Here is a 57671-nt window from a genome sequence, read left to right as displayed (position 1 = left end):
CGGTGCTCGGGGCGATCCTGGAGCGATCCGGGGGCGCGGACGTGCTCACCGATCGACTGCTGCGGATCTTCGGCGATAAGGGCGCGCCCGTCGCAATGGGCCTGCTGGGCTTGATCTTCGGTATTCCGCTGTTCTTCGATATCGGCATCTTCGTACTCGCGCCGCTGGTGTACGTGGCGGCCAAGCGCGGTGGCGGTTCACTGGTGCGGTACGTGCTGCCGCTGGTCGCGGGTCTGTCCATGACGCACGCGTTCCTGCCGCCGCATCCGGGGCCGGTGGCCCTCGGCGGGCTGATGGGCGTGAGCCTGGGCTGGCTGATCCTGGTCGGATTCATCTGCGGTATCCCGGGTTTCATCGCCGCGGGCATCGTATGGGGTAGCTGGATCGGTAAGCGCGTCATGGTCGAGGTGCCGGAGGAATTCCTGGTCGCCGAGGCGAACAAGGAAGCGGCGCAGGCGGATACGGGCGCGGTCAAGACGCTCGCGGGCAAGAGCGACGGGCCCGGCACCACCACCGCCGCGGCCGTTCAAGCTCCGCCCTCGGTGGCGCTGATCGGCGGCATCATCGCGATTCCGCTGATCCTGATTCTCGGCGCGACCTTCGGCAGCCAGCTGCTGATCGCGAATTCACAACCGCTGCAGGTGCTCACCTTCCTCGGCACGCCCGCCGTGGCGCTGCTCATTGCCGTGCTCATCGCGTTCTACGTGCTGGGTCTGCGCCGCGGGCAGACCGTACAGGAGCTCAGCACCCTGACCTCGGAATCACTGCGCCCGGTGGGCATGCTGCTGCTGGTCGTCGGTGCGGGCGCGTTCTTCGGAAAGGTCATCTCCGCCACCGGAATCGGTTCGGCGCTGGCCGAAACCATGTCCGCCGCCGGGCTTCCGGTGATCGTGCTGGCGTACATCATCAGCTGTGGGCTGCGTATCGCGCAGGGGTCGGCGACCGTGGCCATTGTCACCACGGGTGGCATCGTCGCACCGCTGGTGGTCGATCACGGGTACTCGCAATTCGCGCTGGCCCTGACCGCCATGTCCATCGCGGCAGGGTCGATCGTGCTGAGCCATGTCAACGACGGCGGGTTCTGGATTATCTCCAAGTACTTCAATATGACGGTGAAGCAGACATTGCAGACCTGGACGGTGCTGGAGACCATCCTGTCCGTGGTCAGTTTCGCGGTCGCCGCGGTGCTGTTCGCCCTGTTCACATAGCGTTCGAACGGTAGTGGGGCCTGGGCCCGCCGGACCCCGTTGTGAATGAGCTTGCACAGTCGTGCATAATCATCACATGGCGGATACCTCTGGTGGGCCCTCGGTACGGGTCGCGGTCGCTGGTGCGAGTGGGTACGCGGGCGGCGAAGTCCTGCGTCTGCTGCTGGGGCATCCAGCCTATCGAAGCGGGCGCCTCGAGATCGGGGCGCTGACCGCCGGATCCAATGCGGGCAGCCCGCTGGGTGAACTCCAGCCGCATCTGCTGCCCCTCGCCGATCGGGTGCTCGGCCCGACCACCGTGGAGGAATTGGCCGGACACGATGTCGTGTTCCTGGGCCTGCCGCACGGACAGTCCGCGGCGCTGGCCAAGGCGCTGCCCGAATCCACGATCATCATCGACTGCGGGGCCGATTTCCGGCTCACCGACGGTGCGGCCTGGGAGAAGTACTACGGCACCCCCTATGCGGGCAGCTGGCCGTATGGCCTGCCGGAACTGCCGGGACAGCGGGATCAACTGCGCGGGGCGACCCGGATCGCGGTGCCCGGCTGCTATCCGACGGTGTCCAGCCTCGCGCTCGCCCCGGCCATCGCCGCCGGAATCATCGAACCGCAGGTGAATGTGGTTGCGGTGAGCGGTACTTCGGGCGCGGGCCGCAAACTCGATGTGAGCCTGCTGGGTTCGGAGGTGATGGGCTCGCTGCGCGCGTACAGCATCGCGGGCGCGCACCGGCACACCCCCGAGATCGCGCAGAATCTGAAGGCCGTCGGCGGTGTCGACGTCGCGGTGTCCTTCACCCCCGTGCTGGCCCCGCTGCCGCGCGGCATTCTCGCCACCTGCACCGCCCCGACCCGCGTGGACGCCGCGGCGGCGCGCGCGGTCTATGAAAAAGCCTATGCCGATGAGCCCTTCGTGCATCTGCTGCCCGAAGGTGTACTGCCGCAGACCGGTTCGGTGCTGGGCTCCAATGCCGTCACCCTCCAGGTCGCCGTGGACGAGGCCGCCGGAATGCTGGTCGTGATCGGGGCCATCGACAATCTCGCCAAGGGCACGGCGGGCGCCGCCGTGCAATCCATGAATCTGGCTCTCGGAATCGACGAGACCGCAGGACTTTCCACCGTAGGAGTGGCACCGTGACTTCATCCATCGACGGCAAGCTGGTCCGGACCCAGGGCGTGACCGCACCGCTTGGGTTCCGCGCGGCCGGTATCACCGCGGGCATCAAGGTCAGCGGGAAGCCGGATCTGGCACTGGTTTTCAGTGAGGGGCCGGAGTACGCGGCGGCCGGTGTGTTCACCCGCAACAAGGTGAAGGCCGCACCGGTGCTGTGGTCGCAGCAGGTCCTCAAGACCGGGCGATTGCGCGCGGTGATCCTGAATTCCGGTGGGGCGAACGCGTGTACGGGTCCGGGCGGATTCCAGGACACCCACACCACCGCCGAAGAGCTGGCGAAGGCGCTGAGCAACTGGGGCACCGAGACCGGTGCGGGCGAGATCGCGGTCTGCTCAACGGGTCTCATCGGCGACCGGCTGCCCATGGACAAACTGCTGCCCGCCGTCACCGAGATCGTGCACGAGATGGGCGGCGGACTCTCCGGCGGGGCCGAGGCCGCGCGGGCCATCATGACCACCGATACCGTGCCGAAAGAGGTTGCGTTCCACCACAAGGACAAGTGGAACGTCGGCGGGATGGGCAAGGGCGCGGGCATGCTCGCGCCATCGCTGGCCACCATGCTGATCGTGCTCACCACCGATGCGGTGGCCACGCCCGAACAGCTGGACTCCGCGCTGCGCAAGGCCACCGGGCTCACCTTCGATCGCCTGGACGTGGACGGCTCCTGCTCCACCAATGACACGGTGCTGCTGCTCGCCAATGGCGCCAGCGGTGTGACGCCGAGCCAGGACGAGCTCGACGCCGCCGTATTCGCGGTCTGCGATGATCTGGCCGAACAGCTCATGGCCGATGCCGAGGGCGTCACCAAGCGGGTGCACATCACCGTGCGCGGCGCGGTCAGCGAGGACGAGGCGCTCATCGGCGCGCGGGCGCTGGCGCGGGACAGCCTGGTCAAGACCGCGTTCTTCGGTTCGGACCCGAACTGGGGGCGCGTGCTCGCGAGCATCGGCATCGCGCCGATCGAGCTGGAGCAGGACAAGATTACGGTGTCCTTCAATGGGCATCCGGTGTGCGTGAACGGTATGGGCGCGCCCGGTGCGCGCGAGGTCGATCTGTCCGGGCCGGATATTCAGGTGCTGGTCGACCTGGGTTTGGGCGCGGGCGAGGCCACCATTCGCACCACCGATCTCTCGCACGGCTATGTCGAAGAGAATTCGGCGTACAGCTCATGACCTCGGCGCGGGAACAGCTTTCGGCGCTCGACAAGGCGCATGTGCTCGCCGATGCGCTGCCGTGGCTGCAGAAGTTCCGCGACAAGGTCGTCGTCGTCAAATACGGCGGCAACGCCATGATCGACGATGAGCTCAAGCGGGCATTCGCCTCGGATATGGCGCTCCTGCGCACCGTCGGCGTGCATCCGGTGGTGGTGCACGGCGGTGGGCCGCAGATCAGCGCGATGCTGAAAAAGCTTGGGCTGCAAGGGGAATTCCGGGGCGGATTCCGGGTCACCACGCCCGAGGTGATGGATGTGGTGCGCATGGTGCTCTTCGGTCAGGTCGGCCGGGAGCTGGTCGGACTGATCAACGCGCACGGACCGTACGCGGTCGGCATCTCCGGTGAGGACGCGGGACTGTTCACCGCCACCCGGCGCACCGTGACCGTGGACGGTGAACCCACCGATATCGGCCTGGTCGGCGATGTCACCGAAGTGAATCCGGACGCGGTGCTGGATCTCATTGCGGCCGGGCGGATTCCGGTGGTGTCCACCATCGCGCCGGACGCGTTCGGCGTGGTGCACAACATCAATGCCGATACCGCCGCGGCCGCGCTGGCGCAGGGCATCGGCGCGGAGAAGCTCGTCATCCTCACCGATGTCGAAGGGCTGTACACGAATTGGCCCGATCGGTCCTCGCTGACCTCGCGCATCGATACCGACGCGCTGGGTAAATTGCTGTCGAGCCTGGATGCGGGCATGGTCCCGAAAATGGAAGCCTGCCTGCGCGCCGTCGAGGGCGGGGTGCCCACCGCGCACGTAATCGACGGCCGGGTACCGCATTCGGTGCTGCTGGAGCTGTTCACCGGGGAGGGCATCGGCACCATGGTGACCCCCGCCGACGGCGTGAGTTCGAACGGAGTGAAGTCATGAGCACAGCCGATATTCAGACGCGGTGGAATTCCGCGCTGATGAACAACTACGGCACCCCCAAGGTGGCGCTGGTGCGCGGCGCGGGCGCGGTCGTCTACGACGCCGACGGTAAGCGCTACCTCGACTTCCTCGGCGGTATCGCGGTCAACAGCCTCGGGCACGCGCATCCGGCGATCCTGTCGGCGGTCACCCAGCAGCTGGGCACGCTCGGGCACGTATCGAATCTGTATGCCAGCGAACCGGCCATCGAACTCGCCGAGCGGCTGCTCGCGCATTTCGGGGACGGGCACGGGCGGGCGTTCTTCTGCAATTCCGGCACCGAGGCCAATGAGGCCGCGTTCAAGATGGCGCGGCTGACCGGGAAGACCAAGATCGTCGCGGCGGAAGAGGCATTCCACGGGCGGACCATGGGCGCACTGGCGTTGACCGGACAGGCGGCCAAGCGCACGCCGTTCGAGCCGATGCCCGCGGGCGTCGTGCACGTGCCGTACGGGGATGCGGCGGCATTGGCCGCCGCGGTCGATTCCGATACGGCCGCGGTGTTTCTCGAACCCATCATGGGGGAGAGCGGTGTCGTGGTGCCGCCATCGGATTACCTCGCGCAGGCGCGGGCCATCACCAAAGAGCATGGCGCACTGCTGATTCTGGATGAGGTGCAGACCGGGATCGGGCGCACCGGGGCGTTCTACGCGCATCAGGCGGCGGGGATCGTGCCCGATGTGATCACCCTGGCCAAGGGGCTCGGCGGCGGACTGCCCATCGGTGCGGTGCTGGCGCAGGGTCCGGCGGCCGAGCTGTTGCAGCCGGGGCTGCACGGGACCACGTTCGGCGGTAATCCCGTCTGTGCCGCAGCGGCTTTGGCGGTGCTGCGCACCATCGACGAGGAGGATCTGCTCTCGCACGTGGAGAAGATCGGCAAGGTGCTGGTCGATGGGATCGACGCGCTCGGGCATCCGCTGGTCGATCATGTGCGCGGTGCCGGACTGCTCATCGGCATCCAGCTCACCGAGGATGTCTCCGCGCAGGTCGACGAGGCCGCGCGGGAATCCGGGTATCTGCTGAATCCCGCCAAGCCCAATGTGATTCGGCTGGCGCCGCCGCTGATCCTCACCGAAACCCAGGCCGATAACTTCCTGTCCGACCTTCCCGGCATTCTCGATGCCGCGCAGGCGAAGGCGAAGGAGAACAGCAAGTGACCATTCGACACTTCCTGCGCGATGACGATGTCAGTCCCGCCGAACAGGCCGAAATCCTCACCATCGCAACGGATCTGAAGCGCGCGCCGCTACTGCTGCGGCCGCTCGAGGGGCCGCGCGGTGTCGCGGTCATGTTCGAGAAGAACTCCACGCGTACGCGGTTCTCGTTCGAGATGGGTATCGCCCAGCTCGGCGGGCATGCCGTCGTGGTCGACGGACGCGACACCCAGTTGGGTCGCGAGGAGACGCTCGCCGATACCGGTCGCGTGCTGTCCCGCTATGTGGACGCCATCGTCTGGCGTACCTTCGGTCAGGAGCGGCTGGACGAAATGACCGGTGCCGCAACCGTTCCCGTGGTGAACGCGCTCTCCAATGAATTCCACCCCTGCCAGGTCCTGGCCGATCTGCAGACGCTTCGTGAGCGCAAGGGTGACCTTGCGGGCCGCAATCTCGCCTACCTCGGTGACGGTGCGAACAATATGTCGCATTCGCTGCTGCTCGGCGGCGTGACGGCGGGCCTGAACGTAACCATCGCCGCCCCGGTGGGTTTCGAGCCGCTCCCGTGGATCGTGGATCTCGCACAGAAGCGCGCCGCCGAAACCGGTGCCTCGATCACCCTCACCAATGATCCGCTGGCGGCCGCCGAAGGCGCCGACGCCCTGGTCACCGACACCTGGATGTCCATGGGCCAGGAGGGCGACGGCCGCGACCGCGTAGCCCCCTTCCGCCCCTTCCAGGTCAACGCCGACCTGCTCGCCCGCGCGGCCTCGGATGTGACTGTGCTGCACTGCCTCCCGGCGCATCGCGGTGAGGAGATCACCGACGAGGTCATCGACGGCCCGCACAGCGCGGTCTGGGACGAGGCCGAAAATCGTCTACACGCCCAGAAGGCCCTCCTGGTCTGGCTGCTGCGCCAACATGACCGAGGTGACGCGTGACAAGCGGCGACCGCCGCTCTCCCGCAACGGTTTCCGGCAAGTCGGGTGCGGCCATAGCCCGCACCCGAGCCGGCCGCCAAGCCCGAATCGTGGCCATCCTCTCCCAGCACGAGGTCCGCAGCCAATCCGAATTGGCCGCCCTCCTCTCCGGTGAAGGCATAGACACCACCCAGGCCACCCTCTCCCGCGACCTGGATGAACTCGGCGCAGTGAAGTTGCGCGCCGCCGACGGCGGCGCCGGCGTCTACGTGGTCCCAGAAGACGGCAGCCCCGTCCGGGGCGTAACCGGCGGCACCGAACGCCTCTCGAAGTTGCTCGGCGACTTACTGGTATCCACCGACGCCAGCGGCAACATCGCGGTCCTGCGCACCCCACCCGGCGCCGCCCACTTCCTAGCCAGCGCCCTCGACCGAGCCGCCCTCCCCGAAATCGTAGGCACCATCGCCGGCGACGACACCATCGCCGTCATAGCCCGAGAACCCCTCACCGGCGCCGAACTAGCCGCCAAAATAGAACAACTCGCCTGACCGGTGAGCTGCGGTCTTCACTCCGATTGGGTCGATTTCCCAGGCCGATGTGGGCGATTATGCAGAAGTTCCTGATTCTGGACGGTGAATATCCACGAACGCTGACGCCCATATGAGGGCCGAACTCGCGACAGCGCTTGCGCATTCGATCTCCCCAGATTGGGTAGTCCGAATCGCCGCTGCTCACGAGCTTGCCGCAATCATCGAAGTTCCAGCTGCCCGGTCAAAACTGGCGGAGATGCTCGGGGATGCCGGTGATATCGCCGTGCAGGTGGAGGCTGCCGAAGCGTTGGTCCGACACGGTGGTGCAGCCGGGTTGGTCACGGTTCTGACCGAGCTCGGGCGCAGGAGCGATGATCCGCAATGCGATTACCTGGCGTACCGGATCGCCGAATTGCAGCAGTCGGGGGATGTGCGCGTGCTGGACCTCGTATCGGCGGTTGATCGTGCCGAGCTTTCCGCGGAAGCGGGGATCGCTTTGCGGGATCTGCTGGTCCTGATCGGTGGATGACAGCGGCTATCTGTCCGCAATTGAGTTCACGTGGGTTACCGATAAGCGGCCCGAGGTGCTTCCCGAGGCCGATTCGGTACGTCTCACGAGTTGAAATGGCTGTGCTTCATGCCTTTGACGGTGTGTTGGGGTGCGAAGTTCGGTGAGGGGGTGGGGTAGCTGATCGGATGCCATAGGATGCTGCGCTGAAGGGAGGGTGCGGTGAGTGGGTTCGGTGGGGAATCGGGGCGGTTGAGTGTGGTTCCGGAGGATGTTCGGGCGTTCGGGCGGGTGGCGTACCGGATGGCTGAGGAGTTGCGGGCGGGGTCGGGGGCTCTCGATCGGGAGGTCGGGGAGTTGATGAATACGTGGAAGGGGGCGGCGGCCACTTCGTATGGGGCGGGGTGGGGTGAGATGCATCGGGGGGCGGTCGAGGTGTGGGATGCGTTGTTCGAGCTTGCCGGGAAACTTGGGGTCAGCGCGGAGACTTATCGTGAGGCGGATGCTGAATTCGGGGCGGCTGTGAATTCCCTGGAGTTGCCGTGAGTGGTCCGGGTGCGGGGTATTCGGTTGATCTGGCTCATCTTGATGAGGTGACCGCTCGGATTCGGGCGTTCAAGGGGTTTGTTGCCGATTATTTGAAGACGCTTGATGAGAAGGCGGGGGAGCTGTCGGGGGCGTGGTCCAGTGAGGCTGCTGCGGCTTACGAACTCGCGCATCGTGAATGGTTAAGTGGCGCACAGGAAGTCCGTGGGGGACTGGATGTGCTGGAGTCCGCTGCGGCGGCCGCGCATCGCAATTATCGGGGCGCGGTTGCCGCGAATCTGAAGATGCTCGGGCTGTGAGCGGGTTCGGGGGATGACTTGGTGAACGTTGACTTCGGGACGTATTACGCGGTCGGCAGAGCATGTTTCGGGCTCAATGACGCGTTGCAGACCGCGTTTCTCGCCGAAACGCGGGCGATGGCCGACTGTGGTGCGATGGCCGGTGTCGATGAAACGGGTGCGGCATGGGGCCAGAAGTATGACCTTCGCGCGGCCGAGGTTCTCACCATGGTCTCGGACCTGGGCGAAGGATTGCAGAAGCTCGGCAACGTAATCGTCCAGGCTGGATACAACCACTACCTCGCCGACTACGACAGCATCCTCGATTCCACGGTCCCGCCCGCCGCCAAACCCGCGGGCCCGATCCCCGCCTGTCTCTACTACGGCAGCACGCCCTCGGCCGGTGGCCCGAGCGATGGTCTCCGCGAAGCCGCCGACTCCCTGATCCGCCTGGCCGACAAAGTCGGCATAGACATCCCCGACGGCAACACCGACAAACTCCAAACGGCCGCCGATGCTTGGACCCGCCTGCATGCCGGCCACGCCGAACTGACCTCGGTCCTGAAAAACGCGGCTTCGGTAATGTCCCGAAACGACGTCGAAGACGCCACCGAATTCACCCGCCGCCTCCTCGACCTCCAATCGGCAATGGACGACATCCTCGCGGCCTGCGCCGAACTCGCCCAAATGTGCACCACCTGCAAATCCGACCTGGACCACCTCCGCGGCGAAATCCTCCACCGCATCCTGGTCGAACTCTCCTGGGCAGTAGCAGGCGAACTAACCATCGCCATAGCCTCCGCCTGGTTCACCTTCGGCATAACCGCCGTCACCATGACCGCCGCAACCGCCGCCACCGTAACCCGCTACGCCCTCCGCATCACCGAATCCGTCACCACCTGGCGCACCGGAATAGCCGCCGCCCGAGCCAGATTCGCCCTCCGCGACCTGGGCAGGTCTCGCAAGACCATCGACGAGGCGAAGGCTCTCGAGGTTGAGCAATCGAATGTGCAGCGCGCGGTACATCCTCCAGTGCCCAGGTTGACCTTGCGTGAGCAACTGGACAATGCGCCGACGTGGCAGGGCAGACTCCTTCCGACGAAGGATGGGCCGCCCAACGGATACTTCGTCAAACGCGATTCGCAGGGCAATGTCACGAACTACACCCAATACGATGCGGATGGGTTCGGTGTGAAGCGTGTGGATCTGACGGGCGCGCCACACAATGGCGTGCAGACACCCCACGTAGTCGACATCAGGGTCGATACAAAACCGGGCACCGGTGAGAGGTTCGCGCGTACCGACAATCGAAGCATTCGTCCGGCACTTCCCGAGGAGATTCCATGAGTGATAACACCGCGGATTCGAAACTGGCTGCGGATCTGCGACTTTCGGAGTCTCCGGAGTGGGCGGATCGAGTCAGGGCGATCGATGGACTGGTGGCTGCGGTCGACTCGCCGCAGGCGCGGGCGCGGCTCGAAGCGATGCTGCACGATGCGGGCGACGTCGGGGTGCAGGTGGCCGCAGCTGACGCGCTGACTCGATTCGGCGGATGGCGAGGTCTGCTGGCTGTGCTCAGCGAGCTCGGTCGGCGCGATGACTCCGATGTCGACTACATCGGTTACAGGTTGTCCGAGCTGGAGGAGTCGGGCGAGTTTGCGGTATTGGACGCGGCAGCCGCCATCGACCCGAGTCAGATGTCCCCGGAGGCAGTTCAAGGTCTGCAAGATCTGAAGAAATTGATCGGTCTTTGAGCGTTCATCGAACAGCCGGAGGCGCGGGCGCGTCTCGGGGAGATGATGGACGACGCGAACGTCACCGCGGAGGTGGATGCGGCCGAGGTGCTCGTTCGGTACGGACGCCGATTACATCGCCTATATGCTGCAGAATCTCGACTTCGGGGGCGGGTTTCCGGTTATCGATATCGCGAATTCGATTGCGCCGGAAGATCTTTCCCCGATGGCGGTGATCGGGTTGCGGAACTTGAAGAGGCTGATGTTCAGTCGGTGGGATGACCCCGAGTAGGTAGTGCCGCTCTGCTGGCGACGGCACTGGGGCTGAGCAGGGGATATCTGTTGGCCTACCCCCGGTTATGAATGGGATTGCATCATCGTGCATAATCATTTGTAGGACGCCGGGGGAACCGACCTACACGTACTAATCGAGGAGCACACGGACTATGACCAAGCGCGTCGTACTCGCCTACTCCGGCGGGCTGGACACATCGGTCGCGATCAGCTGGATCGCCAAGGAGACCGGGGCCGAGGTGGTCGCGGTGGCGATCGACCTGGGGCAGGGCGGCGAGGACATGAACGATGTGCGCCAGCGCGCGCTCGACTGCGGTGCGGTCGAGTCCATCGTGGTGGACGCGCGTGACGAGTTCGCCAACGAGTACTGCCTGCCGACCATCCAGTCCAACGCGCTGTACATGGGCCGCTACCCGCTGGTCTCCGCGATCTCCCGGCCGCTGATCGTCAAGCACCTGGTCGAGGCCGCCGAATACCATGGCGCGGATACGGTTTCGCACGGTTGCACAGGTAAGGGCAACGATCAGGTCCGCTTCGAGGTCGGCATCGGCGCGCTCGCGCCCGATCTGAAGGTCATCGCCCCGGTCCGCGACTACGCCTGGACCCGTGAGAAGGCCATCGAGTTCGCGGCCGAGAACAAGCTCCCGATCAACGTGAGCAAGAAGTCGCCGTTCTCCATCGACCAGAACCTGTGGGGCCGCGCGGTGGAAACCGGCTTCCTCGAGGATCTCTGGAACGCCCCGACCAAGGACGTGTACGACTACACCGTCGACCCGACCGTCAACTTCGAGGCTCCCGACGAGCTCATCGTCACCTTCGACAAGGGTGTCCCGGTCGCCATCGACGGCCGCTCGGTCAGCATGCTCGAGGCCATCACCGAACTGAACCAGCGCGCGGGGCGCCAGGGCGTCGGCCGCCTCGATATGGTCGAGGACCGGCTCGTCGGCATCAAGAGCCGTGAGATCTACGAGGCCCCGGGCGCGATCGCCCTCATCACCGCGCACCAGGAAATGGAAGCGGTCACCATCGAGCGCGAACTGGGCCGCTACAAGCGGCAGGTCGAGCAGCGCTGGGGCGAGCTGGTGTACGACGGCCTGTGGTTCTCCCCGCTCAAGCGCGCGCTCGACGCGTTCGTGCTGGACACCCAGCAGCACGTCTCGGGTGATGTCCGGATGGTCCTGCACGGCGGCAGCGTCGTGGTCAACGGCCGTCGCTCGGATGAGTCGCTGTACGACTTCAACCTGGCCACCTACGATGCGGGCGACACCTTCGACCAGTCGCTGGCCAAGGGTTTCGTGCAGATCCACGGCCTGTCCTCCAAGGTCGCCGCACGCCGGGACCTGAGCAAGAAGTAGAGCGGGACTCTCAGCGAGAAGTAGTAGCCTGCGGACCGGGACCCGACCGGCAACAGGAGGCGCTCATGCGAACCGATGACGACAGCTGGGACATCACGGAGAGTGTGGGCGCCACCGCCATCGGCGTCGCGGCCATGCGGGCCTACGAAACCGGCCGCGAGGACGCGGTTTTCCAGGACCCGTACGCGGGCAAACTCGTCGGCGCGGTCGGCTCCGACAGCTGGACCCGGATGCTGCGCGGTCAGGACCAGGACCTGCGCGAAACGGGCGGGGCGTTCATTCGCGGGGTGATGGGCTACTTCCTGATCGCCCGCACGCTGTACTTCGATCGGTACTTCGCCGATGCGATGGAGGTGGGCGTCCGCCAGTTCGTGATCCTGGCTTCAGGTCTGGACGCCCGCGCCTACCGCATGCAATGGCCTTCCGGCAGTGTGGTTTTCGAACTGGATCTGCCGAAAGTGCTGGAGTTCAAGGCGAACGCGCTCGCCGACGATCCGATCGAGGTCGACCGCCGCGAGGTGCCCGTCGACCTCCGGCAGGACTGGCCGAAAGCCCTGCGCGACAAGGGTTTCGATCCGACGCAGCCGACCGCCTGGCTCGCCGAGGGCTTGCTCCGCTACCTCCCCGGTGAGGCCCAGGACCGGCTGCTGGCCAATGTCGCCGAGCTCAGCGCCCCCGGCAGCCGGATGGCGCTGAATATCGGCACCGGCGAACGCGCGGTCTCCGACGAGTTCCGCAAGCGCCGCGCCGAAGCGCTGGCGCAGGCCGGGCTGCGCGTCGACCTGGAACAACTCTGGTATCCGTGGGAAGGCCGCACCGACCCGCGCACCTGGTTCGCCATGCACAGCTGGCTGGTGCGCGAGGGCGATCCGGTCGCCCTGCTGGAAGCACACGGCCGTACTGTTCCCGAGGCGGCACTGCCCGATATGGGCAACCACATTCTGATGACCGCGATACGACCGCGAGGAGACGACACGCTATGACCGAGGGCGGCAGCACGAACGAGGGCGCGCTGTGGGGCGGACGTTTCGCGTCCGGCCCGGCCGCGGCGATGGCCGCGCTGAGCAAGTCGACCCACTTCGACTGGGTGCTCGCGCCGTACGACATTCGCGCGTCCAAGGCGCACGCCCGCGTGCTGCACAAGGCCGGACTGCTCTCGGCCGAGGATCTGACCGCCATGCTGGCCGGACTCGATCAGCTCGGGGCCGATGTCGCCTCGGGCGCGTACGGTCCCGCCGACTCCGATGAGGATGTGCACGGTGCGCTCGAACGCGGTCTGATCGAACGCGTCGGCACCGAACTCGGCGGCCGCCTGCGCGCCGGTCGCTCGCGAAATGACCAGGTGGCCACCCTGTTCCGCATGTGGCTGCGCGATGGCGTGCGCCGCGTCGCCGCCGGTGTGCTCGATGTGGTCGACGCCCTCGTCGCGCAGGCCGCCGCACATCCGGACGCCGTCATGCCGGGTAAGACGCATTTGCAGGCCGCCCAGCCGGTGCTGCTCGCGCATCATCTGCTCGCGCACGCGCATCCGCTGCTGCGCGATATCGACCGCCTGCGCGATTTCGACAAGCGCGCCGCCATCTCCCCGTACGGTTCGGGCGCACTCGCCGGTTCCTCGCTCGGCCTGGACCCCGAGGCGATTGCCGCCGACCTGGATTTCGATGCGGCCGCGGCCAATTCGATCGACGCCACCTCCTCCCGCGATTTCGCCGCCGAGGCCGCGTTCGTGCTGGCCATGACCGCCGTCGACCTCTCCCGTATGGCGGAGGAGGTAATCATCTGGAGCACACCGGAATTCGGCTACATCACCCTGGCCGACGCCTGGTCCACCGGCTCCTCGATCATGCCGCAGAAGAAGAACCCGGACGTCTCCGAGCTCACCCGCGGCAAGGCCGGACGCCTCATCGGCAACCTCACCGGCCTGCTCGCCACACTCAAGGCGCAGCCGCTGGCGTACAACCGCGATCTGCAGGAGGACAAGGAACCGGTCTTCGATTCGGTGGCCCAGTTGGAGCTGCTGCTCCCCGCCATCGCGGGCCTGGTCTCCACCCTGACCTTCCACACCGACCGCATGGCCGAACTGGCCCCGGCGGGCTTCACCCTCGCCACCGATATCGCCGAATGGCTTGTCCGCCAGGGTGTTCCATTCCGCGTCGCGCATGAGGCGGCCGGTGGCTGCGTCCGCGCCGCCGAAGCCCGCGGCGTCGGCCTCGACGAACTCACCGACGCCGAATTCGCCGCCGTCGATCCGGCCCTGACCCCGCAGGTCCGCGAAGTCCTGACTGTCGCGGGCTCCATCGCGTCGCGCAATTCCCGCGGCGGCACCGCGGGCGTCCAGGTCGCCAAGCAGCTCGAAGAGGTCCGCTCCACCGCTGCCGAACAGCGCACCTGGCTCGGCTGACCTGCCGAAAAACCCGTAGCCGCCGTGGAATACGGCGGCCACGGGCCAAACCCGCAGCGCGGATCGACGCGGATTCCCTTATCCGCGACGGTAATTCATGTGTTTGGAGGCTGGGACCGCGGCGCGTCCGGCGTTCTGTACCCGGCCGCCGATCGGCTGCTGTTTGGCGGCCTTGCCGCGCCGTTCGCGACGCGAGAGCGGGTGGTCGGCGGGGGTGACGTCGTGCGAATGCGATTCGGAATTCGAAGGATGGGCAGGCATATGTCCTCCTGAGGGGATGCGTGACCGACTCACCGGAAGTGGCCGGTCAGTACGGAAATGCCGCGGGGCGGCGGGGGAGTCGGCTCAGGGCCGAAACGGTCGCGCGAGGGCACACGGAGGCGAAGAGCTCACGGGTGTGCGGCGCGAGGCGCTCAGAAGTTGAGTGGCATCCACATGGGAATCAGGTTAACCACACCCGCGCGGATCGTGCATCCCTTTTTTTCGCGGGTGTGTGGTCCGGGTCTCGGGCGGTCGCCGGTTACGCTCCGGCCATGACCTTGCTGCTACTGGGATTGGCCATCGCCTGTGAAGTGACCGCGACCGTCTCGCTGAAGATCTCCGACGGGTTCAGCAAGCTGGTGCCGTCGATCATCGTGGTGATCGGATACGGTGCGGCGTTCTACTTCCTGTCGCAGGCGCTCAAGCGCGGGATGGCGATCGGCGTGGCGTACGGGATCTGGTCGGCGGTCGGCGTGGTGGCGGTCTCGGTCATCGGCGCGCTGTTCCTCGACGAGAAGCTGACGCTGGTGCAGGTGGGCGGGATCGCACTGGTGATCGCGGGTGTGCTGGCGCTGGAACTCGGTGGGGCGCACTGAGATTCGCCTGACGCTCGGGGCGCGCCAACCATCGTCGACGCGCCCGCCGCATTCGGGCTTCGCTCAATCCTCCACGCGCAGTTGATAACCGACATCCGCGAGAGCATCCAGCACCTCATCGCGATGAGTGGGCCCTCGGGTTTCGAGGGTGAGCAGCACCTCGACCTCATCGATGGCGAGCCACGCGCCGGTGCGGTAGTGGACCACGTCGAGCACGCTCGCACCGGTCTTCCCGAGTTCGGCCAGCAGACGGCTCAGGCTGCCGGGACGATCGGAAATGGTGACGCGGGCGGCCAGATAGCGACCCGCCGCGCTCAGACCGTGCCCGATGACCCGGGTCAGCAGCAGCGGATCGATATTGCCGCCGGACAGCACGGCGCACACTGGTCCGCGCAGATCGAGTTCCTCGGGCGCGCAAGCCATCAGCGCGGCCACGGCGGCCGCCCCCGCCGGTTCGACGATCAGTTTCGCGCGTTCCATACACAGCAGCAGCGCCTTGGACAGCGCGTCCTCATCCACCGTGATGATGGCCGGAGCGCATTCGACGATATGCCCGAACGGCACCTCACCCGGGAGTCCGACCGCGATACCGTCGGCCATGGTCGCCATCTGCTCCAGCCGGAGCGGCTTACCGGCCTCGAGCGATCCGGGCCAGGCCGCCGCACCCTGCGCCTGCACGCCGATCACCCGCACGTGCGGGGCCAATTGCGCCAGCGCCCCGGCGATTCCGGCGAGCAGGCCGCCACCACCGGTCGGCACGATCACCGTGCCGACATCGGGTAGCTGCTCCAGAATCTCCAGCGCCACCGTGCCCTGTCCGGCCACGATATCGGGGTGGTCGAACGGATGCACCAGGGTGGCCCCGGTCTGTTCGGCGAATTCCCTTGCGGCCGACAGTGATCCCTCGATGGTCTCGCCGACCTGATGCACCGTCGCGCCATATGCCTTGGTGGCCACCAGCTTCGGCAGCGCCGCCCCGACAGGCATGAAGACCGTCGATTCGATACCGAGCGAGGTCGCCGCCCACGCCACGCCCTGTGCGTGATTACCGGCGCTGGCCGCCACCACCCCGCGCCGCCGTTCGGCCTCGGGCAGATTGGCGATCCGGTTGTACGCCCCGCGCGGTTTGAATGATCCGGTGCGCTGCAGGTTCTCGCATTTGAGCCATATGTCGTGCCCGGTGCGTTCGGCCAGTACCCGCGAAGCCACCACCGGAGTCCGGCGGATCACCGGGGCCAGCAGGGTGGCCGCCGCGTCGATCCGTGCGATCAGGTCCATGGCGGTCATGCTGCCAGGTAATAGCCGAACTGTCCGCCACGCGATCGGACCCGGGGCGAATCGGCAATCCGGGTAGCTGGACGGTAGCCGAGTTATCTTCTCTCCGATAGGCGCTGACCTGCACTGATGCCCGATCGAGGGCATGGGAAGACAAATGCCGAGCATCGGGAGAGAGGAAAGCTGTGCCGAAAACAGTGAAGGCCCTGGCGGTCGCGGCCATTGCCGCCGCCCTGGGCGCGATCCCCACGGGCACTCCCGTGGCCGCGGCCGATGCGATCGCCAGCTGTTCCGGCGGCGACTTCCGCTGGACCGCGGTCGACGGCGCGATCACCATGCAGCCGACCCTGCTCACCTTCACCTCGGTCGGCCGCCTCTGGGGTTGCAGCGGTCCGGGCAATATCTCCAGTGGCACCTTCACCGGCGTGCACATCGCATGGTCCGACTGCATGCATCCGGCGGACGGCCCGCTCACGGTCAAGATCACCTGGGACAACGGCGAAGTCAGCACCCTGTGGGCACCGTGGCCGGTCGGCATGTCCCAGCCCACCGTCGGCCCGATGGAAGTGGTGGACGGCCTCGGCCTGGGCAGCCGCGTCAAAGTGGTCGCCGAATACGAGATGATGACCCCGGACATGGTCATGGGCTGCATGGGCACGGGCGTGAAAACCGGTCCGGGACGCCTGTCCGCCAGCATGATCTGACCGCTCCGGGGCACGTCCCCGGGGCTCGGGGACCGGACCCCGGGGAGTTTCGAGAGGCGTACTAGATTTTCGTGGTTGTGACACGGGCGACCGCTGGAGCCAACATGGGAAACATAGCGTGGCGCTATGTCCCAACGCCGACGCTCCGCCCTGCTTGCCACTCTGGTGGTCGATCAACCGGGTCGCCCGCAGATCATTCTCGGTGAATTGCGCCGGGTCATCCTCGATGGCGCGGCCCCGCCGGGCACAGTGATCCCGCTGCGCGAGATCGCGGAACTGTTCGGCGTCAGCCACATTCCGGTCCGCGAGGCGCTCAAGACCCTGATAGGCGAGGGCCTGGTCACGCACGCCCAGCACGCCGGATACACCGTCGCCCAGCTCACCGCCGATGAACTCCGCGAAATGTACGTGGTGCGACAGACTTTGGAGGAGGCCGCGCTGGCCCTCGCGGTCGTGAACGCGAGCGCGGACGATCGCGCCGCCCTGATCGCCGCGAACGAACTACTCGAGCGAGCCATCCATGACGACGATTCGACCGCCTACAACCGGCACTCCCGCACCTTCCATCTCGCCCTGACCCGTCCCTCGCGCATGTTCCGGCTCGTGCACATGCTGGAGGCGGCCTGGAATGTCACCGAGCCGATTCAGCCCATGGTCCATGTGGCACAGGCGGATCGCGAACGCCTGCACGGTGATCACAACCTCATGCTGGACGCGTTCCTGGATCGCGATGTGGATCGGCTGCTCGCCATCGCCCGCCGGCATCACCACCGGTTGGAGCAGGTGATCGCCACGCTGCCAACCGATATCGGCCTGCTGGTGCATCCGGAAGATATATCGATCCCGCAATGAGCGGGCAATAGAGGTGCAACGGAAGGGCAATAGCCGCTTCCTATTTTGGTCCGACCATTGCTCTTCGGATCGGATGCACCATGACCGATATCGTCACCCCCGCCGCGGCATCGGCCGCGCCGGATTCACCGCCGACCGCACCAGTTTACGACCCCGCGCTCACCAATGAGGATCTGGCCCCCCTGCGCGAACAACGTTGGGGCTCTTACCATATCTTCGCCTTCTGGATGTCGGACGTGCACAGCGTCGGCGGCTATGTCACCGCCGGCAGCCTGTTCGCGCTCGGCCTGGCCGGATGGCAGGTGCTCGCGGCCCTGCTCATCGGCATCACCATCGTGTACTTCCTGTGCAATCTGGTGGCCGCGCCCAGTCAGCGCGCGGGGGTGCCGTATCCGGTCATGTGCCGCAGCGCATTCGGCGTGCGCGGTGCGAATATCCCGGCCATCATTCGCGGTCTGATCGCGGTGGCCTGGTACGGCATTCAGACCTACCTCGCCTCGGCGGCGCTGATCGTGGTCGCGGTGAAATTGTGGCCGAGCCTGGCCCCGTACGCGGTGGCCGATGATTACGGCTTCCTGGGTCTGTCGCTACTGGGCTGGTGCGCCTACCTGGTGCTCTGGGTGGTGCAGGCGGCGGTGTTCTGGCAGGGCATGGAGTCCATTCGCAAGTTCATCGACTTCTGCGGTCCCGCAGTGTATGTCGTGATGTTCCTGCTCTGCGGCTACCTGATCTACAAGGCGGGTTGGGGTTCGATCGATCTGCAGCTCGGCGCGGTCAAGTACCACGGCTGGGACGCGCTGCCGGTGATCCTGGGCGCGATCGCGCTGGTGGTGTCGTACTTCTGCGGTCCCATGCTGAATTTCGGTGACTTCTCCCGCTACGCCAAATCCATGGAGTCGGTGCGGCGCGGCAATCTGCTCGGGCTGCCGGTGAACTTCCTGGCGTTCTCACTGCTGGTGGTCATCACGGCCTCGCTCACCATTCCGGTGTACGGCGAGCTCATCACCGATCCGGTCGAGACGGTCTCGCGGATCGATTCCACCTTCGCGATCGTGCTGGGCGCGTTGACCTTCACCATCGCCACCGTCGGCATCAATATCGTCGCGAATTTCATTTCCCCGGCATTCGATTTCTCGCATGTGAGCCCGCAGCGCATCAGCTGGCGCATGGGCGGCATGATCGCCGCGGTCGGCTCGATCATCATCACGCCGTGGAATCTGTACAACAATCCCGAGGTCATCCACTACACGCTCGAGGTGCTCGGCGCGTTCATCGGCCCGCTGTTCGGGGTGCTGATCGCCGACTACTACCTGATCCGCAAACGCACCATCCACGTCGATGAGCTGTTCACCCTGTCGCCGACCGGAAGCTATTGGTACCGAAAGGGATTCAACCCGGTCGCGGTCATCGCCACGGTGGTCGGCGCGATCGCGGCGGTCTTCCCGGTACTGGCCAAGGACCTGACCGGTATGTACACCGCCGCCCAGTACAGCTGGTTCATCGGCTGCGGGCTGGCGCTGGTCATCTACTACGCCCTGGCCAAACGCTCGAGGTTTGCCATGACGGTGTGACGACGCCGACATAATCCGCATGAATTCACGTATTCAAGCCCACATGCTCAAAATCTGCTTTTCCGAAGCGGAATTAGTAGCGTGATCGGTATGCAGCTTTCCCGGTTCACCGATCTCGGATTGCGTGCCCTCATGCGGCTGGCGATCAGTGACCGGGCGCAGGAACGTGTCACCGCCAAACTCATTGCGCGACAGGTGAATGCGTCCGAGAACTATGTGGCCAAGGCGGTCTCCCGACTGGCCGAACTGGGCTATGTGGAGTCGTTGCGGGGCCGGACCGGCGGGATATTCCTCACGCCCGCCGGACGGTCCACCACACTCGGGCGCATTGTCCGCGACCTCGAGGGCGATACCGAAGTCGTCGAATGTCAGGGCGTGAATCCCTGCCCGCTGGCGAGTGCCTGCCGTTTGCGTGGCGTGCTCGCCCAGGCCCAGCGGGCGTTCTACGCCGAACTCGACAATTTCACCCTCGCCGATCTGGTGGACCGGCGAACCGTGGAACTGCTGCATCTGCCGGTTTTTCCGGGCATGGCGCTGGTCGACGACTGAGCGCCGATCGAGGATTCAGGAGACAGCATGACCACCGCACAGGATTCGACCCACCGGGTCACCGAGTTGGAGCAGGCGCACGCCGAGGTGATCCGGGCAACATTGCCACTGGTCGGAGCGCATATCGACCAGATCACCCAGGTCTTCTATCGCGGGCTTTTCACTGCGCATCCGGACCTGCTGCGTGACCGCTTCAATCGCGGCAATCAAACCCGGGGCGCACAGCAGCGGGCACTCGCGGCCTCCATCGCCACCTACGCATCGCATCTGGTCGATCCCGCGCTGCCGCATCCGCGAGAGTTGTTGTCCCGCATAGGACATAAGCATGCCTCCCTCGGTGTCACCGCGGCCGAGTACCACATCGTGCACGAGCATCTGTTCGCGGCGATCGTCGAGGTACTGGGCGCGGAGACGGTGACGGCCGAGGTCGCCGCGGCCTGGGATCGCGTGTACTGGCTGATGGCCACCACGCTCATCGATCTGGAGGCCAAGCTCTACGCCGAGGCCGGTGTCGCACCGGGCGAGGTATTCCGGGAGGCCCGGGTGGTGCGGCGCATCGACGATCCCTCCGGGGCGGCCACTTTCATCGTGGAATCCGCGGATCCGGCGCAACCGCTGCCGGATTTCCTGCCCGGACAATACATTTCGGTCGGCGCGCAATTGCCGGATGGCGCTCGTCAGCTGCGCCAGTACAGCCTGATCAATCGACCCGGCACGCATCGGCTGGCCTTCGCGGTCCGCCGGGTCATCGCCGCCGACGGCAGTCCGGAGGGTGAGGTCTCCTCCTGGCTGCACGAAAACGTCAGCGCGGGAGACGCTCTGCAGATCACCCTGCCGTTCGGCGATCTCACCATCGATCCCGATGCCACCACCCCGCTGGTGCTCATCTCCGCCGGTATCGGCGTCACCCCGATGGTGGGCATTCTCGAATATCTCGCCGCGACGGCGAGCGACCGCCGAACCCTGGTCCTGCACGCGGACCGTTCGGCGGCCGCCCACCCGCTCCGTGACACCGTCACCGATCTGGTTGGCGCGCTGCGTGATTCGAAGCTGCGGACGTGGTATCGGGCCGAGGGGCACGGCCTGATGGACCTGTCCGAACTCGAACTGCCGCAGCACGCCGACTACTACCTGTGCGGCGGCAACGGGTTTCTACAGGCGGTCCGCAGTCAACTGCTGGCCGCCGGGATTCCGGGTGACAGCGTGCATTTCGAACTCTTCGCACCCAATGATTGGCTGCTGTCCCGATCCGGATAACCGGATCAGGGCCGCCCGCGCTCGGCGATATCGAGCACCTGCGCCAGCCAGGGCGTGTACCCCGCCGGAACCGCCGACATGGCGGTGCGCAGTTCGCCGATGCTCACCCACATGGTTTCGGCCACCTCGGCCGGATCCGGTTGCGGCACAACGCCGTCTACCCGTCCGAGCAGTACGTGATCGAATTCGTGCTCGACTCGCCCGGTGGCCGGATCGGCGGCCTGGTAGGTGAAGGCCCCGGCCTCGAACAACTCGGCCGAGAGTCCCATCTCCTCGCGCAGGCGCTGCGCCGCGGCCGCGATCACCGACTGCCCGGGTGCGGGATGACCGCAGCAGGTATTGGTCCACAGCAGCGGGAAACGGGTTTTGACCCCGGCCCGCTGCTGCAGCAAGACCTGGCCGCTGTCATCGAACAGCAGCACCGAGAACGCCCGATGCAGCTGGCCGGGCGCGGTGTGGGCCGCCGCCACCGGCAGCGATCCGATCGCGTGGCCCCGCTCGTCCACCAGCTCGACGAGCAGGGTTTCGCGATCGACCGCCGCCGAGGCGTCGGGAGTGTCGAGAGTGCCGGTCACCGTCCTACCTTATCGGCGGCGATCAACAGGTACTGGAAGCTCCCCTCCCGGTACGAGGTCAGGAAGGGCTTTTCCACGCCGGTGGCCAGCTCGGAATGGGTGCGCAGATCCCAGTACGGGATGGTGTCCGGGGTGAGGTCCTTGACCGCGACCGGCACCAGATTATTGGCGGCCAGGGCCTTGAAGTACTCGCTGCGCGGATGGATATTGCAGCCGTAGTGCGCGTCGATCCAGCTCACCGCGGCCGAGCGCTCACCGAAGACGTCATTGGAACAGCCGGTAATGCAGACGTACCGCCCGCCCGGCTCCAGCAGTCGGGAGAATTCGGCGAAGAGTTCGAAAAGGTCCACGTACATGGTGGTTTCATTGGTCCAGATGCCGCGCTTGGAACCCGCGTCGAAACCGGTGTCGAGCATATTCTTGAAGTGGAACTGCACCTTGTCGGTGACACCGCGCTCCTTGGCCTGCGCATTGGCGAAGCCGGCCTGATATTCGGAGATGGTGACGCCGTCCATCCGGCAGCCGAAGCGCTGATTGGCCATGAAACTGGTGCCGCCGCGCCCGGAACCGCCGTCCATCAGCTGATCGCCCGGGCGCACATCGCCCAGATGGTCGAGCAGCAGATCGGCCTGTGCGGTTTCCAGCCGGTGCAGTTCCTTCACCAGGCGCTCCTGGCGGGTGTCCTCGGGACCTTCGAGGACCGACAGATCGGGTGCGCCGATGCCGTAGTGATGGTGGTAGAGCCCGTCCACCTCGCCGAGCACGGTGTTGACGCGATCATCATTGGGATTGTTGTTCCAATACGCGGCAACCGACTTCTGGTAGTCGGTGCGCAGTACCTCGGTCTCGGGGTGCAGCGCGGTCATGGGAACCATCCTCTCGCATACGGACAGAAACAAGAGCTGAAAAGCCCTGCGGCTCAGTGGCTTTCAGTGGTGCGGCGATCTTCTGCCGGTCGTCATCCCCACGGTGGGATGACGATTTGGGTGACCGGCAGGGCGCGCACTCGGGGGAACAGATGGGAAAGCTGCCGCACCGCGGTCGATTTCGGGGGCGTGCGCCCCACCCCGCTGGGAGCGGGACGGGGCGGCGCCGATATCGCCAGGGTGTCGGGTGGCGGCAGATTCACCAGCAGGCTCGCGGACCCCAACCCCATGGGACCGAGTAGCCGCTTGGGCGACAGGTGTACTTCCGCCGCATCCGAGACACCGAGGCGTGGATCATCAAGTGCGCCTCGGGCTTCCGGTGTATCCGGAGGCACCGGCTGGGGTGGCACCGACATGGCCTGCTCCGATCAGTCGGACTGCCGTGCGACCAGCACGTTGTCGAGAATGCCGAGCGCGTCGGGGACCAGGACCGCGGCCGAGTAGTAACAGCTGACCAGGTAGGAGATGATCGACTGATCGTCGATACCCTTGAACCGGACATTCAGGCTGGGCTCGTACTCATCCGGAATTCCGGTCTGGTGCAGGCCGATAACGCCCTGATCCTTCTCACCGGTGCGCATGGCCATGATCGAGGTGGTCTGGGTATCGCTCACCGGGATCTTGCCGCACGGGAAGATGGGCACGCCGCGCCAGGCGGGCACGCGATGGCCGTCCACCTCCACCGGATCCGGGTACAGGCCGCGCTTACTGCATTCGCGGCCGAACGCGGCGATCGCCTTCGGATGTGCGAGAAAGAGTTTGGTGCCGCGCCGCATGCTGAGCAGCTCGTCCATATCGTCCGGGGTCGGCGGGCCGGACTCGGTGTAGATGCGCTGCTTGAGATCGCAATTGTTGAGCAGGCCGAAGTCCTCGTTGTTCACCAGGTCGTATTCGCGGCGCTCGTACATGGCCTCGATGGTCAGGCGCAGCTGCTGTTCGATCTGATCCATCGGATCGTTGAACAGATCCGCGACGCGGGTGTGCACCCGCAGCACGCTCTGGCCCAGGCTGAGTTCGTACTCGCGGGGCTGTCCGTCGTAGTCGACGAAGGTGCCGTCGAGCATCGGCTCACCCGAGTGACCGGAGGAGACCACGATCTCGGCCTCACCGTATTTGTTCTGCGGCGCCGCGGGCAGGCTGGCCACCGCCTCCAAATGCCGCTGCAGGGCCGGGATTTGATCATTGAGCTGATCGAGCGCCTGCCGGCTGAGCACCAGCACGGTGGTGGGCGTGACCGTCTTGATCGTCACCGGCCAGATGGCGTCCGGATCGACGAGGGTTTCATCACCGTAGAAGTCACCGCCGGCCAGCATGCCGAGCTTGGTGGTCTCACCGTATTCGCCGGTGCCCATCTTGGTGAGCTTGCCGTGCACGATCAGCAGAACCTGGTCCATCGGGTTGCCGAATTCGGCAACCACGGTGCCGGGGGCCAGATCTCGCTGCTCGAAGCGCTGGGCGACGGCGCTCAGCACCTCCTCGTCGTCGAATCCGCGCAGCTGCGGCAATTCCTGCAGCTCCAGCGGGATGACCCGGGCCTGTGAGCCATTGATGATGTACTCCACCTCGCCGTTGCCGACGGTGTGGGTGAGGCGCCGGTTGACGCGATAGACGCCGCCCTTCACCTGGGTCCAGGGCAGACTGCGGGTGAGCCAGCGTGAGCTGATGCCCTGCATCTGAGGTTCGGACTTGGTGGTGTGCGCCAGCTGGCTGGCGGCGGCGGTGCTGAGGGTTTTGCGCTGATGATTAGTGGTCTCGATGGGCAATTCAATGGTCATGCTGCGGTCCTCACCTCGAAGGGCCACCGCGTCAGCAAGCGGTGGAATCCACGGCGATAGAGCAGGTCCGGCACGGGCCTGCGGAATTAGACATGTAGTGAAATGACAAGCGCGACAGTGCGTTCCAGCGATACCGATGGTAGGACCGGGTATCGGGAAACCGCAGCAAAATGCATAAACATGATGTCTGGTGTATTGCTATCGCCGTCGTGTCGCAGCTTCGCCGCCTCGCAATCGTGCGTTCGCAAGCGTTTCGGCGGTGCATTCGACCAGCGTGTTGACCGGCCGGGCGCAGGTGGCGGGCGCCGCATTCGCAGCTTCACAAAAATAGCTGAACCGACCGGGCTGTACGTAGATTTCGCCGCGCCCGGGGGCTGGTACGCATGGTGCTGGTCACAGCCGCCACGGGATAGAGTGGCTCTATGGCAAGCTCATCTGGACGCGTTGGGGCGGATGACGCAGGTCACGAGCAGATTATGTCTGGGAGCGAAGCCGTGAAATTCAATACGAGGTCCGTTGTCGGTCCTATGCAGCGCCTGGTGGCGACCGCTCAGAACGGGCTCGAGGTGATCCGGTTCGGGGGACTGGTTCACGAAATCGAATCGTCGCCGTATGAAATAGCCGAGCGCAAACGCATGTACCGGCTGCGGCATTACTTCCCGGACGCCGAGGGAACCGACCGACCGGTTGTGCTGCTGGTGCCGCCCATCATGGTGACCGCCGAGATCTGGGACGTGAATGCCGCCGACGGGGCGGTCGGCATTCTCCAGGCCGCCGGAATCGATTGCTGGGTAGTGGATTTCGGCTCGCCGACCACCGAGGAAGGCGGCTGGGATCGCGATCTCGCCGACCATGTGCTCGCGGTCAGCAGCGCCATCGACACCGTCAATGAATTGACCGGGCGCGGTGTCCATCTCATGGGCTACTCGCAGGGCGGCATGTTCGCCTATCAGACCGCGGCCTACCGGCACGGCAGCGGCGTGGAATCCATCGTCACCTTCGGCTCCCCGGTGGACGCGGTCGCGGGCATCCCGTTCGGCATTCCCTACGGGGTCGCCTCCGGCGCGGCCGAATTCCTCGCCGATCACGTGCTGAACCGGCTGCCCATCACCGATTCCATGGTGCGACTGGGCTTTCAGGCCCTGGACCCGGTCAAGACCGCCAAGGCGCGCATCGACTTCCTGCGCCAGCTGCACGACCGGGAGGCGCTGCTGCCCAAGGAACGCCAGCGCCGCTTCCTCGAGGCCGACGGCTGGCTGGGGTATCCGGGCCCCGCGCTCACCGATCTGCTCCGGCAGTTCATCAAACACAATCGAATGATGCTGGGCGGCTTCGTCATTCGCGATCAGCCGATTTCGCTCGCGGATCTCAAATGCCCGATCCTGGCCTTCGTCGGCGAGGTCGACGATATCGGCCAGCCCGCCGCCGTACGCGGTATCGTGCGCGCCGCGCCCAATGCCGATGTGTACGAAGCCAGCGTGGTGGCAGGGCATTTCGGCCTGGTCTCCGGCTCCACCGCCACCAAGTACACCTGGCCCGTGGTGCGCGACTGGGTGAACTGGCTCAGCCAGGGCGGCGAACAGCCCGCCCAGGTGGTGCCGATGAGCCAGGAAGTGGCGCGCAAGGGTCCGAGCACCGGACTCACCCGCGCCGTGCACGCCGTCGGCAGCCTCGCCGAGGCGGGCGCCGGACTGAGCAAGACCATCGAGGGCGTCGCCAGTCAAACCCTGCGCGGCACAGTCGAATTGACCGGTGAGGCGGCGCGCGCCCTGCCGCGGCTGACCCGGCTCGGCATGATCCAGCCGCACACCCGAATCTCCCTGGGCCGCCTACTGTCCGAACAGGCCCGGCGCGGACCGGAAAGGGAAGCCTTCCTTTTCGAGGATCGGGTGCACACGCATTTCGCGGTGAACCAGCGCATCGACAATGTGGTGCGCGGACTCATCACCGCCGGGGTGCGACCGGCCACCCGGGTCGGCGTCGTCATGGAGACCCGGCCCAGCGCCATGGTCGCCATCGCCGCACTGTCCCGGCTCGGCGCGGTCGCGGTGCTGCTCGCACCCAAGAGCGAACTGACCAAGGTCGTCGAACTGACCGGCACCAAACTGCTGATCGCCGATCCGGAGAATCTGAAGGACGCCGCCGCCACCGGCAGCCGCGTACTGGTGCTCGGCGGCGGTGACGCACGCGCACTGGATATTCCGGCCGGTTGCGATGTCACCGATCTCGAGCAGATCGATCCGGCGCAGGTCGCCGTGCCCGCCTGGTACCAGCCCAATCCGGGCCTGGCCCGCGAACTGGCGTTCATCCTGGTGACCGGCACCGGCGATCGCTTCGACATCAAGTACGTCACCAATCACCGCTGGGCGCTGTCCGCCTTCGGCACCGCCTCGGCCGCCGATCTCGGCCGCAAGGATACGGTGTACTGCCTTGCGCCCCTGCACCATTCGTCCGGCTTACTGGTCAGCCTGGGTGGGGCGGTCGCGGGTGGCAGCCGTATCGCGCTGGCCCGCTCGCTGGATCCGGCGCAGTTCGCCGCGGAGGTGCATCGCTACGGCGTCACCGTGGTCACCTACACCTGGACCATGCTGCGCGACATCCTCGATGCCGACACCTTCCCCAATGGCCACCCGCATCCGATCCGCCTCTTCATCGGCTCGGGTATGCCCGCGGGTCTGTGGCGTCGCACCCAGGATCGCTTCGCTCCCGCCCGGGTGCTGGAGTTCTACGCCTCCATCGAGGGAGATGTGGTGCTCGCCAACGTCTCCGGCGCGAAGATCGGTTCCAAGGGCCGCCCGGTCCCCGGCACCGCCAAGGTGGAGCTCATCGCCTACGATCCGATCTCCGATGAGATCCAGGTCGCGGACAACGGCTTTGCCCGCCGCTGCGCCGATAACGAGGTGGGCCTGCTCATCGGCACCGCGTCCGATACCGTCGATCTCTCGGCGGGCGGTCTGCGCGGCGTCTTCACCCCCGGTGATGCCTGGATGCCGACGGAGAACCTCTTCCGCCGCGACAGCGACGGCGACTACTGGCTCATGGACCGCCGCGATACCGTCATCCACACCCCGCGCGGGCCGGTGTACACCAAGCCCATCGTCGATGTCCTCAATGACATCACCGCCGTGGATCTCGAAGTGGCCTACGGTCTTCCGGCGGGCAATCGCACCCTCGCGGTGGCGGCCGTCAGTGTCCGCGCGGATATGCGCCTGACTCCCAAGGATGTCACCGAGGCGCTGCGCGATCTGCCCCCGGATCAGCGCCCCGATCTCATCTACGTGGTGGACGATATCCCGCGCAGTTCCACCTTCCGTCCCTCCACCAAGGCCGTACAGGCCGCGGGCCGCCCCGAACCGGGCGAGCTCACCTGGTGGTACAACCGCGAAACCGAGAACTACGAAGTCCTCACCGAGGAATTGGCGACCCGACTGTTCGCCTGATACCAGCGACGATCGGCCGGGTCGGGGTTCGGCCGATCGCCGCTGTAGTGACCGAGTCTAGGGATTCCCCGAATTCGGGCATATCCCCGAAAGTCGGGGGCGCGGTCGGCGGCTGCGGCGGAGCCACGCCGGTAGCATCGAGGAGTGAATCCGCTTGCCGCACGTGTGATGTCCACTGTTGCCGGTCAACTCGGCAATCCGCATGGTCTGCTGGGTAAGGGGACCGCGCTGATGCTCAATCGGGTGAATCGGTTCCTGATCGAGGAGGCGGTGCGGGCCGCCGCACCGGTGGCGGGGGAGACGGTGGCCGATATCGGATTCGGCGGCGGGGTCGGATTGTCGCTGCTGCTGGATCAGGTCGGGCCGACCGGCAATGTGCAGGGCGTGGAGATCTCGCCGGATATGTTGAACCGGGCCAGGGCCGGATTCGCCGCGCAGATCGGCGCGGGCCGGTTGCAGGTGATGGAGGGATCGCTGACCGAACTGCCGTTCGCCAAAGCCAGTCTGGACGCGGCTATCACGGTGAACACCATCTACTTCGTGCCCGAATTGGACCGGGTCTGTGCGGAATTCGCGCGCGTACTGCGACCGCAGGGGCGAGCCGTGATCGGAATCGGGGATCCGGACGGTATGGCCAAGATGCCGTTCACCGAATTCGGCTTCCGGCTGCGGCCGGTTCCGGAGGTGATCGCGGCGCTGGAGGCCGCCGGGCTGGTGGTGGAAGACCGTGCGGTGGACCATAAGCCGGTTCCGGGCCATTTGCTCATCGCTCGGCCCAAGAACTGATCCGGGGCGGCGGAACCGGAACCGCGTGAAATCCGGCCCCCGAACGAGGGGCCGGATTTCAGGATCAGACGGTGAAGCCGGTGATGCCCTCGACCACGCGGTCGAGCTGCTGTTCGGTCAGCCCCGGCCACAGCGGCAGTCGCACAATGGTTCCGGAGAATTCGGCACTGCGGGTGCAGGGCGTGGGCGTGCGGCCCAGCTTCAATCCGGCCGGACTGGAATCCAGCGGAATGTAGTGGAACGGGGCCGAGATGCCCTGTGCGCCAAGGTGCTTGATCAGGTCATCGCGGCGGCCCTCGGTGGGCACGCGCAGGAAATACAGGTGCGCGGTGTGCTCGCGATCCTGCGGCACCGTCATGAGCTGAACGTCATTGCGGGCGGCCCAGTCCGGCAGCGCGGCGGCGTAGTGATCCCACACCCGATGCCGATTGGCTTGAATCGTCGCGAATTCCGCCAGCTGCGCGTCCAGCACCGCCGCGTTCAATTCACTCGGCAGATAGCTGGAGCCGATGTCCTGCCACGAATACTTGTCCACCGCGCCGCGCAGGAAGCGCGCCCGGTCGGTGCCCTTCTCGCGCACGATTTCCGCTCGCGCCATGAGGATCTCATCGGTGAGCAGCAGTGCGCCGCCCTCACCGCAGTGCACGTTCTTGGTGTCGTGGAAGCTGAGCGCGCCGACCGTGCCGATGGTGCCCAGCTGCCGGCCGCGCCAGGTGCCGCCCAATCCGTGCGCGGTGTCCTCGATCAGCGCGAGACCGTGCGCGTCCGCGATCTGTTGCAGCCGTTCCATATCCGCGCCGACGCCGCCGTAGTGGATGATCACCACGGCCTTGGTGCGCGGGGTGACCGCCGCGGCCACCGACTCCGGATCGATATTGCCGGTCGCGAGATCGATATCGGCGAACACCACCGTGGCCCCGCGCAATGCCATCGCCGTCGCGGTCGAGGTGAACGCGAAGCTCGGCACGATCACTTCGTCCTCGGGCCCGAGTTCCAGCAGCAGCCCGGCCATTTCGAGCGCGTGCGTGCACGAGGTGGTCAGCAGCGCGTACGGCGCGGCGGTGATATCGCGCAGTTTCGCGGTGGCCGCCGCGGTGAACGGACCGTCGCCGTGGCTGTGATCCGACGACAGCACGGCCTCGACGTTCGCCAGCTCACCCGTGGCGCGGAACGGACGGCTGAAGATGATGCGATCAGTGCTCACCCGGGTCGTTCCCCCTCGCTCCTGCGTACTGGAATTCCTTGTCCGCGTGCTCCGAATGCTGTTGCACCGGTCGCGGTGTCGGCGAATCTACCGTCAGATACAGCGGTTTGCCCACGAGTACGTGCAAGGCCACACCCAGATATTCGGCGATCAGGCCGAGGGAGAACAGCACCGCGCCCGAGCACAGCAGCAGCACCGTCATCAGCGAGGCCCAGCCCTCGGGATCGCCGCCGCTATCGGTGAGCTTGTGATAGACCACCCACGCCGCCATACCGCCGCCCGCCAGCGCGAGCGTCACACCCAGCATGCTCACCAGCCGCAGCCCGCGAGTTCCGCTGCACAGCACCATCTTCCAGAACAGCGAGAACAGTCGCCGGTAGTTGTACCCGGACTCCTCACGTCCCTCCGCGCGCAATTGCACCGGCACCTGCGCCACATCGCTCACCACCCAGGTGAGCGCCACATCCAGATACACGCCATTGGAGGCGACCTGCGCGAGCTGGCGCGCGATATCGCCGCGAATCAGCCGGTAGCTCTCGAACCGGGTCGAATCCGGGAACGCGAAAATCGTCGCCAGCACGATCTTGGCTCCGCGCGAGGTGATATTGCGCAGGAAGCCGTGCGGGCGGGTATTGACCGGCTTGGAGTACACCAGATCCGCGCGCTCGCGCAGCGCAGCGTCCAGGAACTCACCGATGAACGCCGGATCGTGCTGCCCGTCCTCATCCATGGTGACGGTCCAGTCGCCGTCGGCGGCGGCCATCCCCGCGATGGTGGCGGCGTCCTGTCCGTAATTGCGGCTCATCCACACCACCCGCACCTGCGGATAGGTCTGCTCGAGTTCCTGCAGCACCACATCGGAGCGATCCGGCCCGTGATCGTGCACCAGCACGATGTCGTTCACGGTGAATTCGGCCCCGGCGGGGGAGCGCACCGGACCGCTGAGCTTGTCCAGCTCGGCGACGAGCGCGGCAATGGTGTCTTCACCGCGATACACGGGTACGACAACGGATACGGCGTGCACCCGCGCCGACCCGGAAGGGCCGGAGGTGACGCTCGGAGCGGTCTGCGCGCGGAGCGGGCGAGACGGAATCGGCATCAGCTGGATCGACTTTCGATGACGGAGCGCGCCGGTACTCCACGCCAAATTACAGAGCCCGAGCCGCGGAGAACTCTAACACGGTGCAGGTCGCGGCTTCCGGGGCGAGAGATCATCACCCCATCATCATTGCCGCACAGCTTGATGCCCGCGAGCGCGACGCCCTGTAGGGTCTGGAACTCGTGGTGGAAAGCGCATTTTCGACGGTGGCCGGGACCACCGGAACCGAACCCGCCGAACAGCCGGCGCGACGCGAGGTATACCGCTGGGGAGTTGTCACCGCCGTCGGTGTGACGCTCGGCTATATCGCGGTGCTGCTGGCCAATGCCCGCCACTTCTACACCGATGACAGCGAATCCCAATACACCGGTTTATGGGTGTTCTTCGGCCGCGCCTTCCGCGACGGCCAGTTCCCGTTCCTGCTGCCGCAGCAGTGGATGTCGGGCAATTACACCAATGAGGAAGCGGGACTGTTCAACCCGCCGCAGCTGCTGATCGATCTGATCGCGCCCTCGGTGCCGAACCTCGCGGTGTACGCGACCATCGTCAAACTGATCTTCGCCATTATCGCCGGGCTCGGGGTGTACCGGGTCTGCCTGGCGTACGGCTCGCGCCCGGAATGGGCGGCCGCGGCCGGTGTGGCATTCCCCTTCACCGGATTCTTCCTGTTCTTCGATTCCGCCAGCTGGTTCACCGCCATGAGCGGAACCGCGTGGATGATCCACGCCTGGGCGTCCTCGGTGCGGTACGCGCGCGGTAAGGGCGGGCCGATCCCGGTCTTTGTGTACCTCTACCTGGCGATCTCGGTGCAGTACGTGTTCCCGGCGGTCGAGGCCGCCATCATGCTGGTCGCGGTCGCGATCGGGGAACTGGTGTGGCGCGGGCGTGCGGCCTGGGCTCCGCTGGCCCGCCTCACCGCCGCCGCTGCCGCCGCGGGCGCGGCCGGTCTGATCACCTTCCTGCCGAGCATGCTGTCCGCGAAGGTCAGCTGGCGCGGCACCTCGCAGATCAATAACGACCAGTTCCTCACGGTGCCGTGGTCGGAATCGCTCAATGCCAGCCTGCCGAGCACGCTGCCCGCGTTCAACTCGTGGTGGGGTTATATCCAGCCGCTGCCCATGGTCTACATCGCGTGGTTCCTGATTCCGGCGCTGGCGTTCGTGGATTGGCGTGCGGCCAAGGCGCAGTGGAAGGAACTCACTTCCATCGCACTGTTCGCCGCGGTGATGCTGATGTGGACCGCCGGGCCCGGCACCATCGGACCGCTGCGCTGGCCCGCGCGCGTACTGCCCATGCTGGCGCTGGGACTGCTGGTGCTGGTGTGCGTACTGCTCGGGCGGTTCGGCACGGTACAGAGCTGGCGTAATCGCGGGATCGCCGCGGGCGTGCTGATTCTGCTGCTGTGGGTGCGCACCTTCTCCGCCGATCCGCACGATGTGCTTTGGCATGTGCTGTCCGCGCTCGTGGTCGGGGCACTGGTCGCGGGCGTGGTGTGGCTGGGCCGCACCCGGGGTACGGCGGCGGCGGTCGCGCTGACCATCGTCGCCATGCTCCCGATCGCGTACTTCCAGGTGCGGTCGGTGCAGCCGACGCCGATGTCGTGGAATCTGCCCGCCGATCGCGAGGAAGCCAAGGCGGCGTTCCCGAAGTTCACCACCGGCACCACGCTGCAGCTCGGTGATCGCGGATTGCTGCAACCCGCCGACAAGAGCCTCGAGGGTGCGTACGGATCGCTGGTGTGGGGTAACTACGCCAAGGATCTCGAACTCGACTACGTGAACGGCTATACGCCCAACGGGCACTTCTACTTCGGTGAGATGCTCTGCATGCGCTGGGACGGCAGCACCTGCCCCGACTCGTACAAGCGCATGTTCGCCCCCGAACCGACCACCGGCCGCCCGCTCGCCGATCTCATGCTGATCGATCGAATCGTGTTGCAGAAGGCCATGTTCCCCGAGGCCGGGAACGAACCCGCGCCGGAGGGCTGGCATTTCACCCCGGTGCCCGGGCATGAGAAGTACATCTGGGTGCTCGAGCGCGATGGCGGCCCGATCTCCACGGTCAACGGCCGCATCGGCGACGCCCACAATGTGGATGCCACATCGCTCTCCGAATCCGGCACCAGCAGCGTGGTGCGCGTGTCCTCGGAGACCGGCGGCCGCATCACCTTCGCGCGCCTGGGCTGGCCCGGTTACCGCGTCACCCTGAACGGTAAGACGATCCCGTTCACCACGGTCGCGAAATCCTTTGTGGCCGTCGATATCCCGGCGGGCACCAAGGCCGCCGAACTGGAAGTCACCTGGCGTCCGCCGGGCTGGAAGATCGGCATCGGCGCGGCCGCGGCGGGCCTGATCGGCATCGGCGTTCTGCAATGGCTTTACCTGCGCTCCCGCCGCGACGGCGATGACGGTGACGACGGCGGCGACGATACCGGCCCGATCACCCCGGACCCGAAACGCGAACTGGCGGAATCGGTTTCGTGACCACCGAACGATCCGTCGGCACGCCCGACGACCTGCGCGCCGCATCGTCGAATGTCGATGGTGCGGTGGCCGCGAGCACGGCCGCCGCAGCGGCCGACCCGGAGCCGGTGAGCGCTCCGCCCGGTCCGCTGCTGCGGCTGGTGCGGCGGCAGGAGATCGCCTTCGCGCTCGTCGGCGGGTTCAACACGCTGCTGGGCATGGCCCTGACCATCATGTGGCTGACCGTGCTGAACGGCATGGTGTCCAAGGATGTGGCCGCCGCGCTATCGGTGGCGCTGGCCTACACGGTGAGCGTGTTCATCGCCTTCGGCCTGCACCGCACCCTGGTCTTCCGGGTGCGCGGTCATCTGCTGCGCGATTTCGTCGCCTTCGTCGGCGTCAACTCGGTCGGCATGGTCCTGAACATGGCCCTGCTCCAGTTCGCGGTCTCCGTCCTGCACGCCCCGGCCCGCCCCGCCGCCGTCGTGGTCATGGCGCTGGTGGCGGTGGCGAGCTTCTTCGGCCACCGCCACATCTCCTTCCGCCGCACCGATTCCCACCCCGCCCCGGCGGACCGGTAGGTTGACCCTCATGTCGGAGGAAATCCTGGACCCCACGCTGCTGACCCTGCTCGCCTGCCCGCAGGACAAGGGCCCGCTGCACCTGGTTCGCAATGCCGAGGGTGATCCCTTCCTCTACAACCCCCGCCTGCGGCTGGCCTACCCCATCGACAACGGCATCCCGGTCCTGCTGGCCGATGAAGCCCGTCCGGTCGCCGACGAAGACCACACCGCCTTCCTCACCCAGGTCTGATCGCACCGGTATCTCTGTACCGCGTTCATCGCGGCGAGCGGCCGTGCTGTCGAGAGGGTTCGGCTAGCCGAGGTCGCCGGTGAGGTAGCGCTGGATGTTGGGGCCCACGGCGGCGGCCAGCTCCTCCACGGGCATCGAGGCAATCGGCTCTATCGGCACTATTTTGCGGGTGACGAGAAGTCCGGCCAGCTGCGAGGCGGCCAGGACGGCGCGTTTGGCTCCGGTACCCGGGGGTGAATCCACGCGTGCGCGAACGTCTTTCAGGACGACTTCGAGCAGGAAGGCGCGAGCCAGGGCCGGGTCGGCGGTGGTGAGCAGGGTGCGGAAGCCCGCTATCGCCTGAACGCCGATGGGGGAGTCCCAGACCGAGACGACCGTGCGAATGATGGTCTCGCCCAACTCTTCCAGGGGTGCGGCGGCGATGCGGGCCAGGATCACGTCCGGATCGATGGGGATTTCCAGTGCGGCGGTGAACAATTCCTGTTTGGTGCCGAAATAGTGGTGCACCAGTGCGGGATCCACGCTCGCGGCCGTCGCGATCGAGCGGATGGAGGCCCGATCGAAACCCACCTCGGCGAAACGCACCCGCGCGGCGTCCAGAATCGCCTCGCGGGTGCCGGAGCGGCCGGGTCGCCGGCCGCTCCGGGAATTGCCCTCGACGCTCACGCGGTGCGCCGCCGTAGCGTGGCCGCGCCCAGACCCAATGCGATACAGGCGAATCCGGCCACGATCGCGATATCGCGCCACATCACCCCGGTCGCCCCGCTGTGCGTGGACACCTGCTGTAGCGCGTCCACCGCATAGCTGAGCGGCAGCACATTGCTGATGGCCTCGAGCCAGCCGGGCAGCTGGCCGCGCGGAACCAGCAGTCCGCACAGGAAGAACTGGGGCAGCACGATCACGGGCATGAACTGTACGGCCTGGAATTCGGTCCGCGCGAAAGCGCTGGCCAGCAGCCCCAGCGCCACCCCGAGTACGGCGTCGACCACGGCGATCAGCACCACCAGCAGCGGACTGCCCGCCGCGTTCAGATCCAGCAGCCAGAACGCCACCAGACATGCGATCACCGCCTGCCCCGCCGCCGCGATCGAGAACGCCGTCCCGTACCCGCCGAGCAGATCCAGTTTCGACAGCGGCGTGGTCATCAACCGCTCCAAGGTGCCCGAAACCCGTTCGCGCTGCATGGCGATCGCGGTGATGAGGAACATGACCACGAACGGCAGCACCCCGAGCATGGTGATCCCGACCCGGTCGAACAGACGCGGTGCGCCCGGCGCGGTCGGATAGTTCTGGTACACGAAATACAGCAGCGTCATGAGCAGCGCGGGCACCAGCAGGATCATGGCCACTGTGCGGCGGTCCGCGCGCAACTGGCGCAGAATGCGCAGCGTGGTGGCGGCGTAGCAGCGCAGCGGTTTCGGCCCGGCCGGGCGCGACACGGTGGTGGTCACGACTTCTCTCCCATTTTGATCAGTGCCAGGAAGGCGTTCTCGAGGCTGGATTCGCCGGTGTCCGAGCGCAATTCGGCGGGGCTGAGCTGTGCGAGCAGCTGCCCCTCGCGCATGAGCAGCAGTTGATCGCAGTGCTCGGCCTCATCCATGACGTGGCTGGAGACGATCAGGGTGCGGCCCTGGTCGGCCAGTGCGTGGAACTGCGTCCACAGATCCGCGCGCAGGACCGGGTCCAGGCCCACGGTCGGTTCATCGAGCACCAGTAGTTCGGGATCGGCGACCAAGGCGCAGGCCAGCGATACCCGGGTGCGCTGTCCGCCGGAGAGCTGATTGCCGCGATTCCCGGCGCGCCCGCTCAAACCCACAGCGGCGATGGCGGATTCGACGTCCCCGGCCGAACAGCCATACAGCGCACCGAAATACGCCACATTGTCGGTGACGGTCAGATCGTCGTAGATGCTCGGCGCCTGGGTCACATAACCGACCCTGCGGCGCAGCGCGGGTGATCCGGCCTCCTCGCCGAGTACCCGCACGGTGCCCGCGGCGATGATCTGCGTCCCCACCATGCTGCGCATGAGCGTGGTCTTACCGCAGCCGGACGGCCCGAGGAGTCCGGTGATGCTGCCGCGCGGCACGGTCAGCGAAATGTCCTGCAGAATTTGCCGCCCGCTGCGATCCACCCGCAGGTGGTCGATCGCTATGGCGGGCGCTGGGCTCGGTGCCGTCACTGGGTCACCCTCAATTCATCGAGTGTTGAATTCACTACGTGATGAATTGTGCGCCGGGTGCGGGTCAGTGCGCAAGACCCGCTCGGAGAACGCGGTCAGTGTCCGGAGTGCTGATGCGGTGGCTGCCCGGCCTGCTGACCCGGTTCGACCACCACGAACTGGCCCATCATGCCGAGATCCTCATGCCAGAGCAGATGGCAATGGAACATGTACGGGGTATTCGGATCGGCCGGTCCGTCGAAGCGCAGCGCCAGCTTCACCGTGCCGCCCGGCGGCAGGAAGACGGTGTCCTTCGGCCCGCGCAGGGCGGGCGGCGGCGCGTGGCCGTCGACCTCGACGACCGCGAACTGCACATCGTGCACATGGAAGTTGTGCGGCATACCGTCGGCATTGCGCACCGTCCACGCTTCGGTGCTGCCGCGTACGACGGTCGCGTCGATGCGATCCATGGCCATCTTCGCGCCGTTGATCTTGCCGAATTCCAGGGTGAAATCGCGCTGCTGGACCGCGGCCCCGGCATCGGGCAGCTGTGCGGCGACCAGCGCGGCGGGTACCGCCGGCGAGGGTCGAAGCGTCTGTGCCGCACGGAATTCCAGCAGATCGAAACGGTCATCGCCGCCGCTGAACCGCTGCCCGAAGAAATCCATTCCCAGATCCACGCGATCACTGCGCAGCGTCACGCGTTCGCCGGGCTGGAATCGCACCACGATCTCGGCGCGCTCACCGGGCGAAAGTCGCAGCTGGTCAAGGCTTTCCGGTTGCGCCAGCAGACCGCCGTCCGTGCCGACGAGCGTGAAGCGGCGGGCATCGGAGAACCCGAAGTTGTAAACCCTTGCGGTGGAGGCGTTCAGCAGCCGCAATCGCACCGCTTCATCACCGATGTTCCGATACGGCGCGAGCACCCCGTTGACCATGGTCCGGTCCCCGAGCACGCCGATATCGGCGAACATCCCACGGCCGGTGGCGAATTGCGCACCCTTGAACTTCACATCCTGCACGATGAGCGGCATATCGTCGACGCCGTAGGTGTGCGGTAGCGACCCTGGATCATTGGCGTCGTCATCGATGAGGAACATGCCCGCCAAGCCCATGCGCACATGAGATTCGGTGGCCCCGTGCGGATGCGGGTGATACCAGAGCGTCGCAGCGGGCTGATCCACCTGCCATTGCGGTGTCCAGGTAGCCCCCGGCCCCACCATCTGATGCGGGCCGCCGTCCATCGCGGCGGGCAGATGCATACCGTGCCAGTGCACCGTCGACGCCTCGGTCAGTCCATTGCGCACCTGCACCCGGACTCGTTCACCGCGTTGCGCACGCAGTGTGGGTCCGAGGTAGTCGCCATTGAAACCCCAGGTGGAAGTCGCTTTACCGCGCTGGAATTCCTTTGCCCCGGAGCGCATGTCGAGCTGGAATACGCGGGTTCCGTCCGCGTCGACGGTCGACGGCGCGAGCGGTGGCACGCTCAGCTCATCGGTGAACTCGACCGCGCCCACCGTGGAGACATCGGCCGTCGTATAGGCCCAGGCGAACCCGCCGCCCACCACCGCCGCGACCGCCACCGCGATCACACTGAGAATCAAGAGAATTCGCCGCAGCCGCGACCTGCCGAACGCCATGCTCAGACGGTAGGAAGTGCGGAGCCCTCGGCACATCGGGTGCGAGCCCCCATGCGGCACCCATCTATCCCTGAGCCGCACCCCTGCTCGATCCGCCGTCCCGGACGTAGCGGGGCGGTAGCCAATCCGTGAGATACCAGGTGGTTGGAATGGTGAAATACCGGTTCAGCCTTTACGATTTCCGGCGTGACCAGCGATTATCCCGGTGCGATGGAGGACGCGGCCGAAGGCGGCCAAGTGCGTGCTTCCACCCTGGAACTGTTCTTCGACCTCGTCTTCGTCTTCACCATGACCCAGCTGACCCACGCCTTCACCCACCACCCGGGCTGGACCGCGCTCGGCCAGGTGGCACTCATGTTCGGCATCATCTGGTGGATGTACGCCGGATACGTCTGGCTCACCAATGAGGTCGCGCCGAACAGTTCGAACCGCCGCACCTGGCTGCTCATCGGCATGTTCGGATTCTTCGTGCTGGCGCTGTCGATTCCGGGTGCGTTCACCGGCAGCGGGCTGGCCTTCGGCCTCGCGTACTTCCTCATCAACACCGTGCACACGCTCATGTTCGCCACCTCGGGCGGTGCGGGATCGGCGGGCATCCGCCAGATCGGCCCGGTGAATCTGTTGTCCGCGGCCCTGGTGCTCGGCGGCGGCTTGATTCACGAATGGCCGCGATACCTGCTGTGGGGGTTGGCCTTCGGCGTGCAGATCATCACCCCGTACCTGTTCGGGCCGGAGGGATTCTCGGTCCGGGTCGCACACTTCTGTGAACGGCACGGCCTGGTCATCATCGTCGCGCTCGGTGAATCGGTGGTGGCGCTGGGCACCGGACTCGCCGGACAGGACATCACGCCCGCGCTCGTCGCGACCGTCGCGCTCGGCCTGACCCTGGTGTACGTGCTCTGGTGGGCGTTCTTCGGCCTCGACGACGAACGCGGTGAACACGCGCTCGCGGCGCTGGCACCCGTTGACCGCACCCGGCCCGCGCTGGTCGCCTACGACTACGCCTTCTACGTACTACTCGTCGGCATCATCCTCACCGCCGCCGGCATCAGCATGACCATCGCGCACGGCAATGAATCCGCGAGCACCGCCGCGGCCCTGGCACTTTCGGGCGGTGTGGCGCTGTACTTCTTCGGGCAGTGCGTCTTCCGCCGGGTACTCGGCCTGCCCCGGCCGTGGCTGCGGCTGATCGGGGCGGTCGCGGTCCTCGCGACCGCGCCCATCGGCGTGCTCTGGGTGGCTTGGGGGCAGCTGGCGGTGCTGGTGCTGGTCGGCTACGCCTTCGTCATCCTCGACGACGTCCTCAGCATCCGCGACGGCGAAATGGGCAAATACCTGAGCCACTCACCTGTCGCAGCGCGCGTCCGCCGACCGCGCGGGTAGCGGGCCGGGATCGGCCCGCGCCTGCGCCGCGCGCGCCGATCGTGCATACGGTGCGGACGAATTCGGTCGCGCCGAGGGAATGACCAAACGCTGACGAATCCGCGCCACGCCGTGTCCGGGGAGGCCCGTTCCGCGTCCTGCGACCACAATCGACCCCATGACCTGGAATCTCAGCGGCCGCTCGATCGGTAGGGCCTGATATGCGGGTATTGCTCACGGGTGCGGCCGGATTCATCGGCTCACACATTCACCGCGCACTCACCGCCGCCGGGCACGAGGTGATCGCCGTCGACCTCATGTTGCCCGCCGCGCACGGATTCGACGCCACCCCGCCGCCCGGCGTCTCAGTGCTGGATGTGCGTGATCCGGACGCTCTCGACGTGCACCTGCGCGGTATCGACGCCGTCTGCCATCAGGCCGCCGTCGTCGGCGCGGGCGTCAGCGCACAGGACGCGCCCGCGTACGCCGCGCACAATGATCTCGGCACCGCGGTCCTGCTCGCCGCCATGGATCGCGCGCACTGCCGCCACCTGGTGCTGGCGTCCTCCATGGTGGTCTACGGCGAAGGCCGATACCGGGATACCGCAGCCGATTTCATCCCCGGCCCGCGCGACCGCGCCGACCTCGATCGCGGCGTCTTCGACCATCGCTCGGCTTCCGGCGACGCTCTGGACTGGATTCCCATCGACGAATCCGCGGCCCTGCACCCGCGCAGCCTCTACGCGGCTAGCAAAGTGGCACAGGAGCATTACGCGCTGGCATGGGCCACAGCGACGAGCTCGACCGTGACCGCGCTGCGCTACCACAATGTCTATGGCGACGATATGCCCAGGGACACACCGTATTCCGGGGTAGCCGCGATCTTCCGCTCCAGTCTGGAAGCGGGCGAATCCCCACGCGTCTTCGAAGACGGCTGCCAGGCAAGGGATTTCGTGCACGTCCGCGATATCGCCGCCGCCAATGTCGCCGCACTCGAGCAACCCCTCGCGGCCTTCACCCCGCTGAATATCGCCTCCGGCCACCCCATCACCATCGGCGAGGTAGCGTCAATCCTTGCCACCGCCAGCGGCGGCAAACCCCCGGTGGTCACCGGCGACTACCGCTCCGGCGACGTCCGCCACATCGTCGCCAGCCCCGAAAAGGCCCGGCACGCACTGGGGTTCACCGCGGCCATCACCCCGGCTGACGGCTTGGCCGATTTCGCCCACGCCCCGCTCCGAGCCGCCGCGGCAACGGGAGCGCCCACCTGGCGCTGACCCCCGTCCTCCGAGCGTGCGATCTCCGTGGCGCGTGCGGCTTTCCAAGTGTCACCCCGCCCGGGCATTCCCCCCGACACCCCGCCTGCGCATTCCCCCCGACACCCCGCCTGCGCATTCCCCCCGTCATCTCGGCGTGCTTTTGGCCGGGATCCACACGCTCGGCTCGCGTACTCGGTCAGGACGCCCCGGCACCGGTCAGCAGTGGCAGCCGCACCTGGAATCGTGCGCCGTGCTCGCGGTTCTCGGCGGTGATATCGCCGTGGTGCGCCTCGACCAATCCCGCCGCGATGGCCAGTCCCATCCCGCTGCTGCTGCCCAGTGCGTCGGCGGCGGGGGAGCGGGCGGAAGTGCCGCGGTAGGCGACCTCGAAGATGCGGGGCAGGTCGGTGGGGGCGATACCCGGGCCGGTGTCTTCGACTCGCGCCCAGGCGTATCCGCCGTCGATGCCGGTGGAGATATCGATGCGGCCGCCGGGCGGGGTGTGCGCGATGGCATTGGCGACCAGGTTGGTGAGCACCCGGCTGAGCGCGTGATCGCTGCCCGCCACCAGGATTCGATCCCCGGGTTGCCGCGCGGTCAAGGTCACCCCGGCGCGCTGCGCGGTGGGCTGATTGGCGGCGAGCACCTCGTCGATGAGCTCGCGCAGATCCACCGGTTCCAGACTCAGCCGCAGCGCACCCGAATTGATCTTCGACATCTCGAATAGGTCATCCACCATGGTGGAGAGCCGATTCGTCTCGCGCACAATCTGATTCGCGTACCGCTCCACATCCGCGGTCTCGGCGACCACACCGTCGGCCAGCGCCTCACCCATGGCGCGAATACCGGCCAGCGGCGTGCGCAGATCGTGGCTCACCCACGCCACCAACTCCCGCCGCGATCGTTCGGCCGCGCGTTCCTGCTCCAGCATTTCCCTCTCCCACACCATGGTTCGCGCCTGCGCGCGCCCGAGCACTACCGCCGCGGGCACCGTCACCGCGGTGACCACGGCCAGCACCACCGCGAGCCGCTCGAATTCATCACCGAACATGAGCCCGCTCACCGCCACCACGCCGCTGAGGGTGGCGAGCGTCGGAATCAGCACCAGCACGGCCATACTCGTGGTCATGGACCGGTTGCGCAGATAGCGCAGCAGTAGCGCGCCCAACAGCACCACCGGCAGGGACGCGGCCAATGCGTAACCGATCAGGCCGGGCATATCAGTCGGCACGGCTCGCCTCCTCGGCATCGACGCGGCCCCAGGCATATCCGCGACCCCATACGGTGTCGATGCGATGCGCCGCACCGAGTTTCGCGCGCAACCGTTTGATGTGCACGGTCACCGTGGATTGATCACCGAACGTCCACCCCCACACCTGCGCCAGCAATTCGTCCCGGCTGAACACCCGCTGCTGATTCGACAGCAGGAATACCAGCAGATCGAATTCCCGCGCGGTCAACTCCACCGGCGCCCCGTCCACCGTCACCACCCGCGCGGCCCGCCGCACCTCCACACTCCCGGAGCGCAGGACCTGATCCCCGGCCACCGCCGGATTGGCCCGCCGCAATACCGAGGCCACCCGCAAGGCCAGCTCGCGCGGACTGAACGGCTTGGTCACGTAATCGTCCGCCCCCGCCTGCAATCCGATCACCCGGTCATCCTCGTCACCGAGGGCGGTGAGCAGAATGATCGGCGTCCCCGGCCGCGGGCCGGACCGCACCGACCGGGTCAGATCGATCCCATCCGGCGGCGGCATCATCACATCCAGCACCGCCAGATCGATATCCTCGCGCGCCAGCACCGCCGCGGTGGCGGGCCCATCCGCGGTCTCGATCACCTCGAGCCCGTCCCGCTCCAGATACCGCCGCACCACCTCGCGCACCACGGGATCGTCATCGGCCACCAAAATCCGCATCTGCCTCACCAATTCGTCAGAATGAAATGAACGAGTACCAGCGCCCCCACCGCCTGCACCCCCAGCCACACCCGTCCCCACCGCGCGGGCAACAACCCCGCCCCCGCGATCACCCACACCGTGAACGGCAACCAAATCCGCTCCGTCTCAGCCTTACTCAACCCACTGAGATCCGCGAGCAAAAGCGCGGTCAGCCCCGCCGCCGCCACCAATGCGGCCGGATCGACCGCGCCGCGCCAGCTCCGCACGGCATTGAGCAGCGCGGGGTACCGTGCGGCAGGTCCGCTGAGATTCATCCGCCCACCATCGTGCGGGGCGGACAACGCGACAACGCTTTCCCGGTCCGAGACGGCCGCCTCTCCGTCGAATGCGCTCCCCGCGTCCGGGTGTGCGGGCGCCACCGCGGCCGGTGCGAGTTGTGCCGCCGAATCGGCGGCGGACGCGGGCCCCGGCATATTCGGTGCTATGCCACGCGCGACCCGTGCCAGGGCTGCCACCGGAGCCAGGCCGAGGGCGCACACCGTGCCGCCGAGGTTCGCCCACACCCAATAGGAGTACGGTCGCTCGCTCGCGATGCCCTGGTAATACCGTTGCACCACAAGGTGATAGCCGTCGAGCCACCAGAATCCGGCGGCCTTGAACGCGGCCACCACCAGCAGTACGCCGATGAGCGCGGGGATGGCGGGGCGGAATGTGCGGGCCGCGAGCACGAAGGCGGCGGGGACCGCCATCAGCACGAGGCCGTAGCTCAGGAATATGCCGAAGCCGAAGAGCAGACCGGCGGCGAGCCCCGTCGCCACCCAATGTCGCTGCCCCCGTGTGGCAATCGCGAGTAATGCCACCGCCCACGCCGTCACCCCGGCGAAGAGCGCGTCGGCGGACACCGCGATCCAGATCGCCGCGGGTGCGAGGGCCAGGAAAGGCAGTGCGGCGCGAGCGCGCTGCTCGGCGATATCGGTGAATTCGGGCGCGGCACCGGAGCTTCCGGCGAATCGGCGGAACCATTTCGGCTGATCGCCGGTAGCCGCGCCGTGGCGGGCCACACCCGCGCCGTGGTCGAGGTTCGCCGATCCGAGGGCGCGAATCGCGACCGGAATCGCCACCACCGCACTGGTTCCCACGAGCAGGCACAGCGTCGCCGCCCAGGCTCCGCCGCCGAGGCCGATGCGGTCCAGCAGCACGAAGCTGAGCAGCGCGCCCGGCGGGTGGCCGGAGACATGGGTGGTCCAGGAGTTGGGCTGGAAATCGAGGATGCGGGCGGAGAATCCGCGCAGCATGGCGGCGATATCGTGTACGCCGCCCACCTCGTGCAGGTATTCGTCGCGGGTGGTGAGGCGGCCCGCGAAACCGCGCTGCCAGCCGTCGACCATGGCCAGCGCGAACGCCCAGGCGATCGCGGTCAGCCAGGTCAGCGCGAGCGCCCGCCGCCAAGGCAGCCGGTGCGCGAGAGTTGGCCCGTAGCTGATCACCAGTGCCGCCACGCCGATGGCGGGCGCGGTGCCCCAGCCGATATGCGGCAGCCAATTACCGAAGATCGGCGCGGCCCCGGCGTACAACCGCCCGCGCGCCGGTTCGCTGAGGATTCGCGGGTATAGGAAAGCCGCTGCGACGAGGACCGCTCCGGCCGTCGCGCAGTACACATCGGCGCGGCCGGTGAGGCGGCGCGGGGGAGTCAGGACGGGGGCATTCCGCACGGGTTCCACCCTAGGCCGCCCGACCCGCCGATCCACCGCGAAATGAGCGTCGGTCCAGGTCTCGTCATACTTTCGTCACCGGTCGCTACCGGTGAAAACACCCGGTTGGGCCCTACGGTCATGGGGTGACCGAATCCGAGGTTGAACACGGCGTCACCGTCGTGATCCCATGCAAGGACGAAGCGGGCGCACTGCCCGGCGTACTCTCGGCAATCCCGCGCGACTACCGGGTGATCGTGGTGGACAACGGTTCCACCGATGCCACCGCCGCCGTTGCCCGGCTCGCGGGCGCACAGGTCGTGGCCGAACCCGAACCCGGCTACGGCAGCGCCGTGCAGGCGGGCGTGCACGCCGCCCGCACCGCGGTGGTGGCCGTACTGGACGGCGACGGCTCCATGGATCCGCGCGAATTGCCCGGCCTGGTAGCCGAACTCGGCCCCGAGGTGGATATGGTGGTCGGCCGCCGCCGCGCCCACCGCGCGGGCGCCTGGCCCTGGCATGCCCGCCTGGGCAATCAACTCGTCGCCGCCCGCCTGCGGCACCGCTACGGCCTGGCCGTCCACGATGTGGCGGCCATGCGCGTGGTGCACCGCACCCGCCTGCTCGATCTGGGCCCGCTGCACCCGCGCTCCGGCTATCCGCTCGAATTGCTGGTCGCGGCAGCGCATTCCGGCTGGCGACTGGTCGAACGCGATATCACCTACCGGCCGCGCACGCACGGCCGATCCAAGGTTTCCGGCTCGCTGCGCGGCACCCTGCGCGCAGCCAAAGACTTCTGGAGTGTCCGATGAGGCCAGCCACCGTCCCCGCCACCCTGCTCGTGATCGCCAAGGCCCCCATCGCGGGCTTCGCCAAAACCCGTCTGACACCGCCGTTCTCACCCCGCGACGCCGCCCGTCTGGCCGCCGCCGCACTCCTGGACACCCTGGCGGCCGTGCGCGCCTGCGGCGCCCGGCATCGCATGGTCGCCTGGACCGGAAACCTCGACGACGCACAGGAATCCGCCGCGCTGTCCCTCGCGCTGCGCGATTTCACCGTGATCCCGCAGCGCGGCAACACCTTCGGCGAACGTCTCGCCAACGCGCATGCCGACGCCGCCCAATTCGGCGTCCCCGTCCTGCAAATCGGCATGGACACCCCGCAGGCCGGTCCCGAACTCCTCACCCGTTCGGTCCTGCATCTGACCGCCAGCGGTGACGCCGTCCTCGGACCGGCCGCCGACGGTGGCTGGTGGGCACTGGGATTGACCGATCCGCGCCCCGCTCGCCTGCTGACCGAGGTCCCCATGTCCACGGCCCGCACCGGCGAACTCACCCGGGAGGCCGTGCGCCGCTGCGGTTATCGCGTCCACCGCCTCCCGGTCCTCACCGACGTCGACACCTACGCCGACGCCGTGACGGTCGCGGCGCACTCCACCGGCCAATTCGCCGCGACCTTCGATCGGCTCGGCGCGGCGGCGACCCCCGCCCTGCTGTGACAGCCCACCACCCCGACCCGAGAATGCATCCGGCCCAATGAATACGACACCGCGACAGCCCCGCGATGATCGCGCCCACACCGGTGCGGCAGGACCGGATACACCAGCAGCCGCGCCGGTATCGGCGACGAACCCGGCCGCTTCGGAGCACACGGGAACGGGCCGCACGCCGGGAGCGAAAGACGCCGTCGCTCGGCCGAGCGCCGAAGCCGCGGGTGCGGGCGCCGATTCTGTGGCGAACGCCCCTATCGAGCAGCAGGATTCGGAGCAGGCTCGGCCGACCGCGCCGACGGTTCCCGAGGGGGCGGGGCTACTGCTGCCCGCCCCGCTCGTCCATCGGATTTCGGCGGCGCGCGGTCCAGGGGTAGCGGCCCGGGTCGGAATCGCCCTCGGCCTCAGCATTCTCGTCTGCTTCCTGACCGGGCTGATCAGTCATCGGATTCAGCATCCGCCGACGTGGTTCTACTGGCCCGCGAATCCGGTGTGGCTGTATCGGGTCACCCAGGGCGCGCATGTGATCTCAGGTGTGATCGCGATACCGCTGCTGCTGGTGAAGCTGTGGTCGGTGTATCCGCGACTGTTCAGCCGTCCGCTCATTGGGAATCCGCTGCGCATGCTGGAGCGCGGATCGATTGCGCTGCTGGTGGGTTCGGTGATTTTCCAGCTGGTCACGGGGCTGTTCAATACGGCGCAGTTCTACCCGTGGAAATTCTTCTTCACCACCACCCACTACGCCATGGCCTATGTGGCTTTGGGCGCGCTGGCGATTCATCTCGCCGTGAAACTGCCGGTCATCCGCACCGCTCTGAGCCGCCCGATCGCCGAGACGGAAAAGACTGTGGTGCGGGAGGATTCGACAGTCTCCGGCATCTCCCGGCGCGCGGTGCTGACCACCGCCGGAATCGGCGCGGTCGTAGCGGGTTTGGCGGTGGCGGGCCAGACCGTGCCCTTCCTGCGCTGGGTGGCGGTGCTCGCGCCGCGCAATGGTGAAGGCCCGCAGGGCGTTCCGATCAACCGCACCGCCGCCGATGCCGGGGTGGGGGACAAGGCCCGCGATCCCGGCTACCGGCTCACGGTGCGCACGTCCGGCGGTCATCGCGAATTCAGCCGCGCCGAATTGGCCGCGCTACCGCAAACCACCGCCGCCCTGCCGATCGCCTGCGTCGAAGGCTGGAGCGCCTCGGCCCACTGGTCCGGTGTGCGCCTGCGCGATCTGCTCACCGCGGTCGGCGAATTCCACGGCGGCGATGTGCGTTTCGAATCCCTCGAACCCGGCGGCCTCTACCGCACCTCGGTACTGCCGCGCCGTCACGCCGTCGACGACTCCACCCTGGTGGCGCTGCGCCTCAATGGCGAGGACCTCACCCTCGACCACGGCTACCCCTGCCGTCTCATCGCCCCGAATCGCCCCGGAGTCCTGCAAACCAAATGGCTTTCGACCATCGAGGTGCTCTCGTGAGAATCATTCGCGTGCTGCTCATCGCGCTCGGGCTGTGGCTCGGCTGGTACGGCATCAGCCTGCTGCTGGAGATGAATCCCGCAGATCTGCGCTCTATCGCGCTCTGGTTCGCCGCCGGAATCCTGTTGCACGACGGCGTTTTCGCACCGATCGCCGCCGCCCTCGGCGTCGCGGGCCGTCGCCTGCTCCCGTCCGGCTGGTGGGCTCCGGTCGCCTGCGGCGCGGTCTGCACGATCACCCTGCTGCTGATCGCGGTCCCGGTCATCGATCGTGCGGGAGCGCTCGCGAGCAACCCCACCATCCTGAACCGCGATTACCTTGCAGGACTGCTCATTTCACTGGCGGTGGTGTGGACCCTGGTCGCACTCCTGCTGCGCCGCGTCCGCACCACCCGTCCGACGGTCGACTGACCGTCAATTCCGTTCCGGCACAGCGCAACCGTCCGGACCGCACGCCTCGGCGTCCGCGGAGCCGGGCAGCGTCACCAGCTGCGGTGCGTGATCGCTCCAGGCCTGCTCCAGCGCCTGCGCGAACACCTCCGGAGGCTGTGCGCCCGACACCCCGTACTTGCGATCGATGACGAAGAACGGCACACCCCGCGCTCCGAGTGCGGCCGCCTCGGCCTCATCGGCGCGCACCGCCTCGGCGTAGGCATCGGACTCGAGTACCTCGCGTACGGCCGACTCATCGAAGCCCGCGCCCACCGCGACCTCAACGAGCCGCTCGGCATCACCGAACAGCGGCGCGTCCACCGCGAAATTGGCCGCGTACAGCGCATCCAGCAACGCCTCCTGACGACCCTCCGCGAGCGCGAAGTGCAGCAGCCGATGCATATCGAAGCTATTGCCGAAGTCACGTCCCGAGGTCAGGTACGTCAGTCCCGCCGCCTCGGCCTGCGCGCCGATACCGCGCTCATTCGCCGCGGCCTGCGCCTCGCTGATCCCGTACTTCTCGGCGATATGCGGCACCACCGCATCACTGTGATCGCGCGGCAGCGTCGGGTCCAGCTCGAAGGATTTGTGCACCACCGATACCGCGTCGCGGTGCGGGAAAGCTTCGAGGGCCTCCTCGAACCGCCGCTTGCCCAGATAGCAGAACGGGCAGTTGATATCGGTCCAGATCTCGACCTGTACGGCCATCACACCTCACTCGATAGCGGAAATTCGCAGGCCGGAGACCCGGCCACCGTATGAACCAACCGGCGGCGAGGCCCGAAGATTCCATGGTGACCCAGGTCACGCGACGCGGTTGTCACGTTCGCGGGCCCTCGGCTGTCCCATAGCCGACCACACGGGAACACACCCTTCGGAGCGCAGCGATGAACAACACCGACACCCACGAAATCGTCGTCCTCGGCGCCGGCTACACCGGCATGCTGGCCGCCTTGCAACTGGCCAACCGCACCCGCACACTCGCCGTGCGTATCACCCTGGTGAATCCGTCGGCGCGCTTCACCGAGCGGTTGCGCATGCACCAGATCGCGGCCGGACAGGAACTCGGCGATCACCGGATCGCGGATCTGATCGCGGGTACCGGTATCGAATTCCGGCAGGCCGCGGCCACCGCCATCGATCCGGAGGCGCGCATCGTCACCCTCGACGACGCCGTGCGGCTGCCCTACGACACCCTGGTCTACGCGCTCGGCAGCACGACCGACACCGGCACGGTCCCCGGCGCGGGCGACCACGCCTGGACCCTGAACGATCCGCGCCAGGCACACCGGTTCTCGATTCGCCTGAATGAGATTGCGCGACAAGGCGGTTCGGTCACCGTCTGCGGCGGCGGCCTCACCGGAATCGAAGCCGCCACCGAGATCGCCGAAGCGCATCCGGAGCTCACCGTCACCCTGATCAGCTACACCGAACCCGGCGCGATGATGGGCGATAAGGCGCGTGCGTACCTGAATCGCGCGCTCGACCGCTTCGGCATCGAACGGCGCGTGGGCGTCAAGGTCACCAAGGTGCTCCCCGATGCCGTGCGACTGGACACCGGTGAGATGGTGCACTCGGACATGACCCTGTGGACCACCGGTGTCAAAGTGTCCGCACTCGCCACCGAGGCCGGAATCGACACCGACGCACAGGGTCTCATCCGCACCGATCCGACACTGCGCTCGATCTCGCACCCGGACGTGCACGCCATCGGTGACGCCGCCGCCATCGATCAGGCGTGGGGCCGGATCCACGGCACCTGCCAGAGCGGATTGCCCACCGCCGCGTACACCGCGTCGACGGTCGCGAAGCTGCTGCGCGGTAAAGCCGTGCGCCCCTTCCGTTTCGGCTACTTCCACCAGCCGGTCAGCCTCGGCCGCAAGGATGCGGTCATCCAGTTCACCAAGGCTGATGACACCCCGAAGCGTTGGTACCTGAAGGGCAAGGCTGCCGTCGCCTACAAGGAGTCGGTCAGCAGCAGTGTTCTGACCTCGTACGCCATGAGCAAGCGCTTCCCCATGCCCGTCCAGCTGTCCAAGGGCGGCCGCGCCACCCGCACCCGCGCGTGACGCCGGGACCGGCGGGCCGGAACCGGCCCGCCATTGGCTTCGACCCGTAAGGCCAGGTAGACATGACGCCCATGCCGGACCGTGACACCGTGACACCAGCCCGCGACGAGATCGACCCCTTCGTCGAACACCGCAGGCTGCTCTTCGGCACGGCATATCAAATGCTCGGCTCGGTCGCCGACACCGAGGACATCCTGCAGGACACCTGGCTCAAATGGCATGCCACCGAGCATGATTCGGTCGAGCATCCGAAGGCATACCTGGTCCGCACCGTCACCAATCTGTGCCTGAACCGCCTCACCTCCGCCCGGGCCACCCGCGAAACCTATATCGGCCCCTGGCTACCCGAACCCCTGCTCACCGTGAGCGCCGATGCCGCCGAGGAGACCGAGATGGCCGACACCGTGTCGACCGCCATGCTGGTCGTGCTGGAAACCCTCACCCCGGTGGAGCGAGCGGTGTTCGTCCTGCGCGAGGTCTTCGGCTATTCACACGCCGAGATCGCCGGATTTCTGGACCGCCCCGAGACCACCGTGCGCCAGATCGCACATCGCGCCCGCTCGCACGTGCAATCGCGCCGACCGCGCTTCGACGCCGATGACGCCGCGCGCCGGGAGATCACCGACCGGTTCATGGCCGCCTGTCACGGTGGCGACGTCAATGCCCTGATGGAATTGCTCGCGCCGGAGGTGACGCTGTGGAATGACGGCGGCGGCAAGGTCACCGCCGCGCGCCGCCCGCTGTACGGCCCGGATCATGTGGCGCGCTGGATGCTCGGTGTCATGGCCAAACCGGTCAGCGCGGGCATTCGGCTCGAACCCGCGGTCATCAATGGCGAACTCGGCATCCTCGGCAAGATCGGTGAGTTCATCGTCGGCGCACTCACTTTCGATCTGGTCGGCGGGCGCATCGAGAATCTGCGCTTCCAGCTCAATCCCGACAAACTCTCCGGGCTGCGACCGGGCGTGGGGGAGAACGCCCACCCCGCAACGGATTAGCTACCCCTGCTCACGACCGACGGAACCTGCCACCTCTCACGGAAAACACTGTCATCCCGTGCCAACCTGAGATCGGCCATCCAGCAGAGCAACCGTCCCGCGCTACGCTAACGCGGCTCAATCCGGGGGGATGTACGTTCCCCCGACCGAAAAACGCACTGCTAGAAGGATTCCGAATGAGTTTTGGGGGAACCCGACCTGCCCTGATCGGCCGGTCCGCCGCATTGGCGAAGCGCTCCGCACTACCCGCCCTGTTCGCCGTCATGATGGGCGCGGCCGCCTTCACCTCCGCGCCGGCCACCGCCGCACCCGTACTGATGGAAGCGGCCTGCCCGTCCAGCCAGTACGAGAACGCGCAGGGCAATTGCGTCCAGCGCCCGCAGCAGTCGGACACCGCGCCCGACGGCGCCACCGCCCGCTGCGGCGACGGCACCTACAGCTTCAGCCAGACCCGCCGCGGCACCTGCTCGCACCACGGCGGCGTCTCCCAGTGGCTGTAATCGATTGACCGACCGCCGTCCCGAATCCCTACCGGGACGGCGCACCGGAAACCGTTCCGGAACAATGGCCTGTCGTGGATGCCGACCTATTGGCCGTCGAACCGTTGCTCGCCGCTCGCAGACTGCTCGGTGCGACGTTGTGGTCCGGGCCGGTTGGTATGCGAATCGTCGAGGTCGAGGCATACGGGGGAGATCCGGCCGGGCCGTGGCACGACCCCGCCGCGCACTCGGGCCGGGGCCGCACCCCGCGCAATGCCGTCATGTTCGGCCCGCCGGGCGTGCTGTACGTCTACTTCAGCTACGGCATGCACACCTGCGTGAACGTCACCACCGGTCCCGACGGCATCGCCAGCGCCGTACTCATCCGTGCGGGCGAGATCATCGCCGGTCAGGACGAGGCCCGCGCCCGCCGCCCCGCCGCGCGCACCGATGCCGCACTCGCCAAAGGCCCCGGCAATGTCGGCAGCGCCCTCGGAATCTCCTTGAGCGACTACGGTATTCACCTCTTCGACCCGAAATCGCCGATCCGCCTCGAACTCGGACCCGAAATCACCGATCCCACCGCGATTTCCGCCGGACCCCGAGTCGGCGTGAGCCTGGCCGCCGACCGGCCTTGGCGGCTCTGGCTCACCGATTCACCGGCGGTATCGGCCTACCGCCGCAGCCCGCGCGCCCCGCACCCCGCTTGACACCCGAACCCGAAGTACACCAGCGGATTCGGCGAGAACCACCCCGGCCGGGGCTACCGTGGAAAGCACAGTGCTCAGCAAGGGGGTCCATGCCATGTTCGATCGCTTCTCGCCGCAAGCCCGCCGGATCGTCATCCTGGCCCAGGAAGAGGCCCTGGGCTTCGATCACAATTACATCGGCACCGAACATCTGCTGCTCGGACTGCTGCGCGATGACGACGGGGTGGCGGCGCGCATACTCGCCGACCTCGGCATCAGCCTGGACGCGGTGCGCGGCCGGGTGGGGGAGTTGATCGGCCGGGGCACGGCGGCCGCATCGGGACACATTCCCTTCACGCCCAGGGCGCGCCGAGTGCTCGAGATCTCGTTCTACGAATCGAAAGATCTGGGGCAGAACGAGATTCGTCCCGAACATCTGCTGCTCGGCCTGGTCGTGGAGGGTGAGGGCGTGGCCGCGCAGGTGCTGCGCGCCATGGACGCGGACGCCGACCGGGTGCGCGCCCGAGTGCTCGAATCGCACGGCATCCCGGAGGCGGCACCGCTCCTGCGGGACATCGGCGAGGATCCCGAACCCGCCGGATCCGACGACCGCGCCAACGGTTCCGATGACCTGGAACAGCGCATCGCGGCCCTCGAACGCCGCGTCACCGAACTGGAGCAGCGGCTCGGCGGCGGTCGAGAGGATGCGGACGCGTGAATCACGCCATCGCGTCGGCCCCGTAGCGCTCGATGAACAACTCCCGCAGCGTCAGCGCCGACACCTCGGTCCCGGTGCGATCCAGATACTCCTGCACGTACCGCGCGAACTCGATCTGGGTGCGCCGCGACATCTCGATCCCGTACTCCTGCTCCAGCAGATACGCGATACCGCCCTTGCCGGACTGCGAATTCACCCGGATCACCGCATCGTAGGAACGGCCCACATCGGCCGGATCGATCGGCAGATACGGTACCCGCCAAGGGATCTCACGCTCAGGCTGCCCAACTTCCGCGGCTCGGGACCGATGTTCGGCGAACCCCTTCCTGATGGCGTCCTGATGCGTCCCGGAGAACGCGGTGTACACCAGATCCCCGGCATAGGGATGCCGATCGTGAATCGGCAGCCGCGTGCAGTACTCCACCGTCTCGCGCACCCGATCGATATCGGAGAAGTCGATCATCGGATTCACGCCCTGCGCGTGCAGATTCAACGCCAGCACCGCCAGATCCACATTGCCGGTGCGCTCACCATTGCCGAATACGCAGCCCTCCACCCGCTGCGCCCCGGCCAGCACCGCCAACTCCGCGGCGGCGATACCGGTGCCGCGATCATTGTGCGGATGTACCGACAGGATGACGCTGTCCCGCCGCGCCAGATTCCGATGCATGTACTCGATCTGATCGGCGTACACGTTCGGCGTCGCCACCTCGACCGTCGCGGGCAGATTCAGCACCACCGGCCGCTGCGGCGTCGCATCCCACAGCGTGGTGACGCGATCACAGATATCCAGCACGAAATCGGGTTCGGTCAGCATGAAGACCTCGGGCGAGAACTGGAACCGCACATTCGGCAGATCCCCTGCCAGTTCCAGGATGTCGCGCCCGCCGGCCATGATCAGATCGGCCACCTGCTCCCGCGATGACCCCAGCACCACATCGCGCCAGGTCGGGGCGGTCGCGATATACATATGGATGACAACGTCATTGGTGATGCCACGCACCGATTCGATCGTCCGCTCGATCAAATCCCTTCGGGCGGGCGTGAATACGACGATCGACACATCCTCGGGCGCGAGCCCTTCGGTGCCGATCAGCCGTACGAAATCGAAGTCGGCCTGCGAGGCGCTGGGATACCCGACCTCGATCTCCTTGTAGCCCATGGCCACCAGCATTTCGAAGAACCGGCGCTTGCGCTCCGGATCCATCGGCTCGTGCAGGGCTTGATTACCGTCCCGCAGATCCACCGGCACCCACAGCGGGGCCTGCGTGATCCGGTTCGACGGCCAGTGTCGTTCGGTCAGCGGTACCGAAACCCGTTGGTACACATCGCTGTACCGATGCGACGGCATGGCGGAGGGCTGCTGACGATTCCAATTGTTTGCAGAGAACACGGTTGCTGTCTTTCGCGTCGGAAGGCAGACCGGCGCAGCACTGCAACCCGCGGACGGGGTGCCGGTCGATCAGACCCCGTCGCGGCGGAGAAGCAGAAGCAGCACACCCTGAAGCATGTGGCCTAGACTAGAGGGAAACAACTCCTCAGACAAGTAGAGAGGCAAAACGGATATGTCCCAGGTCCAGCGGCACCCACTCGCCGCACAAGCCGCAGAGGTACTACTCGAACGGCTGCGCGCGGGGGAATGGGAACTGGGCCACCGGCTACCCGGCGAAACCACCCTGGCCGCTCAGCTCGGCGTCGGCCGCTCCACGCTGCGCGAAGCCATCCGGGAACTCGCGGGCCGGGGCGTCCTCGAAAGCCGCCAGGGTGCGGGCGTTTTCGTCACCTCCCTGGATGTGGCCGAGGACTGGGACACCGTGCTGCGCCGGGCGGATATCGCCGCCGTCATCGAGGCCCGCATCGCCATAGAAGCCGAAGCCGCCGCCTTGGCCGCCGCCCGGCGCACCCCCGCGGATCTGCGAAACATCCTGCGCGCCCTCACCGCCCGCGCCGAGGCCGACGCTTCGATCGAAGCCCTCGTCGACGCCGACACCGCCTTCCACCGCACCGTCGTGGTCGCCGCGCACAACGACATCCTGCTGGAGATGTTCAACGCCTTCGTCCCGCGCCTGCGCCGCTCGATGATCGATATGCTCCGCATCCGGCCCATCGCCGATCCGCCGGCCGACCATCACGCGCACGAAGACCTCTATGTCGCCATCCGCGCCCGCAAGCCCGATGTCGCCGCCACCGCCAGCCGCGTCCACCTCACCGCGCTGAAGACCGCGCTCGCCTAGCGCCGCCGCCATCCGCACCGCCGCTGAGCAGGCAAAAGATCTTTCTCGAAATTTCTTTTCGCGCTGCCGATGAGTTTCCGCACGGGGTCCCGTCCTAACCCATGACCGAGTTCAGCCCCGAACTCGCAACCCCCAGAAGGAAACTCATCATGACCGCCATCGCCGCATCCGCCCAGACCACCACCGTCGCCACCCCGGCCACCCCCGGCAAGATCCGCAACCGCGTGCTGTGGACCCTGCAAATCCTCTTCGGCCTCTTCTTCATCATCGCCTCGGGCCTGCCCAAGCTGGTCGGCCAGCATGACGCTGTCGTGGCCTTCCAGAACATCGGCTGGGGTGAATGGTTCCGCTACTTCACCGGTGTCGTCGAGGTCTCCGGCGGTATCGGCCTGCTGGTGCCGCGCCTGAGCGGTCCGGCCGCCGCGGGTCTGTCCATCACCACCGTGCTGGCCGCCCTCACCCAGATCTTCTTGCTCGACGCCCCGGCCCTGGCCCCCTTCCCGCTGGTGCTGGCCGTCATGTTCGCCTGGATCGCCTACGAGCGCCGCGCCTCCTTCGCCACCTTCACAGACCTGGTCAAGCACTGACCTGATGAATATTGCTTCGACGCAGGATCCGCTCCCGAGCACACTCGGGAGCGGATCGGTCGCGTGCGGATGAGCGCGGGTCACCGCGCTCATCCGCTTCCGATGTCTCCGGGCGGGGCTGCCCGCGAGACAGGTACGAAGCGATGAGGCTCCGGCCCCCGTGACGCGGCGTCGCGGGGGCCGGAGCCGACCTACTGGTCAGCGGGCATTCCAGGTGCGGAAAGATGGGACACGTGAGCGGCGACATCATTGATGAACTGACCTGGCGCGGTTTGATCGCGCAGTCCACCGATCTGGACGCATTGCGTGCGGAGCTGGCGAAGGGCCCGATCACCCTCTATGCGGGATTCGATCCCACCGCCGCCAGCCTGCACGCCGGACACCTCGTTCCGCTGTTGGCGCTCAAGCGTTTTCAGCGTGCGGGCAATCGCCCCGTTGTCCTCGCGGGTGGCGCGACCGGCCTCATCGGCGACCCGCGTGACGTGGGCGAACGCTCGATGAACTCCACCGACACCGTCGCCGAATGGGCCGGGCGCATCCGCTCCCAGCTGGAGCGTTTCGTCGATATCGACGACTCCCCGACGGGTGCGATCATCGCGAACAATATGGATTGGACCGGGCCGTTGAGCACGGTCTCCTTCCTGCGCGATATCGGCAAGCACTTCTCGGTGAATGTCATGCTGGCCCGCGACACCGTCAAGCGGCGGCTGGAGAGCGACGGCATGTCCTACACCGAGTTCTCCTACATGCTGTTGCAGGCCAACGATTACCTCCAGCTGCGCCGCAATCACGAATGCCGGTTGCAGGTCGGCGGTTCGGATCAGTGGGGCAACATCATCGCGGGCGTCGAGCTGAACCGTCGCGTCGACGGTGAGCACGTGCACGCCCTGACCGTTCCGCTGGTGACCTCGGCCGACGGCAAGAAGTTCGGCAAGTCCACCGGCGGCGGCAGCCTCTGGCTCGATCCGGAGATGACCAGCCCCTACGCCTGGTACCAGTACTTCGTGAATACGGCGGACGCCGATGTGGTCCGCTACCTGCGCTGGTTCACTTTCCTGTCCCGCGAGGAACTGGACGAACTGGAGACCGCCACCACCGAGCGCCCGCACGCCCGGGAGGCGCAGCGCCGCCTGGCCGCCGAGATGACCACGCTCGTGCACGGTGAGGAGCACACCCGTTCGGTGCAGCTGGCCAGTCAGGCGCTGTTCGGCCGCGGTGAACTCCGCGATCTGAACGAGTCGACGCTGGCCGCCGCGCTCACCGAGGCCGCGGTCGAGGGCAAGGTCGCCGAGGCCACCGCGGAATCGACGATTGTCGATCTGCTGGTGTCCAGCGGTCTTTCCGAGAGTCGCGCCGCGGCTCGCCGCGCTGTCAATGAGGGTGGCGCATCGGTGAACAACGAGCGCGTCTCCGATCTGGAGTGGACGCCCTCGGATTCGGACTACCTGCACGGCAGCTGGCTGGTGCTGCGTCGCGGCAAGAAGAACTTCGCCGGCGTCCGCCGGGCCGAATGATCTTTCTTTCCATGACCTGGGTCACAAATATGTGGCCCGGGTCGGGAAACGGCCCGGTGCGGACCCTCGTGAACTGCGAAGACGCGCCCGTGACCAGGCGATTTGACTCTCCGTTTTCCGCCACGTAACTTATTCCAGGTCAGAGCGACACGGACACCGACCGGGTGCCAAACGCCCAGCTCAGAAGCTGGAAACGCGGAACCGGACAACGAGGTCGTACGAGGAGCGCCTGGCAGCCTGCGAACCGATCCACAACCCCGAGTTTGACTCTGCGGGATGCGGCCGGTAGGCTGGAAAAGTTGCCTCTTCTGAGGGTCGCTAAAGCGGCCGGATGATTTGTGCGCCTGTTCTTTGAGAACTCAATAGTGTGTCGATGAATGTCAGTGCCAATAATTTATTGGTTCCGGCCTTCCACACCCCCGTGTGAGAAGGTTGGACATTTAGTCAGCAAATACTTTTGCTGGCGTTTGATTTTGCCAAGGTTTTCGGACTCTGGTTAATTCTTCCAATTACTGTCTTCGGACAGGGATTGAGAGTCTTCAACGGAGAGTTTGATCCTGGCTCAGGACGAACGCTGGCGGCGTGCTTAACACATGCAAGTCGAGCGGTAAGGCCCTTCGGG

Annotated in this window: 56 protein-coding genes, 1 rRNA gene and 1 pseudogene (1 of these 58 running past the window's edge); 41 read left to right on the top strand and 17 right to left on the bottom strand. The window is 66.7% G+C overall.

Annotated features, from left to right (window positions below; genetic code table 11):
- The 15 genes from ACFC0O_RS41765 to argH form a co-directional block, all read left to right on the top strand.
- Positions 1-1208 carry the 3' portion of a GntP family permease gene (locus tag ACFC0O_RS41765; protein WP_375967887.1) on the top strand. The gene continues 268 nt to the left of window position 1, outside the view, so 1208 of the gene's 1476 nt are visible here — the last part of the coding sequence; the start codon falls outside the window, past its left edge; it ends in the stop codon at positions 1206-1208.
- A 76-nt stretch (positions 1209-1284) separates the two neighbouring features.
- Complete coding sequence (argC, locus tag ACFC0O_RS41760) at positions 1285-2343, top strand: N-acetyl-gamma-glutamyl-phosphate reductase (RefSeq protein WP_375967885.1); 1059 nt, start codon at positions 1285-1287, stop codon at positions 2341-2343.
- Positions 2340-3551 (top strand): bifunctional glutamate N-acetyltransferase/amino-acid acetyltransferase ArgJ, encoded by a 1212-nt coding sequence (gene argJ, locus ACFC0O_RS41755; RefSeq protein WP_375967883.1) that lies wholly within the window; start codon positions 2340-2342, stop codon positions 3549-3551. The genes argC and argJ overlap by 4 nt, the downstream gene beginning before the upstream one ends.
- Positions 3548-4465 carry an acetylglutamate kinase gene (argB, locus tag ACFC0O_RS41750; protein ID WP_375967881.1) on the top strand — a complete coding sequence of 306 codons (918 nt, stop codon included), beginning with the start codon at positions 3548-3550 and terminating at the stop codon, positions 4463-4465. Before argJ ends, argB begins: the two co-directional genes overlap by 4 nt.
- Positions 4462-5661 carry an acetylornithine transaminase gene (locus ACFC0O_RS41745; protein ID WP_375967879.1) on the top strand — a complete coding sequence of 400 codons (1200 nt, stop codon included), beginning with the start codon at positions 4462-4464 and terminating at the stop codon, positions 5659-5661. Before argB ends, ACFC0O_RS41745 begins: the two co-directional genes overlap by 4 nt.
- Positions 5658-6599, top strand: a complete 942-nt coding sequence (gene argF / locus ACFC0O_RS41740; protein WP_375967877.1) for an ornithine carbamoyltransferase — start codon at positions 5658-5660, stop codon at positions 6597-6599. Before ACFC0O_RS41745 ends, argF begins: the two co-directional genes overlap by 4 nt.
- Complete coding sequence (locus ACFC0O_RS41735; protein ID WP_364643122.1) at positions 6596-7126, top strand: arginine repressor; 531 nt, start codon at positions 6596-6598, stop codon at positions 7124-7126. Before argF ends, ACFC0O_RS41735 begins: the two co-directional genes overlap by 4 nt.
- Positions 7127-7238: 112 nt before the next feature.
- Positions 7239-7637: a HEAT repeat domain-containing protein gene (locus ACFC0O_RS41730; RefSeq protein ID WP_375967875.1), complete on the top strand. Its 399-nt coding sequence runs from the start codon at positions 7239-7241 to the stop codon at positions 7635-7637.
- Between the two features lie 201 nt (positions 7638-7838).
- The gene (locus ACFC0O_RS41725) at positions 7839-8162 is read left to right on the top strand and encodes a WXG100 family type VII secretion target (RefSeq protein ID WP_375967873.1); all 324 of its coding nucleotides are present in this window, start codon (positions 7839-7841) and stop codon (positions 8160-8162) included.
- Positions 8159-8461, top strand: coding sequence for a WXG100 family type VII secretion target (locus ACFC0O_RS41720; protein WP_375967871.1), 303 nt, complete (start codon positions 8159-8161; stop codon positions 8459-8461). The genes ACFC0O_RS41725 and ACFC0O_RS41720 overlap by 4 nt, the downstream gene beginning before the upstream one ends.
- A 21-nt stretch (positions 8462-8482) precedes the next feature.
- Positions 8483-9787, top strand: coding sequence for a polymorphic toxin type 24 domain-containing protein (locus ACFC0O_RS41715; protein ID WP_375967869.1), 1305 nt, complete (start codon positions 8483-8485; stop codon positions 9785-9787).
- Positions 9784-10194, top strand: coding sequence for a HEAT repeat domain-containing protein (locus tag ACFC0O_RS41710; protein ID WP_375967867.1), 411 nt, complete (start codon positions 9784-9786; stop codon positions 10192-10194). The genes ACFC0O_RS41715 and ACFC0O_RS41710 overlap by 4 nt, the downstream gene beginning before the upstream one ends.
- A gap of 425 nt (positions 10195-10619) precedes the next feature.
- Positions 10620-11822, top strand: a complete 1203-nt coding sequence (locus tag ACFC0O_RS41705; protein ID WP_375967865.1) for an argininosuccinate synthase — start codon at positions 10620-10622, stop codon at positions 11820-11822.
- A gap of 65 nt (positions 11823-11887) precedes the next feature.
- Positions 11888-12805, top strand: a complete 918-nt coding sequence (locus tag ACFC0O_RS41700) for an SAM-dependent methyltransferase (protein ID WP_375967863.1) — start codon at positions 11888-11890, stop codon at positions 12803-12805.
- Entirely contained in the window at positions 12802-14223 is a 1422-nt protein-coding gene (argH, locus tag ACFC0O_RS41695) for an argininosuccinate lyase (RefSeq protein WP_375967861.1), read from the top strand. Before ACFC0O_RS41700 ends, argH begins: the two co-directional genes overlap by 4 nt.
- Before the next feature lie 78 nt (positions 14224-14301).
- On the opposite strand, the gene ACFC0O_RS41690 is transcribed toward argH, so the two are convergent.
- Positions 14302-14484, bottom strand: a complete 183-nt coding sequence (locus ACFC0O_RS41690; protein ID WP_375967859.1) for a hypothetical protein — start codon at positions 14482-14484, stop codon at positions 14302-14304.
- Between the two features lie 272 nt (positions 14485-14756).
- On the opposite strand from ACFC0O_RS41690, the gene ACFC0O_RS41685 reads away from it, so the two are divergent.
- Complete coding sequence (locus ACFC0O_RS41685; RefSeq protein WP_375967857.1) at positions 14757-15080, top strand: DMT family transporter; 324 nt, start codon at positions 14757-14759, stop codon at positions 15078-15080.
- A 63-nt stretch (positions 15081-15143) separates the two neighbouring features.
- On the opposite strand, the gene ilvA is transcribed toward ACFC0O_RS41685, so the two are convergent.
- Positions 15144-16367, bottom strand: coding sequence for a threonine ammonia-lyase (gene ilvA / locus ACFC0O_RS41680; protein WP_364643094.1), 1224 nt, complete (start codon positions 16365-16367; stop codon positions 15144-15146).
- A 173-nt stretch (positions 16368-16540) separates the two neighbouring features.
- Here ilvA and ACFC0O_RS41675 point away from each other — a divergent pair, with 173 nt between their 5' ends.
- From ACFC0O_RS41675 to ACFC0O_RS41655, 5 genes are all read left to right on the top strand, one after another.
- Positions 16541-17059 carry a hypothetical protein gene (locus ACFC0O_RS41675; protein WP_375967855.1) on the top strand — a complete coding sequence of 173 codons (519 nt, stop codon included), beginning with the start codon at positions 16541-16543 and terminating at the stop codon, positions 17057-17059.
- Between the two features lie 126 nt (positions 17060-17185).
- Positions 17186-17911 (top strand): GntR family transcriptional regulator, encoded by a 726-nt coding sequence (locus ACFC0O_RS41670; RefSeq protein ID WP_364643091.1) that lies wholly within the window; start codon positions 17186-17188, stop codon positions 17909-17911.
- An 80-nt stretch (positions 17912-17991) separates the two neighbouring features.
- On the top strand, positions 17992-19482 hold the full coding sequence (locus tag ACFC0O_RS41665) for an NCS1 family nucleobase:cation symporter-1 (protein WP_375967853.1): 1491 nt from the start codon (positions 17992-17994) through the stop codon (positions 19480-19482).
- 90 nt (positions 19483-19572) lie between these two features.
- Entirely contained in the window at positions 19573-20031 is a 459-nt protein-coding gene (locus tag ACFC0O_RS41660) for an RrF2 family transcriptional regulator (protein WP_375967851.1), read from the top strand.
- Positions 20032-20058: 27 nt separating this feature from the next.
- Complete coding sequence (locus ACFC0O_RS41655; RefSeq protein ID WP_375967849.1) at positions 20059-21288, top strand: globin domain-containing protein; 1230 nt, start codon at positions 20059-20061, stop codon at positions 21286-21288.
- Between the two features lie 5 nt (positions 21289-21293).
- Here the strand turns inward: ACFC0O_RS41655 and idi are convergent, their stop codons facing one another.
- From idi to ACFC0O_RS41635, 4 genes are all read right to left on the bottom strand, one after another.
- Complete coding sequence (gene idi, locus ACFC0O_RS41650) at positions 21294-21863, bottom strand: isopentenyl-diphosphate Delta-isomerase (RefSeq protein ID WP_364643085.1); 570 nt, start codon at positions 21861-21863, stop codon at positions 21294-21296.
- On the bottom strand, positions 21860-22729 hold the full coding sequence (locus ACFC0O_RS41645; RefSeq protein ID WP_364643083.1) for a geranyl diphosphate 2-C-methyltransferase: 870 nt from the start codon (positions 22727-22729) through the stop codon (positions 21860-21862). Before ACFC0O_RS41645 ends, idi begins: the two co-directional genes overlap by 4 nt.
- 92 nt (positions 22730-22821) lie before the next feature.
- On the bottom strand, positions 22822-23145 hold the full coding sequence (locus ACFC0O_RS41640) for a hypothetical protein (RefSeq protein WP_375967846.1): 324 nt from the start codon (positions 23143-23145) through the stop codon (positions 22822-22824).
- A 12-nt stretch (positions 23146-23157) separates the two neighbouring features.
- Complete coding sequence (locus tag ACFC0O_RS41635) at positions 23158-24564, bottom strand: family 2B encapsulin nanocompartment shell protein (RefSeq protein ID WP_375967844.1); 1407 nt, start codon at positions 24562-24564, stop codon at positions 23158-23160.
- A gap of 476 nt (positions 24565-25040) precedes the next feature.
- Here ACFC0O_RS41635 and ACFC0O_RS41630 point away from each other — a divergent pair, with 476 nt between their 5' ends.
- Together ACFC0O_RS41630 and ACFC0O_RS41625 are read left to right on the top strand one after the other, a co-directional pair.
- Positions 25041-28004 carry an AMP-binding protein gene (locus tag ACFC0O_RS41630; protein ID WP_375967842.1) on the top strand — a complete coding sequence of 988 codons (2964 nt, stop codon included), beginning with the start codon at positions 25041-25043 and terminating at the stop codon, positions 28002-28004.
- Between the two features lie 168 nt (positions 28005-28172).
- The gene (locus ACFC0O_RS41625; RefSeq protein WP_375968229.1) at positions 28173-28790 is read left to right on the top strand and encodes a methyltransferase domain-containing protein; all 618 of its coding nucleotides are present in this window, start codon (positions 28173-28175) and stop codon (positions 28788-28790) included.
- A 64-nt stretch (positions 28791-28854) separates the two neighbouring features.
- Here the strand turns inward: ACFC0O_RS41625 and rffA are convergent, their stop codons facing one another.
- Positions 28855-29994, bottom strand: a complete 1140-nt coding sequence (rffA, locus tag ACFC0O_RS41620) for a dTDP-4-amino-4,6-dideoxygalactose transaminase (protein ID WP_375967840.1) — start codon at positions 29992-29994, stop codon at positions 28855-28857.
- Complete coding sequence (locus ACFC0O_RS41615; RefSeq protein ID WP_375968228.1) at positions 29984-31018, bottom strand: glycosyltransferase; 1035 nt, start codon at positions 31016-31018, stop codon at positions 29984-29986. Before ACFC0O_RS41615 ends, rffA begins: the two co-directional genes overlap by 11 nt.
- A gap of 365 nt (positions 31019-31383) precedes the next feature.
- On the opposite strand from ACFC0O_RS41615, the gene ACFC0O_RS41610 reads away from it, so the two are divergent.
- The 3 genes from ACFC0O_RS41610 to ACFC0O_RS41600 are packed head-to-tail and all read left to right on the top strand — an operon-like array spanning position 31384 to position 34368.
- The gene (locus ACFC0O_RS41610) at positions 31384-33576 is read left to right on the top strand and encodes a hypothetical protein (RefSeq protein WP_375968227.1); all 2193 of its coding nucleotides are present in this window, start codon (positions 31384-31386) and stop codon (positions 33574-33576) included.
- Positions 33573-34136 (top strand): GtrA family protein, encoded by a 564-nt coding sequence (locus ACFC0O_RS41605; protein WP_375967838.1) that lies wholly within the window; start codon positions 33573-33575, stop codon positions 34134-34136. Before ACFC0O_RS41610 ends, ACFC0O_RS41605 begins: the two co-directional genes overlap by 4 nt.
- Before the next feature lie 10 nt (positions 34137-34146).
- Complete coding sequence (locus ACFC0O_RS41600; RefSeq protein ID WP_364643070.1) at positions 34147-34368, top strand: Trm112 family protein; 222 nt, start codon at positions 34147-34149, stop codon at positions 34366-34368.
- A gap of 63 nt (positions 34369-34431) precedes the next feature.
- Here the strand turns inward: ACFC0O_RS41600 and ACFC0O_RS41595 are convergent, their stop codons facing one another.
- From ACFC0O_RS41595 to ACFC0O_RS41580, 4 genes are all read right to left on the bottom strand, one after another.
- Positions 34432-35034, bottom strand: coding sequence for a TetR family transcriptional regulator (locus ACFC0O_RS41595; RefSeq protein ID WP_364643068.1), 603 nt, complete (start codon positions 35032-35034; stop codon positions 34432-34434).
- Positions 35031-35819 carry an ABC transporter permease gene (locus ACFC0O_RS41590; protein ID WP_375967835.1) on the bottom strand — a complete coding sequence of 263 codons (789 nt, stop codon included), beginning with the start codon at positions 35817-35819 and terminating at the stop codon, positions 35031-35033. Before ACFC0O_RS41590 ends, ACFC0O_RS41595 begins: the two co-directional genes overlap by 4 nt.
- Complete coding sequence (locus ACFC0O_RS41585) at positions 35816-36547, bottom strand: ABC transporter ATP-binding protein (protein WP_375967833.1); 732 nt, start codon at positions 36545-36547, stop codon at positions 35816-35818. Before ACFC0O_RS41585 ends, ACFC0O_RS41590 begins: the two co-directional genes overlap by 4 nt.
- A 95-nt stretch (positions 36548-36642) precedes the next feature.
- Positions 36643-38163: a multicopper oxidase family protein gene (locus tag ACFC0O_RS41580; RefSeq protein ID WP_375967831.1), complete on the bottom strand. Its 1521-nt coding sequence runs from the start codon at positions 38161-38163 to the stop codon at positions 36643-36645.
- Positions 38164-38349: 186 nt separating this feature from the next.
- Between ACFC0O_RS41580 and ACFC0O_RS41575 the strand changes: the two genes are divergently transcribed.
- Together ACFC0O_RS41575 and ACFC0O_RS41570 are read left to right on the top strand one after the other, a co-directional pair.
- Complete coding sequence (locus ACFC0O_RS41575; protein ID WP_375967829.1) at positions 38350-39546, top strand: low temperature requirement protein A; 1197 nt, start codon at positions 38350-38352, stop codon at positions 39544-39546.
- Positions 39547-39746: 200 nt separating this feature from the next.
- Positions 39747-40802, top strand: a complete 1056-nt coding sequence (locus ACFC0O_RS41570) for an NAD-dependent epimerase/dehydratase family protein (protein WP_375967827.1) — start codon at positions 39747-39749, stop codon at positions 40800-40802.
- A 178-nt stretch (positions 40803-40980) separates the two neighbouring features.
- On the opposite strand, the gene ACFC0O_RS41565 is transcribed toward ACFC0O_RS41570, so the two are convergent.
- Genes ACFC0O_RS41565 through ACFC0O_RS41555 form a run of 3 tightly spaced genes read right to left on the bottom strand, consistent with a single transcriptional unit; the run spans position 40981 to position 44394 of the window.
- On the bottom strand, positions 40981-42015 hold the full coding sequence (locus tag ACFC0O_RS41565) for a sensor histidine kinase (protein WP_375967825.1): 1035 nt from the start codon (positions 42013-42015) through the stop codon (positions 40981-40983).
- Positions 42005-42700 (bottom strand): response regulator transcription factor, encoded by a 696-nt coding sequence (locus ACFC0O_RS41560; RefSeq protein WP_375967823.1) that lies wholly within the window; start codon positions 42698-42700, stop codon positions 42005-42007. The genes ACFC0O_RS41565 and ACFC0O_RS41560 overlap by 11 nt, the downstream gene beginning before the upstream one ends.
- 5 nt (positions 42701-42705) lie before the next feature.
- The gene (locus ACFC0O_RS41555; protein WP_375967821.1) at positions 42706-44394 is read right to left on the bottom strand and encodes a hypothetical protein; all 1689 of its coding nucleotides are present in this window, start codon (positions 44392-44394) and stop codon (positions 42706-42708) included.
- A gap of 125 nt (positions 44395-44519) precedes the next feature.
- On the opposite strand from ACFC0O_RS41555, the gene ACFC0O_RS41550 reads away from it, so the two are divergent.
- From ACFC0O_RS41550 to ACFC0O_RS41535, 4 genes are all read left to right on the top strand, one after another.
- Positions 44520-45185, top strand: coding sequence for a glycosyltransferase family 2 protein (locus ACFC0O_RS41550; RefSeq protein WP_364643048.1), 666 nt, complete (start codon positions 44520-44522; stop codon positions 45183-45185).
- Entirely contained in the window at positions 45182-45871 is a 690-nt protein-coding gene (locus tag ACFC0O_RS41545) for a DUF2064 domain-containing protein (RefSeq protein WP_375967819.1), read from the top strand. Before ACFC0O_RS41550 ends, ACFC0O_RS41545 begins: the two co-directional genes overlap by 4 nt.
- Before the next feature lie 316 nt (positions 45872-46187).
- Entirely contained in the window at positions 46188-47330 is a 1143-nt protein-coding gene (locus ACFC0O_RS41540; RefSeq protein WP_375968226.1) for a molybdopterin-dependent oxidoreductase, read from the top strand.
- Positions 47327-47740 carry a hypothetical protein gene (locus ACFC0O_RS41535; protein ID WP_375967817.1) on the top strand — a complete coding sequence of 138 codons (414 nt, stop codon included), beginning with the start codon at positions 47327-47329 and terminating at the stop codon, positions 47738-47740. Before ACFC0O_RS41540 ends, ACFC0O_RS41535 begins: the two co-directional genes overlap by 4 nt.
- Positions 47741-47743: 3 nt before the next feature.
- Here ACFC0O_RS41535 and ACFC0O_RS41530 read toward each other — a convergent pair whose 3' ends face one another.
- The gene (locus tag ACFC0O_RS41530; protein ID WP_375967815.1) at positions 47744-48469 is read right to left on the bottom strand and encodes a DsbA family oxidoreductase; all 726 of its coding nucleotides are present in this window, start codon (positions 48467-48469) and stop codon (positions 47744-47746) included.
- Between the two features lie 179 nt (positions 48470-48648).
- Between ACFC0O_RS41530 and ACFC0O_RS41525 the strand changes: the two genes are divergently transcribed.
- The 5 genes from ACFC0O_RS41525 to ACFC0O_RS41505 all read left to right on the top strand — a co-directional run bounded on the left by ACFC0O_RS41525 (position 48649) and on the right by ACFC0O_RS41505 (position 52714).
- Positions 48649-49830 (top strand): NAD(P)/FAD-dependent oxidoreductase, encoded by a 1182-nt coding sequence (locus ACFC0O_RS41525; RefSeq protein WP_375967813.1) that lies wholly within the window; start codon positions 48649-48651, stop codon positions 49828-49830.
- Between the two features lie 71 nt (positions 49831-49901).
- The gene (locus tag ACFC0O_RS41520; RefSeq protein WP_375967811.1) at positions 49902-50828 is read left to right on the top strand and encodes an RNA polymerase sigma-70 factor; all 927 of its coding nucleotides are present in this window, start codon (positions 49902-49904) and stop codon (positions 50826-50828) included.
- Between the two features lie 176 nt (positions 50829-51004).
- The gene (locus ACFC0O_RS41515; protein ID WP_364643037.1) at positions 51005-51328 is read left to right on the top strand and encodes a DUF3761 domain-containing protein; all 324 of its coding nucleotides are present in this window, start codon (positions 51005-51007) and stop codon (positions 51326-51328) included.
- Between the two features lie 74 nt (positions 51329-51402).
- Entirely contained in the window at positions 51403-52017 is a 615-nt protein-coding gene (locus tag ACFC0O_RS41510; RefSeq protein WP_375967809.1) for a DNA-3-methyladenine glycosylase, read from the top strand.
- Positions 52018-52087: 70 nt separating this feature from the next.
- The gene (locus ACFC0O_RS41505) at positions 52088-52714 is read left to right on the top strand and encodes a Clp protease N-terminal domain-containing protein (RefSeq protein ID WP_375967807.1); all 627 of its coding nucleotides are present in this window, start codon (positions 52088-52090) and stop codon (positions 52712-52714) included.
- A 22-nt stretch (positions 52715-52736) separates the two neighbouring features.
- Here the strand turns inward: ACFC0O_RS41505 and ACFC0O_RS41500 are convergent.
- Positions 52737-54065 (bottom strand): annotated as a pseudogene (locus ACFC0O_RS41500) (2-isopropylmalate synthase); the annotation flags it as partial.
- Between the two features lie 214 nt (positions 54066-54279).
- Between ACFC0O_RS41500 and ACFC0O_RS41495 the strand changes: the two are divergent.
- From ACFC0O_RS41495 to ACFC0O_RS41480, 4 genes are all read left to right on the top strand, one after another.
- Entirely contained in the window at positions 54280-54948 is a 669-nt protein-coding gene (locus ACFC0O_RS41495) for a FadR/GntR family transcriptional regulator (protein ID WP_375967805.1), read from the top strand.
- A 101-nt stretch (positions 54949-55049) separates the two neighbouring features.
- Entirely contained in the window at positions 55050-55535 is a 486-nt protein-coding gene (locus tag ACFC0O_RS41490; protein ID WP_375967803.1) for a DoxX family protein, read from the top strand.
- 224 nt (positions 55536-55759) lie between these two features.
- Positions 55760-57049, top strand: a complete 1290-nt coding sequence (gene tyrS, locus ACFC0O_RS41485; RefSeq protein WP_375967801.1) for a tyrosine--tRNA ligase — start codon at positions 55760-55762, stop codon at positions 57047-57049.
- 539 nt (positions 57050-57588) lie between these two features.
- A 16S ribosomal RNA gene (locus ACFC0O_RS41480) occupies positions 57589-57671 on the top strand; the annotation flags it as partial.

This window comes from Nocardia sp. NPDC056100 (assembly GCF_042266325.1).
Taxonomy (GTDB): domain Bacteria; phylum Actinomycetota; class Actinomycetes; order Mycobacteriales; family Mycobacteriaceae; genus Nocardia.
Note: the sequence above shows the minus strand (reverse complement) of the source record. Positions and strands in the feature narration are given on the sequence as shown.

Coding starts and splice junctions, on each gene's coding strand:
- ACFC0O_RS41530 (WP_375967815.1), bottom strand. CDS start 48,469: ATGGCCGTACAGGTCGAGATCTGGACCGATATCAACTGCCCGTTCTGC.
- ACFC0O_RS41630 (WP_375967842.1), top strand. CDS start 25,041: ATGTCTGGGAGCGAAGCCGTGAAATTCAATACGAGGTCCGTTGTCGGT.
- ACFC0O_RS41705 (WP_375967865.1), top strand. CDS start 10,620: ATGACCAAGCGCGTCGTACTCGCCTACTCCGGCGGGCTGGACACATCG.
- ACFC0O_RS41660 (WP_375967851.1), top strand. CDS start 19,573: ATGCAGCTTTCCCGGTTCACCGATCTCGGATTGCGTGCCCTCATGCGG.
- ACFC0O_RS41645 (WP_364643083.1), bottom strand. CDS start 22,729: ATGACCGCGCTGCACCCCGAGACCGAGGTACTGCGCACCGACTACCAG.
- ACFC0O_RS41655 (WP_375967849.1), top strand. CDS start 20,059: ATGACCACCGCACAGGATTCGACCCACCGGGTCACCGAGTTGGAGCAG.
- ACFC0O_RS41520 (WP_375967811.1), top strand. CDS start 49,902: ATGCCGGACCGTGACACCGTGACACCAGCCCGCGACGAGATCGACCCC.
- ACFC0O_RS41545 (WP_375967819.1), top strand. CDS start 45,182: ATGAGGCCAGCCACCGTCCCCGCCACCCTGCTCGTGATCGCCAAGGCC.
- ACFC0O_RS41580 (WP_375967831.1), bottom strand. CDS start 38,163: ATGGCGTTCGGCAGGTCGCGGCTGCGGCGAATTCTCTTGATTCTCAGT.
- argC (WP_375967885.1), top strand. CDS start 1,285: ATGGCGGATACCTCTGGTGGGCCCTCGGTACGGGTCGCGGTCGCTGGT.
- ACFC0O_RS41635 (WP_375967844.1), bottom strand. CDS start 24,564: ATGACCATTGAATTGCCCATCGAGACCACTAATCATCAGCGCAAAACC.
- ACFC0O_RS41745 (WP_375967879.1), top strand. CDS start 4,462: ATGAGCACAGCCGATATTCAGACGCGGTGGAATTCCGCGCTGATGAAC.
- ACFC0O_RS41525 (WP_375967813.1), top strand. CDS start 48,649: ATGAACAACACCGACACCCACGAAATCGTCGTCCTCGGCGCCGGCTAC.
- ACFC0O_RS41570 (WP_375967827.1), top strand. CDS start 39,747: ATGCGGGTATTGCTCACGGGTGCGGCCGGATTCATCGGCTCACACATT.
- ACFC0O_RS41690 (WP_375967859.1), bottom strand. CDS start 14,484: ATGCCTGCCCATCCTTCGAATTCCGAATCGCATTCGCACGACGTCACC.
- ACFC0O_RS41670 (WP_364643091.1), top strand. CDS start 17,186: ATGTCCCAACGCCGACGCTCCGCCCTGCTTGCCACTCTGGTGGTCGAT.
- ACFC0O_RS41640 (WP_375967846.1), bottom strand. CDS start 23,145: ATGTCGGTGCCACCCCAGCCGGTGCCTCCGGATACACCGGAAGCCCGA.
- ACFC0O_RS41560 (WP_375967823.1), bottom strand. CDS start 42,700: ATGCGGATTTTGGTGGCCGATGACGATCCCGTGGTGCGCGAGGTGGTG.
- ACFC0O_RS41665 (WP_375967853.1), top strand. CDS start 17,992: ATGACCGATATCGTCACCCCCGCCGCGGCATCGGCCGCGCCGGATTCA.
- ACFC0O_RS41710 (WP_375967867.1), top strand. CDS start 9,784: ATGAGTGATAACACCGCGGATTCGAAACTGGCTGCGGATCTGCGACTT.
- ACFC0O_RS41495 (WP_375967805.1), top strand. CDS start 54,280: ATGTCCCAGGTCCAGCGGCACCCACTCGCCGCACAAGCCGCAGAGGTA.
- tyrS (WP_375967801.1), top strand. CDS start 55,760: ATGGGACACGTGAGCGGCGACATCATTGATGAACTGACCTGGCGCGGT.
- ilvA (WP_364643094.1), bottom strand. CDS start 16,367: ATGACCGCCATGGACCTGATCGCACGGATCGACGCGGCGGCCACCCTG.
- ACFC0O_RS41625 (WP_375968229.1), top strand. CDS start 28,173: ATGTCCACTGTTGCCGGTCAACTCGGCAATCCGCATGGTCTGCTGGGT.
- ACFC0O_RS41685 (WP_375967857.1), top strand. CDS start 14,757: ATGACCTTGCTGCTACTGGGATTGGCCATCGCCTGTGAAGTGACCGCG.
- argH (WP_375967861.1), top strand. CDS start 12,802: ATGACCGAGGGCGGCAGCACGAACGAGGGCGCGCTGTGGGGCGGACGT.
- argB (WP_375967881.1), top strand. CDS start 3,548: ATGACCTCGGCGCGGGAACAGCTTTCGGCGCTCGACAAGGCGCATGTG.
- ACFC0O_RS41700 (WP_375967863.1), top strand. CDS start 11,888: ATGCGAACCGATGACGACAGCTGGGACATCACGGAGAGTGTGGGCGCC.
- ACFC0O_RS41600 (WP_364643070.1), top strand. CDS start 34,147: ATGTCGGAGGAAATCCTGGACCCCACGCTGCTGACCCTGCTCGCCTGC.
- ACFC0O_RS41730 (WP_375967875.1), top strand. CDS start 7,239: ATGAGGGCCGAACTCGCGACAGCGCTTGCGCATTCGATCTCCCCAGAT.
- ACFC0O_RS41490 (WP_375967803.1), top strand. CDS start 55,050: ATGACCGAGTTCAGCCCCGAACTCGCAACCCCCAGAAGGAAACTCATC.
- ACFC0O_RS41515 (WP_364643037.1), top strand. CDS start 51,005: ATGAGTTTTGGGGGAACCCGACCTGCCCTGATCGGCCGGTCCGCCGCA.